The 57,671-nt window shown below is 47.6% G+C and carries 62 protein-coding genes, 1 other RNA gene and 1 other annotated feature (2 of these 64 only partly in view); of the genes, 6 read left to right on the top strand and 57 right to left on the bottom strand.

Going from position 1 to position 57,671, the window contains the following annotated elements; translation table 11 throughout:
- From yabN to glmU, 10 genes are all read right to left on the bottom strand, one after another.
- Positions 1–392: the 5' end (the start) of a bifunctional methyltransferase/pyrophosphohydrolase YabN gene (gene yabN / locus EL268_RS00830; RefSeq protein WP_174769443.1), read on the bottom strand. Its footprint begins 1,081 nt before the window's first position; only the first 392 of its 1,473 coding nucleotides appear in the window; its start codon is at positions 390–392; the stop codon falls past the left edge of the window.
- Positions 393–401: 9 nt separating this feature from the next.
- Positions 402–2,066 carry a putative polysaccharide biosynthesis protein gene (locus EL268_RS00825; protein WP_106657036.1) on the bottom strand — a complete coding sequence of 555 codons (1,665 nt, stop codon included), beginning with the start codon at positions 2,064–2,066 and terminating at the stop codon, positions 402–404.
- Positions 2,067–2,174: 108 nt separating this feature from the next.
- Complete coding sequence (spoVT, locus tag EL268_RS00820; protein WP_047074483.1) at positions 2,175–2,717, bottom strand: stage V sporulation protein T; 543 nt, start codon at positions 2,715–2,717, stop codon at positions 2,175–2,177.
- 235 nt (positions 2,718–2,952) lie between these two features.
- On the bottom strand, positions 2,953–4,023 hold the full coding sequence (locus EL268_RS00815; RefSeq protein WP_106657035.1) for a peptidylprolyl isomerase: 1,071 nt from the start codon (positions 4,021–4,023) through the stop codon (positions 2,953–2,955).
- A gap of 40 nt (positions 4,024–4,063) precedes the next feature.
- Positions 4,064–7,612, bottom strand: coding sequence for a transcription-repair coupling factor (gene mfd / locus EL268_RS00810; protein ID WP_106657034.1), 3,549 nt, complete (start codon positions 7,610–7,612; stop codon positions 4,064–4,066).
- Between the two features lie 146 nt (positions 7,613–7,758).
- Positions 7,759–7,989 (bottom strand): anti-sigma-F factor Fin, encoded by a 231-nt coding sequence (locus EL268_RS00805; RefSeq protein WP_007726431.1) that lies wholly within the window; start codon positions 7,987–7,989, stop codon positions 7,759–7,761.
- Positions 7,990–8,050: 61 nt separating this feature from the next.
- A complete protein-coding gene (gene pth, locus EL268_RS00800) occupies positions 8,051–8,620 on the bottom strand; it encodes an aminoacyl-tRNA hydrolase (RefSeq protein WP_064202230.1) in 570 nt (189 codons plus the stop codon).
- Positions 8,621–8,725: 105 nt separating this feature from the next.
- Positions 8,726–9,334, bottom strand: coding sequence for a 50S ribosomal protein L25 (locus tag EL268_RS00795; RefSeq protein ID WP_106657033.1), 609 nt, complete (start codon positions 9,332–9,334; stop codon positions 8,726–8,728).
- Positions 9,335–9,424: 90 nt separating this feature from the next.
- Entirely contained in the window at positions 9,425–10,375 is a 951-nt protein-coding gene (locus EL268_RS00790; RefSeq protein WP_007726399.1) for a ribose-phosphate diphosphokinase, read from the bottom strand.
- 21 nt (positions 10,376–10,396) lie between these two features.
- Positions 10,397–11,782, bottom strand: coding sequence for a bifunctional UDP-N-acetylglucosamine diphosphorylase/glucosamine-1-phosphate N-acetyltransferase GlmU (glmU, locus tag EL268_RS00785; RefSeq protein WP_106657032.1), 1,386 nt, complete (start codon positions 11,780–11,782; stop codon positions 10,397–10,399).
- A gap of 195 nt (positions 11,783–11,977) precedes the next feature.
- Here glmU and EL268_RS00780 point away from each other — a divergent pair, with 195 nt between their 5' ends.
- Positions 11,978–12,994, top strand: coding sequence for a CobW family GTP-binding protein (locus EL268_RS00780; protein WP_106657031.1), 1,017 nt, complete (start codon positions 11,978–11,980; stop codon positions 12,992–12,994).
- Between the two features lie 55 nt (positions 12,995–13,049).
- Here the strand turns inward: EL268_RS00780 and spoVG are convergent, their stop codons facing one another.
- The 11 genes from spoVG to metG form a co-directional block, all read right to left on the bottom strand.
- Entirely contained in the window at positions 13,050–13,337 is a 288-nt protein-coding gene (gene spoVG / locus EL268_RS00775) for a septation regulator SpoVG (RefSeq protein ID WP_007719936.1), read from the bottom strand.
- A gap of 190 nt (positions 13,338–13,527) precedes the next feature.
- Positions 13,528–13,908 carry a RidA family protein gene (locus EL268_RS00770; protein WP_007719935.1) on the bottom strand — a complete coding sequence of 127 codons (381 nt, stop codon included), beginning with the start codon at positions 13,906–13,908 and terminating at the stop codon, positions 13,528–13,530.
- Between the two features lie 6 nt (positions 13,909–13,914).
- The gene (gene purR / locus EL268_RS00765; protein WP_106657030.1) at positions 13,915–14,748 is read right to left on the bottom strand and encodes a pur operon repressor; all 834 of its coding nucleotides are present in this window, start codon (positions 14,746–14,748) and stop codon (positions 13,915–13,917) included.
- 55 nt (positions 14,749–14,803) lie between these two features.
- Positions 14,804–15,682 (bottom strand): 4-(cytidine 5'-diphospho)-2-C-methyl-D-erythritol kinase, encoded by an 879-nt coding sequence (gene ispE, locus EL268_RS00760; RefSeq protein ID WP_106657029.1) that lies wholly within the window; start codon positions 15,680–15,682, stop codon positions 14,804–14,806.
- 217 nt (positions 15,683–15,899) lie between these two features.
- Positions 15,900–16,079: a small, acid-soluble spore protein, alpha/beta type gene (locus EL268_RS00755; protein WP_017246937.1), complete on the bottom strand. Its 180-nt coding sequence runs from the start codon at positions 16,077–16,079 to the stop codon at positions 15,900–15,902.
- 117 nt (positions 16,080–16,196) lie between these two features.
- Entirely contained in the window at positions 16,197–16,469 is a 273-nt protein-coding gene (gene veg, locus EL268_RS00750) for a biofilm formation stimulator Veg (RefSeq protein ID WP_005830485.1), read from the bottom strand.
- 216 nt (positions 16,470–16,685) lie between these two features.
- Entirely contained in the window at positions 16,686–17,579 is an 894-nt protein-coding gene (gene rsmA, locus EL268_RS00745) for a 16S rRNA (adenine(1518)-N(6)/adenine(1519)-N(6))-dimethyltransferase RsmA (RefSeq protein ID WP_106657028.1), read from the bottom strand.
- Between the two features lie 3 nt (positions 17,580–17,582).
- On the bottom strand, positions 17,583–18,131 hold the full coding sequence (gene rnmV, locus EL268_RS00740; RefSeq protein WP_106657027.1) for a ribonuclease M5: 549 nt from the start codon (positions 18,129–18,131) through the stop codon (positions 17,583–17,585).
- 171 nt (positions 18,132–18,302) lie between these two features.
- Entirely contained in the window at positions 18,303–19,400 is a 1,098-nt protein-coding gene (locus EL268_RS00735; protein WP_106657026.1) for a resuscitation-promoting factor, read from the bottom strand.
- A 470-nt stretch (positions 19,401–19,870) separates the two neighbouring features.
- Entirely contained in the window at positions 19,871–20,641 is a 771-nt protein-coding gene (locus tag EL268_RS00730) for a TatD family hydrolase (protein ID WP_106657025.1), read from the bottom strand.
- A 27-nt stretch (positions 20,642–20,668) separates the two neighbouring features.
- Positions 20,669–22,696, bottom strand: coding sequence for a methionine--tRNA ligase (gene metG, locus EL268_RS00725; RefSeq protein ID WP_106657024.1), 2,028 nt, complete (start codon positions 22,694–22,696; stop codon positions 20,669–20,671).
- Between the two features lie 58 nt (positions 22,697–22,754).
- Positions 22,755–23,009: a binding site (T-box leader), on the bottom strand.
- Between the two features lie 443 nt (positions 23,010–23,452).
- Here metG and EL268_RS00720 point away from each other — a divergent pair.
- Positions 23,453–23,701 (top strand): AbrB/MazE/SpoVT family DNA-binding domain-containing protein, encoded by a 249-nt coding sequence (locus EL268_RS00720; protein ID WP_007719913.1) that lies wholly within the window; start codon positions 23,453–23,455, stop codon positions 23,699–23,701.
- A gap of 60 nt (positions 23,702–23,761) precedes the next feature.
- On the opposite strand, the gene EL268_RS00715 is transcribed toward EL268_RS00720, so the two are convergent.
- The 13 genes from EL268_RS00715 to EL268_RS00655 form a co-directional block, all read right to left on the bottom strand.
- Positions 23,762–24,412, bottom strand: a complete 651-nt coding sequence (locus EL268_RS00715; protein WP_106657022.1) for a class I SAM-dependent methyltransferase — start codon at positions 24,410–24,412, stop codon at positions 23,762–23,764.
- A gap of 130 nt (positions 24,413–24,542) precedes the next feature.
- Complete coding sequence (gene rsmI / locus EL268_RS00710) at positions 24,543–25,415, bottom strand: 16S rRNA (cytidine(1402)-2'-O)-methyltransferase (RefSeq protein WP_106657021.1); 873 nt, start codon at positions 25,413–25,415, stop codon at positions 24,543–24,545.
- Positions 25,412–25,687: a GIY-YIG nuclease family protein gene (locus EL268_RS00705; protein WP_007719905.1), complete on the bottom strand. Its 276-nt coding sequence runs from the start codon at positions 25,685–25,687 to the stop codon at positions 25,412–25,414. Before EL268_RS00705 ends, rsmI begins: the two co-directional genes overlap by 4 nt.
- Positions 25,662–26,429 (bottom strand): tRNA1(Val) (adenine(37)-N6)-methyltransferase, encoded by a 768-nt coding sequence (locus tag EL268_RS00700; RefSeq protein WP_106657020.1) that lies wholly within the window; start codon positions 26,427–26,429, stop codon positions 25,662–25,664. The genes EL268_RS00705 and EL268_RS00700 overlap by 26 nt, the downstream gene beginning before the upstream one ends.
- 108 nt (positions 26,430–26,537) lie before the next feature.
- On the bottom strand, positions 26,538–26,909 hold the full coding sequence (gene yabA / locus EL268_RS00695) for a DNA replication initiation control protein YabA (RefSeq protein WP_012683858.1): 372 nt from the start codon (positions 26,907–26,909) through the stop codon (positions 26,538–26,540).
- 28 nt (positions 26,910–26,937) lie between these two features.
- Positions 26,938–27,753: a PSP1 domain-containing protein gene (locus EL268_RS00690; RefSeq protein ID WP_012683857.1), complete on the bottom strand. Its 816-nt coding sequence runs from the start codon at positions 27,751–27,753 to the stop codon at positions 26,938–26,940.
- Positions 27,754–27,756: 3 nt separating this feature from the next.
- Positions 27,757–28,737 (bottom strand): DNA polymerase III subunit delta', encoded by a 981-nt coding sequence (gene holB / locus EL268_RS00685; RefSeq protein ID WP_047074446.1) that lies wholly within the window; start codon positions 28,735–28,737, stop codon positions 27,757–27,759.
- A gap of 16 nt (positions 28,738–28,753) precedes the next feature.
- Complete coding sequence (locus EL268_RS00680) at positions 28,754–29,200, bottom strand: YaaR family protein (RefSeq protein WP_007719898.1); 447 nt, start codon at positions 29,198–29,200, stop codon at positions 28,754–28,756.
- Positions 29,201–29,292: 92 nt separating this feature from the next.
- Positions 29,293–29,622, bottom strand: a complete 330-nt coding sequence (locus tag EL268_RS00675) for a cyclic-di-AMP receptor (RefSeq protein ID WP_007719896.1) — start codon at positions 29,620–29,622, stop codon at positions 29,293–29,295.
- 132 nt (positions 29,623–29,754) lie between these two features.
- On the bottom strand, positions 29,755–30,396 hold the full coding sequence (gene tmk, locus EL268_RS00670; RefSeq protein WP_106657019.1) for a dTMP kinase: 642 nt from the start codon (positions 30,394–30,396) through the stop codon (positions 29,755–29,757).
- 39 nt (positions 30,397–30,435) lie between these two features.
- Positions 30,436–31,908, bottom strand: coding sequence for an aminotransferase class I/II-fold pyridoxal phosphate-dependent enzyme (locus EL268_RS00665; protein WP_106657018.1), 1,473 nt, complete (start codon positions 31,906–31,908; stop codon positions 30,436–30,438).
- A 104-nt stretch (positions 31,909–32,012) separates the two neighbouring features.
- Positions 32,013–32,195 (bottom strand): sigma factor G inhibitor Gin, encoded by a 183-nt coding sequence (locus tag EL268_RS00660; protein ID WP_007719893.1) that lies wholly within the window; start codon positions 32,193–32,195, stop codon positions 32,013–32,015.
- A gap of 60 nt (positions 32,196–32,255) precedes the next feature.
- On the bottom strand, positions 32,256–33,245 hold the full coding sequence (locus EL268_RS00655; RefSeq protein WP_106657017.1) for a hypothetical protein: 990 nt from the start codon (positions 33,243–33,245) through the stop codon (positions 32,256–32,258).
- Between the two features lie 209 nt (positions 33,246–33,454).
- Between EL268_RS00655 and EL268_RS00650 the strand changes: the two genes are divergently transcribed.
- Positions 33,455–33,982 carry a hypothetical protein gene (locus EL268_RS00650; protein WP_106657016.1) on the top strand — a complete coding sequence of 176 codons (528 nt, stop codon included), beginning with the start codon at positions 33,455–33,457 and terminating at the stop codon, positions 33,980–33,982.
- Positions 33,983–33,998: 16 nt separating this feature from the next.
- Here the strand turns inward: EL268_RS00650 and EL268_RS00645 are convergent, their stop codons facing one another.
- The 10 genes from EL268_RS00645 to EL268_RS00600 form a co-directional block, all read right to left on the bottom strand.
- Positions 33,999–34,265: a pro-sigmaK processing inhibitor BofA family protein gene (locus tag EL268_RS00645; protein WP_007719887.1), complete on the bottom strand. Its 267-nt coding sequence runs from the start codon at positions 34,263–34,265 to the stop codon at positions 33,999–34,001.
- Between the two features lie 11 nt (positions 34,266–34,276).
- A complete protein-coding gene (locus EL268_RS00640) occupies positions 34,277–34,507 on the bottom strand; it encodes a DUF2508 family protein (protein ID WP_106657015.1) in 231 nt (76 codons plus the stop codon).
- Between the two features lie 15 nt (positions 34,508–34,522).
- Positions 34,523–35,500, bottom strand: a complete 978-nt coding sequence (locus tag EL268_RS00635; protein ID WP_106657014.1) for a CPBP family intramembrane glutamic endopeptidase — start codon at positions 35,498–35,500, stop codon at positions 34,523–34,525.
- 59 nt (positions 35,501–35,559) lie between these two features.
- On the bottom strand, positions 35,560–36,033 hold the full coding sequence (locus EL268_RS00630; protein ID WP_106657013.1) for an SRPBCC family protein: 474 nt from the start codon (positions 36,031–36,033) through the stop codon (positions 35,560–35,562).
- A 94-nt stretch (positions 36,034–36,127) separates the two neighbouring features.
- The gene (gene recR, locus EL268_RS00625; protein ID WP_012683846.1) at positions 36,128–36,724 is read right to left on the bottom strand and encodes a recombination mediator RecR; all 597 of its coding nucleotides are present in this window, start codon (positions 36,722–36,724) and stop codon (positions 36,128–36,130) included.
- A 28-nt stretch (positions 36,725–36,752) separates the two neighbouring features.
- Positions 36,753–37,064 carry a YbaB/EbfC family nucleoid-associated protein gene (locus tag EL268_RS00620; RefSeq protein WP_041749751.1) on the bottom strand — a complete coding sequence of 104 codons (312 nt, stop codon included), beginning with the start codon at positions 37,062–37,064 and terminating at the stop codon, positions 36,753–36,755.
- A 44-nt stretch (positions 37,065–37,108) separates the two neighbouring features.
- Positions 37,109–38,806, bottom strand: a complete 1,698-nt coding sequence (gene dnaX / locus EL268_RS00615; RefSeq protein ID WP_106657012.1) for a DNA polymerase III subunit gamma/tau — start codon at positions 38,804–38,806, stop codon at positions 37,109–37,111.
- A gap of 141 nt (positions 38,807–38,947) precedes the next feature.
- Positions 38,948–40,381 carry a PAS domain-containing sensor histidine kinase gene (locus tag EL268_RS00610; protein ID WP_106657011.1) on the bottom strand — a complete coding sequence of 478 codons (1,434 nt, stop codon included), beginning with the start codon at positions 40,379–40,381 and terminating at the stop codon, positions 38,948–38,950.
- 231 nt (positions 40,382–40,612) lie between these two features.
- Positions 40,613–40,877: signal recognition particle sRNA large type (ffs, locus tag EL268_RS00605), an RNA gene on the bottom strand.
- 55 nt (positions 40,878–40,932) lie between these two features.
- Positions 40,933–42,696, bottom strand: coding sequence for an HD domain-containing phosphohydrolase (locus EL268_RS00600; protein WP_106657010.1), 1,764 nt, complete (start codon positions 42,694–42,696; stop codon positions 40,933–40,935).
- A 211-nt stretch (positions 42,697–42,907) separates the two neighbouring features.
- On the opposite strand from EL268_RS00600, the gene EL268_RS00595 reads away from it, so the two are divergent.
- Positions 42,908–43,798: an EamA family transporter gene (locus EL268_RS00595; protein WP_106657009.1), complete on the top strand. Its 891-nt coding sequence runs from the start codon at positions 42,908–42,910 to the stop codon at positions 43,796–43,798.
- A 91-nt stretch (positions 43,799–43,889) separates the two neighbouring features.
- Here the strand turns inward: EL268_RS00595 and EL268_RS00590 are convergent, their stop codons facing one another.
- A complete protein-coding gene (locus EL268_RS00590) occupies positions 43,890–44,549 on the bottom strand; it encodes a DedA family protein (RefSeq protein WP_106657008.1) in 660 nt (219 codons plus the stop codon).
- A gap of 12 nt (positions 44,550–44,561) precedes the next feature.
- Entirely contained in the window at positions 44,562–45,161 is a 600-nt protein-coding gene (locus tag EL268_RS00585) for a class I SAM-dependent methyltransferase (protein WP_106657007.1), read from the bottom strand.
- Positions 45,162–45,397: 236 nt separating this feature from the next.
- Between EL268_RS00585 and EL268_RS00580 the strand changes: the two genes are divergently transcribed.
- Positions 45,398–45,706, top strand: coding sequence for a DUF4870 domain-containing protein (locus tag EL268_RS00580; RefSeq protein WP_069852527.1), 309 nt, complete (start codon positions 45,398–45,400; stop codon positions 45,704–45,706).
- A 79-nt stretch (positions 45,707–45,785) separates the two neighbouring features.
- Here the strand turns inward: EL268_RS00580 and EL268_RS00575 are convergent, their stop codons facing one another.
- The 11 genes from EL268_RS00575 to EL268_RS00525 form a co-directional block, all read right to left on the bottom strand.
- Positions 45,786–46,418 carry an NAD(P)-dependent oxidoreductase gene (locus EL268_RS00575; RefSeq protein WP_106657006.1) on the bottom strand — a complete coding sequence of 211 codons (633 nt, stop codon included), beginning with the start codon at positions 46,416–46,418 and terminating at the stop codon, positions 45,786–45,788.
- Positions 46,419–46,606: 188 nt separating this feature from the next.
- Positions 46,607–46,996, bottom strand: coding sequence for a rhodanese-like domain-containing protein (locus EL268_RS00570; RefSeq protein ID WP_106657005.1), 390 nt, complete (start codon positions 46,994–46,996; stop codon positions 46,607–46,609).
- A gap of 24 nt (positions 46,997–47,020) precedes the next feature.
- Positions 47,021–47,287 (bottom strand): metal-sensitive transcriptional regulator, encoded by a 267-nt coding sequence (locus EL268_RS00565; protein ID WP_106657004.1) that lies wholly within the window; start codon positions 47,285–47,287, stop codon positions 47,021–47,023.
- A gap of 118 nt (positions 47,288–47,405) precedes the next feature.
- On the bottom strand, positions 47,406–47,888 hold the full coding sequence (locus EL268_RS00560; protein WP_007719857.1) for a DsrE/DsrF/DrsH-like family protein: 483 nt from the start codon (positions 47,886–47,888) through the stop codon (positions 47,406–47,408).
- 84 nt (positions 47,889–47,972) lie between these two features.
- Positions 47,973–48,761: a sulfite exporter TauE/SafE family protein gene (locus EL268_RS00555; protein WP_106657003.1), complete on the bottom strand. Its 789-nt coding sequence runs from the start codon at positions 48,759–48,761 to the stop codon at positions 47,973–47,975.
- Positions 48,762–49,101: 340 nt separating this feature from the next.
- A complete protein-coding gene (locus EL268_RS00550) occupies positions 49,102–49,326 on the bottom strand; it encodes a sulfurtransferase TusA family protein (RefSeq protein WP_106657002.1) in 225 nt (74 codons plus the stop codon).
- 63 nt (positions 49,327–49,389) lie between these two features.
- Positions 49,390–50,541, bottom strand: a complete 1,152-nt coding sequence (locus EL268_RS00545; RefSeq protein ID WP_106657001.1) for an MBL fold metallo-hydrolase — start codon at positions 50,539–50,541, stop codon at positions 49,390–49,392.
- Positions 50,542–50,554: 13 nt separating this feature from the next.
- Positions 50,555–51,136: a sulfurtransferase TusA family protein gene (locus EL268_RS00540; RefSeq protein ID WP_106657000.1), complete on the bottom strand. Its 582-nt coding sequence runs from the start codon at positions 51,134–51,136 to the stop codon at positions 50,555–50,557.
- 255 nt (positions 51,137–51,391) lie between these two features.
- On the bottom strand, positions 51,392–54,340 hold the full coding sequence (locus EL268_RS00535; RefSeq protein ID WP_026557618.1) for a Tn3 family transposase: 2,949 nt from the start codon (positions 54,338–54,340) through the stop codon (positions 51,392–51,394).
- Positions 54,319–54,957: a recombinase family protein gene (locus EL268_RS00530; protein WP_035422914.1), complete on the bottom strand. Its 639-nt coding sequence runs from the start codon at positions 54,955–54,957 to the stop codon at positions 54,319–54,321. Before EL268_RS00530 ends, EL268_RS00535 begins: the two co-directional genes overlap by 22 nt.
- Before the next feature lie 331 nt (positions 54,958–55,288).
- Positions 55,289–57,253, bottom strand: coding sequence for a hypothetical protein (locus EL268_RS00525; RefSeq protein ID WP_035422965.1), 1,965 nt, complete (start codon positions 57,251–57,253; stop codon positions 55,289–55,291).
- 282 nt (positions 57,254–57,535) lie between these two features.
- Between EL268_RS00525 and EL268_RS00520 the strand changes: the two genes are divergently transcribed.
- On the top strand, positions 57,536–57,671 hold the start of the coding sequence (locus EL268_RS00520) for a cadmium resistance transporter (protein ID WP_026557616.1). It continues 503 nt past the right edge of the window; only the first 136 of its 639 coding nucleotides appear in the window; its start codon is at positions 57,536–57,538; its stop codon lies off the right edge, out of view.

Here is a 57,671-nt window from a genome sequence, read left to right as displayed (position 1 = left end):
CGGGCAAACAACGGATCAATAAAGCTCTGTCCGCCGCCAATTTCGATTTCTACGCCACGGTTTGGTCCCTCTGCCAACAACAGCTGCACAGTACGTTCCGCCACCAAAGGATGACCTGGCACGGCATAGACAAGACTGCCTGCTTCGTTTACGCGTGAAAAAAGCCGCTCCACAATATCGGTGTACACATCGGAAAACGTATCGTGCTGCTCATATACATCATCAAAGGACTCAATCGCGATGCCTTCTGCGATCAATTCGGCTACGACCGGATGCTCTTTCGTGCGCAGATACAGTTGTTTGGCTGCTTTAAGCGTACGATAGATGCCATAAGGGAGCTGGTCCAAATCTCCGGCACCAAGACCGACTACGGTAATGGTCTTATTCTTCATTTCCACTCGTCACGCCTCCTTTTCGTTCATTCTCGCTTTCTCCGCTGGAAGGAGCTTATATTTCGTTAACAGTGAAGCAATCTGCTTTCCTTTTGGCAAAAATTGAATATCGTTTCTCGTGAGTCCACCCGTTTTCAAAAGCGCCAGCAAATAGACCAATGCTCCTGAACTGACAGCAATCAAGCCTACCAGCGTATGGAACAAGCGATTCGAAAATCCGGCACTTCCGAGCACTGTATTCGCGAGCCACTCCACAATCAGCACGACAATCGACATCACTACGACGGAAATGAATGGCTTTTTCACCGTTTGGCGCATTCCGATGTGTGCTCCCGTGTATTTGATTACCGCTAGAACGTTCAGTCCCATGGCGACCAAATAAGCTAAAACCGTGGACACTGCTGCACCAGATATACCCCAGAACGGGACGAGCGCCAGATTGAGGATGAGCTTTACCAATACACCAATAAACAGGTTGCGGGCAGGTCGCATTACACGTCCCAAGCCTTGCAAAATCCCCGCGCTGGCAATACTCACCGTGGCGAAAATAATCGTGAAGGACTGTACAGCGAGGGCCTCGGTACCATTGCTGTCTCCGTAGAGCATAACGTTGATCGGCTCCGCCAACAAAGCAAGTCCAAAGGAAGCAGGCAATCCCAAAAGGAAGGTCAGTCGAATCGCTACTTCGGAACGATGAGAAATCAATTGATGCTGACGCTGGGCAACCGCTTCACTGATCGCAGGCACTAATGCCAGCGACAGGGACGTGGCGAAAAATGTACCAAACTGAATGAGTGGCTGACCACGGTCAAATGCACCCTTCAAAAGCTTGGCCAAGTCCTCAGCAGTCCCGCTCCATTGCAGCATATTGACAACGGTCATCGAGTCTACAAGCGGAACTAGCGGCAGAACCAGTGCGCCCATACAAATCGGAACGGCATAGGTCAAAAGATGACGTAATATTTGACGATTGGTCCACGAATGCGCTGAGGATTGCTGAACCTGACCGATGGACAGTTGACCCATCTTCTTGTCCCCTCTCCAATACCAAAGCAAGACGAGAATAGCAGCAATGGCACCTGGAAAAGCAGCAAAAACGGCACCTGTACCAGCCAGGTACGGATCCTGGTACACGTTCATCGCCCAGAATGCAGCGATCAGGATGAAAATCACGCGAATAAGCTGCTCAACAACCTGAGAAACGCCCGTCGGCATCATATTTTGATGCCCCTGAAAATAGCCGCGCAAGATCGCAACCATCGGCACCAACGGCAGTGACCAAGCTACCGCTCGGAGTGGGGTAATCAAATGCTCATCACCCATCATACGGGCAATCATAGGTGCCCCTCCATATAACAGTAAGAAGAAAAAGATCCCGAGAACGACCAGCGATATACTGGCTACTCGAAACGCCCTGCGCGCCCCGATCGCATCCCCGACAGCAACGCGCTCTGAGACGATCTTGGAGATGGCGATGGGAAAACCCGCCGTCGCCAGAATCAACAACGTGGTGTACAGCGGGTATACTTGCATATATACGTACAAGCCGATATCTCCGGCAATGTTTTGGTATGGGATGCGGTATACAGCGCCTAACAGCTTGGAGACAAGACCGGCAATTCCAAGTATCGCCGCGCCTTTCACAAATTGAACGGAAGCCTTTGTTTGAGCCATGTGCGTGAAATTTCTCCTCTCCAACCTAAAACTTCGTTCATTATACCACAAGGCCATAGGCACAAGAAAAACAGCCCCGGGGTACGAGGCTGTTTTTGCTGATCGATCCTACTGCTCCATCTGCTTTGCCAGGAAACCGGCCGCTGTTTCCGACATTTTGATCTCCAAATCGCTCATCTTGGTTGACTCGTTTTTGTTGAGGAGGATCACGGACCCGATTGGATCGCCTCCTGCTACAATCGGTGCGACGACGAACGAGCCATATGTCTCGTTCATGTCACGACAAATTTCATAAGAGCCTGTGTTTTTCTCCAGTCGGGTTTTTCTTTCTTCCAAGCATTTCTCGACAATACTGCCAATTGCTTTCTCCAAGTATTCCTTTTTGGAGGCACCTGCCACTGCAATGACACTATCCCTGTCTGAAATCAGTACGGTATGATTCATGCTTTCATACAAAGAGTCGGCGTACTCTTTTGCAAAATCACCCAACTCTCCAATCGGTGAATACTTTTTGAGAATGACTTCCCCGTCACGATCCACAAAAATCTCAAGCGGGTCGCCCTCACGAATGCGCAGTGTACGACGAATCTCCTTAGGAATCACGACCCGACCGAGGTCGTCAATTCGACGAACGATACCAGTTGCTTTCATGTCTTGTTGCCTCGCTTTCCCTGAGAAGTGGGTAGTGAATAGATGGTGGTTGGTTAGTTGTATTTTTTCCTCAAATTCTAATTTTAACTATGGGTGATGGTATCAATTTTTGCCAGTTGCTTCAATTACTCTCCCCCGGGTGGTAGCGAGTGATAATAGTATTTGCCCATGTTTGAAGAATATGCGAGAAAACGAAAAAACAGGGAAACGAATTCCCTGTTTTTCTTCGGACTTCTTATTTCTTTGCCGGAGCATCATTTTTGGACTGCGGGATGTTGAATTTCGTAATCAGCTTGTCCAGCTCGTTTTTGGCGAAAGTGTCGTACGCTTTCTCCAAAGAATTCGCGCGGAGCTGCTCTTTCATCTCATCAAAGGTCTTTTCTTTGCGATTCTCGACCTTAATAATATGGTAACCAAAATCAGTTTTTACTGGCGGGCCAACTTCACCGACTTTTTGTGTCAGGGATGCTTCTTTAAATTCTGGTACCCATTGGGTTACATCCTGGTCAGCGTACAAACCGCCAGACTGCTTGCTGCCTGGGTCATCTGTGAACTCTGTTGCCAGCTTCGCGAAGTCTTCACCCTTTTTCAGGCGCGCTACCAAGTCGTTGGAGATTTTCAACGCCTCTTCTGGTTTGCGCTTTTCGGTAGAGATCAGGATGTGGCGAACAGAAGCAACGGTACGGGAAGCTTTGTCCATTTGATCATAGGTTTGCTTCAGCGTAGCATCGTCGATATTCTTTTTCATCACATTGATGGACTGGTTGATCAGATCCATCTGATTTACGATCATGTCCTTCGTTACGCCTTGGCCTTCCAAGAGCTTGTTGAATTGGGCTTCATCCTTGCCCAAAAAGCCCATGTACTGCGTTTTGATTTTCTCGAAGGTTTTCTCAGCGAGTTCTTTGGACTCTTTTTTCATAGCAGCGTCAGAACGGCTAGCCAAAACCTTGGTAGCTGTATACTCACGAGCATAAGCTTTCAGTGAGTTGCTATCAGCCATTTCAATCATGGTACCTTGTTGTGGGTTCATGAAGTTAATAACACGCAGGAACTCTTCGAACTCTTTTCCTGTTACAGTTCCCCCCTGATACTCTACAATGGCAGCTTTCTGATCTGCTGCGTAAGGCAGAGTGAGTTTAGGGAATTGTACCAAAGGATCGTTAGCAGCAGCTTGATTGCCGCCATCTGTCTGATTCGCTGGAGTTGTTGGATCTTGTTTCGCTTCTTCTGCTTTTCCGCCGCAACCAGTCATGAGTGCCACGACCAGAACAGCCGAAGATAGAATCGCTACAGAACGTTTCATAAATAAGGTTCTCCCTTCCCGGGCAAGCCCATTTTGTCAGTTAAGACACAGGGCTCTCCGTACCGGTGTCTCTTCGCACCTGGTGAAATTGACGCAGCAGCTTTTCAACCAACTGCACGCCCTCATCTTCTTTTAACCCCTTTACTTTAACAGCAATCGTGATCTGTTGTCCACCCGACAGCCCAACCCTCTTGCTCCAGTTACTGGTAAGGGCAAATAGAGCCCCACCATCGATGTTGTTGTTCTGACTAGGGTGCAGGAACAATTTAATCTCGTCCGGATTCTTTTGGCTAATTTCGGTGATGTGGTGCTTCAGGGCATACACACGTAAACGGGAAATGGTTAACAAATTATCAACCGGCTTCGGAACTGGTCCAAAACGGTCTAGCAGCTCGTCTGCCAAATCGTCGACGTCTTCCAATGTAGACACCGCGACAAACTTTTTGTACATCTCGATTTTTTGTCGGCTATCCGTAATGTACATCGACGGAATGTAAGCATCCAGTTGCAGATTGATCTCCACAGGTGTGACAATTTCGTGTTTGACTTCGCCCTTCAGCTCATCAATGGCCTCTTTCAGCATCTGGCTGTACAAGTCGAATCCGACCGTATTAATAAAACCATGCTGCTCCGCGCCCAGCAAATTACCCGCTCCACGAATGGACAAATCTCGCATCGCGATCTTGAAGCCAGAGCCGAGCTCGGTAAATTCCTTGATGGCTTGCAGACGTTTTTCCGCTACCTCTGTCAGCACCTTGTCCCGTTGATACGTAAAGTAAGCGTACGCAATTCGATTGGAACGACCTACCCGTCCACGCAGCTGATACAGCTGGGACAAGCCCATTTTGTCTGCATTGTAAATAATCAGCGTATTGACGTTCGGGATGTCCACCCCGGTCTCAATGATCGTCGTGCTGACCAATACGTCAAAATTCCCTTCCAAAAAGTCGAGAATGACGCCTTCCAGCTCGCTTTCGTTCATCTGCCCATGTGCTACAGCGATGCGTGCGTCAGGAACGAGCATCGAAATCTGCTCCGCCATCTGTTCGATTCCTTGTACTTGGTTGTAGAGGAAGAACACTTGCCCATCACGAGCCATCTCGCGCTCAATCGCTTCGCGAACGAGAGCAGGGCTGTAATCCATCACATACGTCTGCACCGGAAAACGATTTTCTGGCGGCGTTTCGATGACAGACAAATCACGCACACCGAGCATCGACATGTGCAGGGTACGTGGAATCGGCGTAGCGGTCAGAGTCATGACATCCACATTCGTTTTGATCTGCTTCAGCTTTTCCTTGTGGCTCACACCGAAGCGCTGCTCCTCGTCTACGATTAACAGACCGAGCTCGCGGAATGTCAGGTCTTTGGAAAGCAGACGGTGCGTACCGATGACGACATCGACTGTGCCTTCCTTCAGTCCTTTTAGTGTGGCATTCTGCTCTTTGCGCGAACGGAATCGGCTCAACACCTCCACGCGAATCGGATATTCCGCAAAACGCTCACGGAACGTCTCATAATGCTGCTGGGCCAGAATTGTAGTTGGAACCAAAACGGCTACCTGTTTTCCGTCCATGACAGCCTTGAAGGCAGCACGAATCGCAACCTCTGTCTTCCCGTACCCTACGTCCCCACAAACGAGGCGATCCATCGGACGTTTGCGCTCCATGTCCGCTTTGACTTCAGAAATCGCGCGGAGCTGGTCTTGTGTTTCCTGATACGGGAACATCGCCTCAAATTCACGCTGCTCTGTCGTGTCGGGAGAGAATGTATGACCGACAGCCGCTTCGCGGGCTGCGTACAGCTTGATCAAATCCTCGGCGATATCCTTTACAGACGACTGGACCTTGTTTTTGACGCGTTTCCACTCGCTGCCGCCCAAGCTGTAAATCTTCGGCTGTGCCTCTTCGCTCGCCACGTACTTCTGCACATGGTCGATTTGATCAATCGGAACAAACAGACTGTCTCCTGCGGCGTATTGAATATGAAGGTAATCTTTATGAATTCCGAGAATTTCCTTGGTTTCAATTCCGAGGTATTTTCCAATCCCGTGATTGACGTGCACGACGAAATCACCGGGCTTGAGCTCCAGATAGTTTTTGATACGCTCCGCGTTGTTCATCGTCTGCTGAACTTTGCGCGCCTTGCGCTGTTTCGCGGTAAATACTTCACCTTCCGTAATAACAACCAGCTTGTTTAACGGAAGCTCAAAGCCGGTCTGGAGGTTTCCTAAAATGATCGTAGGACGCCCCGGAGGTACTGTCTCCACGGCTTCTGTTAAAACATCCGCTTCCATTTCGTAGTCATGCAGGACACGCTCCAGTCGCTTCGCACGCTCCAAATCAGCTGCGACAAAGACGATCTGATCCTGGGACTTCTTCCAACGGGTCAGCTCTGTTTTTAGCACGTTCATCTGTCCATGGAAGTTTTGCATGGTACGACAAGTTAGATTTACGATGTTTTGCGGCTGGGTCTTCGGTGATTGTCTCAAAAATAGGGAGAGGTAAACGATCTGGCGCTTTTTCGTCGACACGATCTCGTCGTACGTGCGCGACAGGCTGAGATTGGCCATATATTCGCCCTGGATGATGCGTCCTGTCAGCCATTCCCCTTCTTCTTTTTGCAATTGCGCTGCCGTATCCAACACACGAGAAGGCTCATCAACGATCAGCAAGGTATCGGCAGGCATATAGGACAATAATGTATCACCAGTCGGATAAATGACAGAGATGTACGAATACAGCTGTGCAAAACGCTGTCCCTGCTTCATTCTCTCTGCATCAGAGCCGATTCGCTCCATGACTTTTTCCTTGGCAGCCCCATCTTTCAAATTGGCGATGGTTTCCCCCAGCTTTTGTTCTAAGCGAACAGCCGATTCCTGCAATAACGGAGTCGAAGCGATCATTTCTTTTGCCGGACCGAGAATATAAGTCTGGACGGATTCCAATGACCGTTGGGAGAGCATGTCAAACGTACGAATCGAGTCGATCTCCACATCAAAAAGCTCAATCCGCACCGGCCACTCCGAATCGATCGGATACAAGTCGATAATTCCGCCGCGAATACTCATTTCTCCCTTGCGCTCGACCATGTCCACTCGCTCATAGCCAAGCTCAATACATCGGAGCAAAAAGGACTCGATATCGAGCTCATCACCGACGGACAACTGAATCTGTGCTTCCTTCCATACTTGCGGGGGAACGACCAAGCGACGCAAGCCAGCAAAAGGTGCAACTAAAAAACCCGTAAAGCCTTGGGCCAGACGGTTGAATACATGAATTCGCTGCGCCAGCATTTCAGGACTGGCAATAGCAAGCTCAGAGCCAATCAGCTCATTACCGGGATAAAGCAACACCTGATCAGAGGGAACCAACTCGATCAAATCTTCGTATACTTTTTGTGCTTGGTACATGTTATGCGTCACTACGCAGACCGGACGATCTGACATTTGTTGCAATGACGCCATCAATACTTGCCGGGCGGAACCAGCTAAGCCAGAGACAAGCTGCTCATGTAGCCCCTTCTCCAAACCAGCCACGATTGTCCCGACGTTCGTGTCCTGTTTCATCGGGTTAATGATGACTTGCATTCACTAATCCCCTCTCTAATTCTTCTGTCAACTAAAATCAGAGCCTCGCTTACGTTCACAACAACCGCAGGTCAGCCATGCGAAAAGAAGCCTTAGCTCCCCAAGCTAAGGCCTTGTCAGTGCAAGCCTTCCTAATGCGTATCCACTTATTGAAGTGGGTTTCCGACTAGCGAAAGCTCTGGATGCTGAATCAGCGCTTCACGGCAATAGTCGCACGTGATGCTGACGACCGTATCTCCACTTTGTTCTCTCGATATTATAAGAGCACGTTCCTCCGGGGTCAAGGAATCAAACCCGAGCTGCGCTTCTGTTACTTGCGATTCGTCAAATTCTGCAATCTTCATGCCGCAGCAACGACATGTATAGCGTATGCTCATGCACATACCACCCCCATACTGTTCCTATCGCTTAGTATGGACGATTGGGTGGGAAATCATACTACTTTTTCAAGCTGTTGTAATGGTTCATGACCTTTAAAAACGACTCTCTTGTCCACATGGCGCATGCATCAGCAGCCAAGCTCACCGCTTCTTGAATGTCGGCTCTTTCCGCCACTGGAAACGTATTCAAAACATAGTCGCTGACGCTCCGCCCTGGTTCTGGACGACTGATCCCTACCTTGATTCGTTTAAACTCCTGTGTGCCCAAATGCTGAATCATCGACTTGATGCCGTTGTGCCCACCAGCGCTGCCCTTTTCTCGCAGACGAAGATGTCCGGTCGGCAAATCAAGATCGTCGTAGATGACGACGAGATCGTCCGGAATCAGTTTGTAAAACTTGAGGACTTCCGCTACCGATTCACCGGAGAGATTCATGTACGTCTGCGGCTTCACCAGCAGTACCTTCTCGCCTTCGATTCGTCCTTCGCCCACGAGTGCACGAAACTTGTTTTGCGTAACAGGAATTCCCCATTTGTCGCTAATCTTATCTATGGCCATAAAGCCAGCATTATGTCTGGTGTCTTCATATTTTTTGCCGGGATTACCCAATCCAATTATGACTTTCACGCTTATTCCCTCCTACTCTCTTCCCATTGTACTCGAATGGTCACGTGAACAAAAGGAAAAGGGCAGAGATGAAATCACCTCGCCCTTCTTTTTCATGCCCTAATTTTATTCGTTAGCGGTTCCTGCTTTTTCGGCCACTGCTTCTGCCTCTTGCTCCGCATCGATTGATTCTTCCGACTTGGCCTTCACAGGCAGTACACTGATCAGCACTTCCGTGGATTCGAGCCCCAGATCTACTCCGGGTGGGACATTCAGATCGGAAACCAGTACGACATCCCCGATATTCAATCCGTCGACATCGACCAGAAATGATTCTGGTATATTACCTGGCAAGCAAGTTACTTCCACACTGTGGCGGATAAGGGTAGCCACACCCAACTCCGGATCTCCTGTCATGAGGACAGGAACGGAAGTGTGTATTTTTTCATTCATATTGATCTTCTTAAAATCTGCATGCAAAATGTTCCCCTGCAAAGGATGCCGTTGCAGCTCATAAACCATGACATCGTGCGTGTTCCCGTCTACATTCAACCGGAATGGCTTGTTCGTCGACTGGTGACGCAGGGCAGCATCCAGCTCTCTTCCTTTGACCTGAATCGGCTTGTTGCCCATATCGCTGCCGTACATAATACCGGGAACCCAACCTTCATTGCGCAGTACCTTTACAGCATTGCCTGTCTTTTGTTCACGAGACTGTGCCTGTAATTGTTCCACAAAAAAACCTCCTTCGGACTGCTAGTAAAAGTTTCCTCACTAGCTTGTCCATCGGAGGTTTAGTTCAATCCCCTAATAGGGGATTGTATATTAATCGAACAACTTGCTTACGGAAAGCTCTTCGTGAACACGAATGATTGCTTCACCAATGATTGGCGCTACAGAAAGAACGGTAATCTTATCGATAATTTGTTCTTCTGTCAGCGGGATTGAGTTGGTCACAATCAGTTCCTTGATCTTCGAGTTAGCAATACGCTCGATAGCAGGACCGGACAGAACTGGGTGCGTGCAGCATGCATATACTTCACGTGCGCCTGCTTCTACAAGGGCACTTGCAGCCAGTGTGATCGTTCCAGCGGTATCGATAATATCGTCGATGATGATCGCTGTTTTGCCTTCGATGTTACCTACGATGTTCATTACTTCGGCTACGTTTGGTTCTGGGCGACGTTTGTCAATAATGGCAATAGGCGCTTCCAGACGTTCTGCCAATTTACGAGCACGGGTCACTCCACCGTGATCCGGAGATACGACAACGATATCTTTCAGACCTTTTTCAGAGAAGTGTTTGCCCAAGATAGGCACACCCAGCAGATGATCAACCGGAATATCGAAGAAGCCTTGGATTTGTGTTGCGTGCAAATCCATCGTAATCACACGTTGTGCACCTGCTGTCTCGATCAGGTTCGCAACCAGCTTAGCCGTGATCGGATCGCGTGCGCGTGCTTTACGATCTTGACGAGCATAACCGTAGTAAGGAATGACCACGTTAATACTCTTAGCCGAAGCGCGTTTCAATGCATCGACCATGACCAAAAGCTCCATCAAATGCTCATTAACGGGAGCAGACGTTGGCTGAATGACAAATACGTCACAACCGCGAACGCTTTCATTGAGTTTGAGTTGGCATTCGCCATCACTAAAGCGCACTACTTGTGCGTTTCCGAGTGGTACACCGATGTGTTCGGCGATTTCTTTTGCCAGTTCCGGGTTTGCGTTGCACGTAAATACCTTCAGTTTTGGGTCGCGGTAATTAGCCATGATCTTCTCAAGAACCTCCCGTTATGATTGCTTTTTGCCCTTGCGAGGCAGTTTGTTCGCGTAATCGATTTTATTCACTTGACGCTCACGTGCGATCGCAAGCGCATTATCTGGCACATCTTGATTAATGGTCGATCCTGCAGCTACATAAGCATTTTGTCCAACTGTAACTGGCGCAACCAGATTGCTGTTGCATCCGATGAATGCTCCATCTTTTACTGTTGTTTTATGTTTCACTGCGCCATCATAATTGACGGTAATCGTTCCACAGCCAATATTGACTCCGTCTCCGATCTCCGCATCTCCTACATAGCTGAGATGAGGAACCTTCGTACCGTCACCAATTTTCGCATTTTTCAATTCCACGAAATCACCGATTTTGGCATTGCGTCCAATCTGTGTTCCTGGTCGAACATAAGCAAATGGACCAACAGAAGACTCGCTTTCCACACTCGAATCAACCAGCACAGAGTAAGAAATGGTCACGCCACTCGCTACGTTCACATTCGTCAGATCCGCTTGGGGTCCGATTACACAATCAGCTCCAACGGTTGTTTGTCCACGCAGGAAAGAACCTGGGTGGATCACGGTATCTGCCTCAATCTTCACATCCGCTTCGATGTACGTAGAAGCTGGATCGATGATTGTCACACCATTTCGCATGTGACCAGTCATAATACGTTTTTTCATGTAGGCTTCTGCTTCCGATAGCTGTACACGATCGTTAACACCCATCGTTTCCTCCGGGTCAACCGCTTCGTATCCAACTACCTTTTCACCTGCATCACGCAAAATACCGACAACGTCTGTTACATAGTATTCGCCTTGTGCGTTGTCATTTTTCACTTCCGCCAAGGCTTTCCATAATTTTCGGTTGTCATAGCAGTATATGCCCGTATTAATTTCACTGATCGCCCGTTCCGCTTCCGTAGCATCCTTATGTTCCACGATTCGCAATACTTCGCCCGCCTCATTGCGCACGATACGCCCATAACCTGTTGCGTCAGGTAACACGGCGGTTAATACCGTTGCAGCCGCTTGCTGCTCCTCGTGATAGCTCAGCAAGGCCGACAACGTAGTCGCTGACAAGAGGGGAACGTCTCCATATAAAAGAAACGTAGTTCCTTCTTTATCCTGTAAAAACGGCGCTGCCTGCGAAACGGCATGTGCCGTTCCCAACTGTTCTTCTTGCAGTGCATAAGTAACGTCCTCGCCTAGTTTGGCGCGGACAGCGTCAGCACCATGACCTACGACGACAACGATATCCTGAACCTGCATGGATGCCATCGTATCGACTACATGCTGAACCATAGGCTTTCCGCACACAGGGTGCAGGACTTTGTACAGCTTCGATTTCATCCGTGTACCCTGACCAGCAGCCAGAACCACGGCATGGATCTTAGACATGTCAACCCTCCATCGTAGAAGTTCCACAATGACTATATCCTAATTCATATGTGGATTTCAAGACAATCGATACAGGATTATGCCCGATTCCTTGCATTGCCAGTAGTTAGACACAAGGCAGACAACATTTAATTTTCTGACAGAAATGTGATATATTGTTGGGCGAAAGGGGTTATTTGAAGGAGGTAGGATGAGATGAGTGCAGAGATATACTTGCTGACTGGATATTTAGGAAGCGGAAAAACCACCCTTTTGCAAAAGTGGCTGACTCATTTGCGCATCACAGACCAGAAAGTAGTCGTCTTGATGAATGAAATGGGGGAGGAAGATATTGACGGGGAACAATTGCAAGGCTTCGGCTTTCCTGTCAAAAAAATGCTTGATGGCTGCATATGCTGCTCGATCAAGGGCGAGCTGACGGAAGGCTTAAAAGATATTATGAACGCCATTGCGCCAGACCGAATCCTCATCGAGACTACTGGCGTAGCCGATCCACTTGATGTTATCGATACGATTACCCATCCAGAGTTGTATGATCGACTGGAGTTAAAAGGGACCATTAGTGTTGTCGACGCCTCTCGCTTTCTAGACCTCAACTCACGATTCTCCTCGACTGCCACTCTGGTCAAAACGATTCGAAACCAAGTGCGTTACGCAGACCTGCTTCTTTTGAACAAAACCGATTTGACCAGTCCTGATGTCATAGAGCGGGTCAAGCAAAAGCTCAGCGAAATCAATCCGATCGCACCCATACACGCTACTGTTCAGGCAGAAATAGAAGTCCCCCGGCTTTTATCTGTCAAACGCACCGTTCATGAGCGACCGCTCGACAACGAGACAAACCGCCCCATTGCCGTACAGAAAAGCATCGGACGAATGTCAACGATGGACAGGCTCAAGCAATCCCTTGGCCTGAAAACAAGCCAACCCTCTCTCTACAATAGTATCGAAACGTTTTCCTATGTATTCACCGGTCCCGTAGACGCGAAAAAATTCGAGGACTTTCTATACGATCTCCCCAAAAATGTCTATCGGGCAAAAGGCTACGTCCAGTTCCACGGAAAGCCCGAGCTGATCTCGTTTCAACATACCGATAATCAGGTGCTCCTGTTCCCTTTTGAAAATTTCGGACCGAAAATGGTAGCTGTTTTCATTGGGGAAGGAATGGATAAAGAAAATATTTTGAACGACCTAAAAAAATGTTATGGTTAACGGACGCCGAAGCACCCTGTCGCAAGTGACAGGGTGCTTTGAGTATAAGGACTTTTTAAGCACCAGCTTCGATAGTGCTTTCTTCCTCTTGACCTACGCGGTCGTATTCTGTGAGAACTGCTGCCTGGATTTTTTCACGGGTAGTTGAAGAAATCGGATGTGCAATATCGCGGAATTCTCCATCTGGTGTACGCTTGCTCGGCATAGCTACAAACATACCATTGTTTCCGTCAATGACACGGATATCATGAACCACAAATTCATGGTCAATTGTAATGGATGCAATCGCTTTCATCCTACCATCCGTATTCACTCGGCGAAGTCTTACGTCTGTTACTTCCATCTAGTTCACTCCCTTTATCTATGTAACGCGTTTAGGATTATTTCCACCCGCTGGGTAAATATTCCTGCTTATCTTTGTGCAATTTTTGAAAAAATATATAAATATGTTTTTATGTCATTTTTTGGAAACATTTTCCGCAGGTACAAAAACAGCCCAATGCGCGTGGCATCAGGCTGTTTTCCATTTTTTTCTATTCGATATAAGCTACGATTTCGATTTCGACTTTTACATCACGCGGCAGGCGTGCCACTTCCACAGTGGAACGAGCTGGCTTGTGATCGCCAAAATATTGGCCGTACACTTCGTTCAGTTGACCAAAATCATTCATGTCCTTGATGAATACGGTCGCCTTTACTACATTCGTCAGGTTGCCACCGGCTTCTGCCAGTACCGCTTGAATGTTGGAAAAAACCTGATGGGTTTGCTCCACGACGTCACCTTCTACCAAAGTGCCGTCTGCACGCAGCGGAATTTGACCCGATGCAAAAAGAAATGGACCTACCTTTGCAGCTTGGCTGTAAGGCCCAATAGCGGCAGGAGCCTTGTCAGTTGAAACAAAAGAGATTGCCATACCTATCTACTCCCCTCTTTTTTCAAAAAAACTGCCCAGCTCTATTTCGATTTGCTTGCCCTTGAAGTCTACATCCTGAAGTTTTGCAAGCGATACATATTCATCTACCAAACGCTCAGAAACATCCGCTGTCGTTTCTACCAGTACGCCGCATCCTACTACGGTTGCTCGGAATTCCTGCAACAGATCAATCATGCCCCGCAATGTCCCGCCAGCTTTCATAAAGTCGTCCACAATGAGGACGCGAGACTGTTCGGCCAAACCGCGGCGAGCGAGTGACATGGTTTGAATTCGTTTACTGGAACCCGATACATAGTTAATGCTCACTACTGAACCTTCCGTCACCTTGTTGTCACGGCGGACAATCACAACAGGCACATTCAAAAACATAGCCGTCGCATACGCAAGTGGAACCCCCTTTGTTTCCACCGTCATGACGACATCCACATTTTTATCCGCATAAGCGGTTGCAAAGAGCTTTCCGATCTTCGCCATCGTTTGTGGATTTCCGAGAATGTCGGACATATACAAGTATCCACCTGGCAAAAGCCTCTCTGGATTAGCGAGTTGACCGATCAGTTCGCGCATGAAGTGAAGGGCCTCTTCCGTTTTGACCTGTGGAATATACTTCACTCCGCCTGCCGCTCCCGCCACCGTTTTCAACAAGCCTACCCCTTGGACTTCAAAAGCCTCTTTGATGATAGACAAGTCTTCACTGATGGATGATTTCGCTGCGCCGTATTGTTCCGCGAACAGAGTGAGAGGAGTCAGCGTATGGGGATGGGCGAGCAAGTGCTGCGTCATGTCAACCAGACGTGCACTTCTGCGCAATTTCTTCATGGCTCTTCCTCCAAAACCGAATATTATGCTGATAATGTATCATTTCCATACGGGTTTATGCAAGTATTTCCCCATCTTGAGCGCCTAACATTCGGACAACAAACACATCTTTGACAAAACCTCGCAACGCGTTGTAGATCCGATGCACTTTCGCTTCCTTTTGCACAAGAGCAAACACAGTAGGGCCGCTGCCAGACATCAGGACACCATCTGCCCCCGAAGCGATCATGAGATCCTTGATTTGTCTTACTTGTGGATGGAGCGAGAGCGTGACGTTCTCCAACACATTTCCAAGAGATTGGCACATGAGTGAAAAGTCTTGGGTCGCGATGGCTTGCAGCATTTGTTTGGTATCGGGATGATTATCGATCTGGGCAACACGCAGGTTTCCGTATACATCCGGGGTAGATACTCCGATCGGCGGCTTAGCTAGAATCACCCAGCACGGTGCAGGCGCTCCCAGGTGCGCGATCTGTTCGCCACGCCCTGTCGCCAGCGCTGTTCCACCATAAACGCAAAATGGCACATCAGAGCCAATCTCCGCTCCGATTTTAGCCAGCTCATCTCTGGTCAACCCGAGATTCCACAATTGGTTCAAGCCGCGCAGTGTTGCCGCTGCATCACTGCTGCCACCTGCCAGTCCAGCCGCAACCGGAATTTGCTTGTCGATATACAAGTGTACGCCCTGGCGTACTTGAAATTTTTCTTTCATGAGCGTTGCCGCTTTATATGCGTGGTTACGGATATCATCCGGTACGAAGCTGGCAGAACAGTCCAGCGTAATCTCACCATCTTCGCGTAGAGTCATGTCCACACGATCTGCCAAGTCTACGGTTGTCATCACCATTTCTACTTCGTGATAACCGTCCGGCCGTTTGGCAAGCACGTCGAGAGTCAAATTAATTTTGGCCGGAGCTTTGACCGAGATACGCACGTAATTCACCTCTGCCTACTTTCTAAATTTCCTAGTCTCTTATTGTAGCATAGGCAAACTCTCCCATGCCACTTGATCAATTAAAAAGAATAGGATCGAGATCATTATGGGTATTTCGAAAATTCAGCTCCCTTTATAGAAAAAAAGCCGGGATGCCCCGGCCCTTGTCAACGAGTGTTTATATGGTGAGAAACGTTCGTACGGTCAAACCCAAACGTTACAATCGCTTAGCGGCTAATGCTTCCTCAGCAAGCTGAACAGCGCGCTTGACCATGTTACCCGCGTCCCGTGTCGTGATGCCTCCCCAACCCTCGGCTTTTACCGTATCGTAAAACCCAAGCTCTTTGGCCAGCTCCATCTTAAACTGCTCTGACATCAGTCCTCGTCTGCGACCCATAGCACCCTCCTTCTCGTTGACAGGCTTAGTGTGCTCCATACCGTTCTTTTTATTGCCTCAACCAAATGTTCAGAGCTTTTCGATATAAAAAACAAAACAGTAGAACCCAAAAGGGCTCTACTGTTGTACAAATGTGATGCGGATGTGCTCGTTTTCGCGGCACACCGTCAATTCTACTGTTTCCGTCAAGATGTCAGCATAGCTGTAAGATACCCGCTCAAAGAGTTGGTCGTCATCCAGCTTTACCACAAACACAGATGGGTAAGTTTCTTCGAGGATGCCACTACGTTCAACGGTTTTGCGGCGACCGCCATTAGCCTTAAGCAGGATGCGCTCACCAATGTGTCCGTCTAAACTACGTTTAATGTCAAGTAACGCGTTTCTTGCCATTGTTCCATCCACCTCGCTTACATCTATTATAACAGCTCCCTTATATTTTGTCAAAGAAATAAAAAATTATAGCAACCCTGCCGATATTTTGTCAACGGGGTTTTTTTCATAAAAAACGTAGATATTTGTCAAATGATATGCATAAAGGGCATAAACACGCAAAAACCCCCATTCTTTGGGAATCTCGCCCAAAAATAAGGGGGTCGTCTATACGATTTACGTAATCAGTCCGCGGCGCATACCTTCGTTCGCTAGGCGGGCAAATTCGTCCAAACTGAGTGTTTCACCACGTCGGGTCGGATCGATCCCGATGTCAGTGAGCATCTGTATTACTTCATCCTTTTGGGTTTTAGGAAACAGTCCATTCATCAGGTTGTTCAACAATGTCTTCCGGCGCTGTGCAAACGAGCTGCGTACCACCCGGAAAAACATATCCTGATCGTCTACTTCCACTGGCGGACGATCTCTTACCTTTAAGCGAATCACTGCCGAGTCGACATTCGGACGTGGAACAAACACACTAGCAGGCACAATCATCGCTACTTCTGTATCTGCATAAAATTGAGCTGCGACTGATAGAGAGCCATAGTCTTTCGTTCCTGGTTTGGCTGCAATTCTCTCAGCCACTTCCTTTTGAATCATGACCACGATGTTTTCGAGGGGCAATCTCTCTTCCAGCAGCTTCATCAGGATGGGCGTCGTCACATAGTAGGGCAAATTCGCCACTACACTCAACTTTTCCACTCCTGTCATCTTTTCTTCTATTAACTTCTTCAGATCCAGCTCCAGTACGTCCCCATGAACGACTTCAATATTTTCATAAGGAGAGAGCGTGTCCTGCAAAATAGGCAAAAGACGTTGGTCGATTTCAATCGCCATCACTTTTTTGGCTGCTCGTCCCAATTGTTCCGTCAGCGCACCGATACCGGGCCCAATTTCAATCGCTCCCTTTTCCTTGGTAAGGTCTGCCTCTGAAACGATGTTATGTAAAATGTTCGTGTCTATCAGGAAGTTCTGGCCCAGACTCTTCTTAAAAGAAAAGCCATACTTCTCCAATATTTCTTTTGTACGCGTAGGTGTGGCAATATCCTTGCCCGCTATTTGGGTCATGGCTTACTCCCTCTCTTTATTAATGGCCGCAATGGCCGCTTCGAATTCTGCTCGACTGATTTGGAAGGCATTGAGCCGCTGCAGCATTTGCTTGGCATTGGCGTATCCGATCCCCAATGCTTCTCCCAGCTTAATTCTGCGTTCTTTGGCATCTACTCCGGACGTCAGGCCATTTGCCAACAAATCGTCAGAGGTAATCTCTCCAGCCGTTTCCGCCATTTCGGTACGTACTTCTGAGAGTGCACGAATAATCACGTCAGGTGTCGCGTTCTCAACGCCGATGTCGCCCTTTTTGGTCCCATCCTCCTGGGTAATAAATGCGTGCTTGCAGCCTGGAACCGACTTGCTGATAATTTTTCGGATGCGCTCCCCTTGATAATCAGGGTCTGTGAAAATAATAACACCGCGTTTTTGTTGTGCCAGCCTGATTTTTTCAATCGTTCTTTTATGAATCGCAGAACCGCCAGTTTCAATCGTATCGGCATTAACCGCACGCTTGATAGCTGCGGTATCGTCTCGTCCTTCCACCACGATGACTTCTTTGATCTTCATCATGTGCTCCCACTTTCGTACAAAGTCGGTACGATACTAGTGTTCCAAAAAAAATCGTACCCAAAGCCAAAAATACATGTAACATTTGGCAAAAGAGGATCGTCTTACTAACAAACAGCTTATCACAATTACCATAGAGGAAACAGAAGAACAGGAGCAATCGCTCCTGTCCTAAGGCTTCTGTGGTCCAATGATATATACAGTTTTGTTGCGCTTTCGACCGAATTTCCTCGCCTCGGATTCCGTGCCTACGAATACGTCGATTTTGCCACCTTTCATGGCACCGCCCGTATCTTCAGCTCGACGATACCCAACACCTTCAATGTACACCCACCATCCATACGGAATGACTTTAGGATCTACAGCGATTGTGTGACCAACCTTGGCTTTTACCCCTGTCGATGTGCGTCCATAGCCCGGCGAGCTTGGGTGTTTGCCACCTCCCGCAGGAGTATAAGCAGTCAGGGTAACCCCGTTCAGTACTTTTTTCGGCCTAAACACTTTTCCACCACGCGAGACCGGACCCGCTGCAGAAGCAACCAGGACCCGATCTGGTTGACCCTTTTTCTGCAACGTTGGGACTGCGGTACCCACGGCTACGACATTATCTTTCTTCGGTACAAGGACATCTCTTTTGACCAGATCACGGGAGACTTCTTTTCCATCTTCCATGACTAGCTTGTAGTGTGCAATTGCCTTACCTTCTTGCCCGCTCTGTAATACGCGGGTCTTACCTTTTTCCAGCGCTGGATCATTTTTGCGTATTTCTTGAAAGGTGACTCGCTCATCGACTTTTACCATTTTCTCAACAACCCGCTTAACGCTGATCGAGGAGTCCTTGGTAAGTGTAGCGGTCAATGCCGGTTCTACCCGGTCCTTCTCACCTAGCACGATGCCGCCGTCCTTCAACGCACCAGCAACATCACGACTAAGTGTCTCTATCGTTTTTTTCTGCCCGTCAACCTGGATTGGTATGGACCAGGTCGTATATAAAGTAATGAGTGCTCCGTCTTTTAGCTTCGTCTCTGGTGTCGGTTGAAGGGAATCCTTTTCCGTTACCGTAATGTTTCTCTCGGTTAAGAACTGCTCAACGGTCTTGGCTTTTGTAGCGACCGTCTTGCTTTCTCCGTCCAACGAAAAAGTGACCTGTTTTGGCTGAGTAGCCTGGGCAGAGAAATAGCCAATCATGGGAACGAGGACAAGAGCAAGGCAGCCAAACATGACTAACCCACGATTCTTATACCTATCCCATATCGCGCGTAACTCCATTTCCCACACTCCTTTTCCTAGAAAAGCACAAGGCTCTTCTTGTCTAGCCAGGTAAGGGTCGATGTAATTGCACTAATATTCTGGAAGTGGCCGGTACTTCACAAGGTCGGCTTTGATTGTATTTCACTTTCCCGGCTTTGTCAAATTTACCCTCCCTTTTGGCTGAAGCGATAATGGTATCAGACTAGCAAAATAGGCATGGCGAATGGTAGCAGAAACCTGTCGAGAAGCCATGTCGGATGGACAATAATCGTTCGACACATTGTTCATCGTATGCGTCGACAAAATAGAGTAGAACCCGGTTACCTCACACAAAAAAACGGGAAATCACGTGATCAATCGTGATTTCCCGTTTTTATTTTCGTGTAGGAAATATATAAGTGACAGTCGCTTATATATTTCCGGAGCGCATGAAAACTGTCCGCTTAAACGCGGTCACACTTCCTGGAAATGCCTCGATACAGGTTTACTTAACCGTTCATGCGAAAAAGACGTCTGGCATTGTCTGCGGTAATTTGTGCCATTTCCTCGTAAGACAAACCATGAATGTTCGCCATTTCCTCACAGACGTAGCGCACATATCCACTCTCATTTCGCTTTCCGCGGAAAGGATGCGGCGTGAGATAAGGGCAATCCGTCTCTATCAACAACTTGTCTAGCGGTACCTTCGCTGCTACTTCTTTTGGCTGCTTGGCATTTTTGAACGTAAGCGGACCACCGAACGAAATGTAAAAATTCATATCGAGTGCCTGCTTCGCCGTTTCCCAGCTACCAGAGAAGCAATGCATGATGCCGCCAACATCCGCTGCCTTCTCTTCCTTCAGGATCGTCAAAACGTCTTGGTGCGCATCGCGATTGTGGATGATGATCGGCATGTCGAGCTTGCGAGCCAGACGAATCTGCTTGCGGAATACCTCTGCCTGCACATCACGTGGCGACGTATCCCAGTAGTAGTCCAAGCCCATTTCACCCAATCCCACTACTTTCGGATCACGACTGAGTTCCTCGATCCATTCTAGATGTTCGTCCGTCATGTCCTTGGCGTCTTGCGGATGCCAACCGATGACGGCGTAAATAAAGTCATACGCATGAGCCAAATCCATGCAGGTCGGAATTGTTTCAGCGTTGAATCCGATGTTCACAATCGTACTGACGCCATTTTCCTGCGCACGAGCAATGACGTCTGCACGATCTTCATCGAATTCCTTCGCATTTAGATGAGCATGGGTTTCAAATAACAAGATGGGTCCTTCCTTTCCTTGCCCTCGTTACTTCACGATTGCTCCGTTTGGCATACTTGGGTCAACAGTCGCAAGTGTCAACTGATCTCCTGCCGATGCTGCCAAGATCATCCCTTGAGACAGCTCACCGCGAAGCTTCACTGGCTTCAGGTTGGCTACGAGGATCACTTTTTTGCCGACCATATCTTCTGGGGAGTAGTATTTTGCGATACCGGAAACAACCTGGCGCTTCTCGTAGCCGAGATCCAATTGCAGAACCAACAGCTTGTCAGCATTTGGATGCTTGGCACATTCCACTACCTGTGCGACGCGCAGCTCTACTTTTCCAAAATCGTCGATGCTGATTTCTTCTTTTGCATCAGCTGGTTTGTCAGTTGCGGCTTCTGTTTGGTTGGTGTTTGTTTCGCTCACAGGTGCTTCCCCTTTCAAAGCTGCTTGCTTTTTCTTGTTTTCCTCCGCTTGGCGGCGTGCCTCTGCTGTCGAATCGTCGATGAAAGCCAGTTCCGCTTGAACATCCAGACGAGGGAAGAGCAATTCTTTACGGCTAACGGTGCTTCCAGCAGGCAATCCACCCCATACACCTGCAGATTCCCAGCTCGTTGCTTCTTCATTGCCCAAAATACCCAGTTGGTCCCAAATTTTCGCTGGTGCTTTGGTCATAAACGGTTGGATCAGCACGGAGCTAATACGGATGCTTTCCACCAAATTGTACATAACGGTTGCCAGACGACCTTTGGTTTCTTCGGATTTTGCCAAATTCCAAGGCATGGTCTCGTCGATGTATTTGTTTGTACGTCCCACCAGTTCCCAGATGTGAGCCAGTGCATTGGAGAAGCGCATTTCTTCCATGTGCTCTTCCACCAGCGCCTTCGTTTTCATTGCCAGGCCGATCAAGCTGTCATCCGGCTCTCCTGCATCCTGTGGAGCTGGAACGATACCATCGAAATATTTCTCAATCATCGTAGCGGTACGGCTCAGCAGGTTTCCGATGTCATTAGCCAAGTCGTAGTTCAGGCGCTGTACGAACGATTCTGGCGTGAAGATGCCATCCTGACCGAAGTTGATTTCACGAAGCAGGAAGTAGCGAACGCCGTCAGAACCGTAACGGTCGATCAAAACTTTCGGGTCAATGACATTACCCTTGGATTTGGACATTTTTCCATCTGGCATCAGAAGCCAGCCATGACCAAAAATTTGTTTTGGCAAAGGAATATCCAGTGCCATCAATAGGATTGGCCAGTAGATCGTATGGAAGCGCAAAATGTCTTTTCCAACCATGTGAACATTGGCTGGCCAGAAGTTACGGTATTTGCTGTCATCCTCGGACAAGTAGCCGAGAGCAGAAATATAGTTCGTCAATGCATCGATCCATACGTAAATAACGTGCTCCGGATCGCTTGGCACCTTGATTCCCCAGTCAAACGTACTGCGGGATACGGACAAATCCTGGAGACCTGGCTTCAAGAAGTTGTTGATCATTTCATTGCGGCGGCTCTCTGGCTGGATAAACTCAGGATTCGCTTCAATGTGCGCAAGCAGTCTGTCTTGATATTTGGACATGCGGAAGAAGTAGTTTTTCTCCTTCACTTTATTCACTTCGCGTCCACAGTCTGGGCAAATATATCCATTATCGGTTTTACATTGAGTTTCTGTCCAAAATGCCTCGTCAGGTACACAGTAGAAGCCCTCGTACTCGCCCAAGTAAATATCACCTTGATCGAGCAGGCGCTGGAACACTTTTTGTACGACTTCTTTATGACGAGGCTCAGTGGTACGGATGAAATCGTCATAAGAGATGTCCAGCTTTTGCCACAAGTCCTTTACCCAATCGACAATCGGATCGATGAATTCGAGCGGTTGCTTGCCATCCTCGGCTGCACGCTCCTGGAGCTTTTGTCCATGCTCATCTGTTCCTGTCAGGTAATACACATCATAGCCGCGCAAGCGCTTGTAACGCGCCAAAGCATCACATGCAATGGTAGTGTAAGCGTTACCGATGTGAAGCTTGTTGCTTGGATAGTAAATCGGTGTCGTGATGTAATAAGTAGGTTTCATTGCAACTATTCCCCTCCTGTTTACGTTTATTAAAATAAGGAAAAGCCCACCCCAAAAAAATTGGGGCGAGCTCTATCTCGCGGTACCACCCAAACACTCCGTTCCCTCACGGAAAACGGACTTGGTGAGTCAAAACATGACTCTACCCGTAACGTGGGCATACGTCACAAACTACTAGGTACGGTCAATGCCGTCACTGTTCATCTGCAAGACTCAGGGTCCATGTTCAGCTTGCTCGCTTATACCGGTTTTCAGCTACCCCGGCTCTCTGAAATAAGGAGGATCGGCTTACTCTTCCCATCATGGTCGATTGCTATCATTTGCTGTATTTATCCTCTATTGTACACGACCAACCTGTTTTGTAAACATCCTAGGCAAGCCCATTTTCCTAAGGAATTTTATCACTCGCTCCATGCCAACTTTACAAATTACAAGCGCAAAAGGGAAAACTTGGAGTTTTTGTCGAATCTCCATGTTGTGTTTCGACATTCGTCGACTTGTTCGACACCCAATACTCCCAGTAAATTTTATCCATAAAAATTTCCATATCACTTCCATCATTCCGAGAAACACTTTTTAACAGCATTTTCGTTTTGAAAAAACATTTTGCTTTTCAAGGAATTGTCAAAATCATGTTGACACCTTTGGGAATGGCTGGTATGATTATCCCAACAGAAAATGTCGAATATTGACGATAAATGATGAGTGTATAACAATAGCATCGACATATACAGATTTTGGGAGGAGATTTTAGCTATGATGAAATCAACCGGTATCGTTCGCAAAGTAGATGAATTGGGTCGTGTTGTTATTCCAATCGAATTGCGCCGCACTCTGGGTATCGCTGAGAAAGATGCTTTGGAAATCTACGTTGACGGAGAGCGCATCATCCTGAAAAAGTATGAGCCTGCATGTATCTTCTGTGGAAACGCTGATAAAGTATCTCACTTTAAAGGTAAAATTGTGTGCCAAGATTGCCTGACTGAAATGCCTGTTAAACGCTAATATCATTTGATTACATAAACATGCCTTTGTGGGACGAGCCTCACGAAGGCTATTTGTTTGCTATTTTTTCTTCAACAGTGCTCGGAAGAAGAACAGCCTGGGTACATACAAATCAGAATAAACCACATCTGCCGGCATTTCAAAGGATACTTCGCCAGAAAACTGTAGTCCAACCTCTCCCAAAACTTGCTGTAGCCGCGCTAAATTGATCAGCGGGTAATCAAAAGTGAGTACGAGCTCCCCATCGTCTTTTAACACTCTGTGAAATTCGCGAAATGCTTGCACCATGATCGGGTCTTCGAGATGTTCGAGAACAGAGATGCAAAATACAGTATCAAACTTTTGATTCGAGTACGGCAAGTAGGTCAAATTGGCTCGACAATAATGAATACCGTCAAAATAATGTGCAGGCAAGCTGTCTGCTACTCTTTTCCCAAATACGTCCACAATATCTTGATAGATCGCTTCCTTAGACAATATCCGATTATCGAGATCACAAGCGTGTACTTCTCGACAATGATCAGCCAAATAAAATTTGAATGGGTGGCAGATCCCGCATGCCGAATCGAGCACGACGTCATTCGGTTTGGCAAACTGTTTGGCCCAGGCATATTCGTACGGTCTACTGTTCCATGTAACCGGCAGCGTAAATATGAAGTGATCATCCTTTTCATCTGTATTCACAATAAAACGAGAATCACGAATACTCACCGCTGATCCCCCCATCTATCCCTTCCGAAAACACCGTCAGCGCTCCCTACCATCGTATTCACATACACTGTCGACATGACGAAAAGAAAAAAGCCGACCGTATCGGCCAGCTTTACTCACTCATTACCTTCTATTCACGATGATATTCGTTGTAAACATCTCGTTTGGATACGTTCCGATCATCGGCTGCTTGCTTGATGGCTTCCTTTTTCCCCATGCCTTGTGCGCAATAATGATCCACATGCTCCACGATACTCAGCGACTGCCACCAGGTATCATCGGCTTCCGCTTCCAGCGGACCGGTGTTCCCTTCGACAATGACACAAAACTCACCGCGCACCTCGCCGCTTCTGAGCCATTCCAGCAGCTCGTCCAACGTCCCACGCACAAATTCCTCGTAGCGCTTTGTCAGCTCTCTTGCCAGGACAGCTCGCCGATTCCCCCACACTTCCTGCATGGCAGCAAGCGTCTTTTCCACCCGATGGGGAGCTTCATAAAAAATCAGCGTTTCTGGATATCGCTTCAGTCGTTCCAGCTCTTCGCGTCTTTCTTTGTTTTCGCGACCCATAAATCCGCAAAAAACGAATCGATCCGTGGGAAGACCGGAAGCGATCAACGCTGTCAATGCCGCATTGGCACCTGGAACGGGGATGACAGGAAATCCCGCTGCGGTCGCATCTCGTACCAGCTCCGCACCCGGGTCGGAAATAGCCGGCAAGCCAGCGTCACTCACTAAGGCAATTTTCTTGCCCTCGGCAAGCCACTGCAACAACCCATTCCCACTTGCTTCCTTATTATGCTCGTGATAGCTGACCGTACGTTTTTCGATCTGAAAATGATTCAGCAGCTTTCTCGTCTGGCGCGTATCTTCACACGCGATGACATCGACTTCACGCAACGTATTTAGACACCGCACCGTGATATCATCGAGATTACCGATGGGTGTAGCCACCAAATAAAGGACTCCTGCTTCTTCTGACGCAAAACTGCGTTGCACATTCATTCGGAGGCCCCTCCAATCAATTCTTCTTTTTTCTTGCGCGTTAATCGTTTGATGCTCTCTTCACGCTTGAGACCCCAGGAACGGTCTGCTCCTTCTTCCCAATAGAGCAGCTCCACTGGCCCGCGGCCTCTCGTATACTTGGCACCCTTTCCTTCATTATGAGCAGCCAAGCGACGGATCAGCTCTGTCGTATATCCGGTGTAGAGTGTCCCATCCGCACAAGACAGGATGTAGACATAGTGACTCTTACTCGAGGGAATCTCGTCTGCCATAATAGATTTCCTGTAGCTCTTCACAGTATTGCTCTCCATTTTCATACACAATCAGCGGCGGCTGAATTCTCAGCTCCGGCTTTCCACCCCTTATTCCCTCGATCAGAACCATATTCGGCTCTGCTTCCCTACGCGGATAAACCAGACGCATCCGTTTCGGCTCGATGCCGTATTGGCGCATAAGCGAAACGATGTCGATCAAACGTGTGGATCGATGTACGAGCGCCAGCTTCCCACCGGTTTTTAGCAACTGACTCCCCACGCGAATGACATCCTCCAAGGACAGCATAATTTCATGACGGGCAATCGCAAAGTGCTCGCTGATGTTTTTCTCCCCGCTCGTCGCAGGCATATACGGCGGATTGCATGTGATCAAATCGTACTTCCCGTGCCCGAACAACGACACTGCATCCTTCACATCGCCGTGATGCATCGTAATTCGTTCGTTCAAACCATTCAATGTCACATTGCGGCTCGCCATACTGAACAAACGCTCTTGAATTTCGATTCCATCAAAACTGGCTTCCGGCGTACGCGTGGTCATAATGAGCGGTATAGCTCCATTGCCCGTGCACATATCCAGTACTTTTCCGCGCTTTGGCACCGATGCGAATCGCGCCAAAAGAACCGCGTCCATTGAAAAGCAAAACACTTCGTGGCTCTGGATTATTTTCATTTCATGTGTCAATAAATCATCGATGCGCTCTGTTTCATACAGCGGCACGTTGCTGACAGGTTCCATCTACGGCTCGTACTCCCTTTTGTTCTTGTCTTATTATTCCTATCCGGAAAAAAGCGACCTGACACGTGGCCCAGGTCGCTTTTTCATGTGGTGCTGGTTACTCACCGCTTATTTTTGAGGGCCGCCGCTCAGGAATGAGAGACAGAACAGGCAATCCCCTTCTTTTCGCAGGCTGCCAAAATGCACATTGCAGATATGAAATCCTTCCGCGTACAAACGGGCGAGGTTGTCATATCCTTCTCCGACCACTGCCTTTTTGGCTTTTTCCTTCGCGACAGGGCTTGTTCCCTTTTGTTTTGCTTGGGAGCCGGTCTTTTTCCTGTCTAGTCGGTTGCGAAGGTGCTGGTTTTCAACGAGTAATTGGGCGTTTTCCTCCATCAAAACAACGATGACGTCTTTCAGTTCACCAATTTCTTTATAAAGGTCACCAATACGTTCTTCAATGCTCGCCATCTTGACGAAGATTTCCCGTTTGTCCACTAGCTCACCTCTCCCCTACCCCCACGCTTTATTCAAAGGTGGGGAGACCTATCGCAATCTCATCCAATCCGAATTCGGTGACGCGTTTGTCGATTGAAAGCTCCACTTGGACAGATTGATCAAGTACGTTTACGGAAACGACTCGTCCATTCCCCATCGGGGTGGTGACCAGTTTTCCAACGTCCGGCATCTCATCCTTCGAGCTTTCATAGTTGTCGTTCTCGTATTTTAAACAGCACATCAACCGGCCGCACAGACCAGAGATTTTGGCTGGATTCAACGAAAGATTTTGGTCCTTGGCCATTTTGATCGAGACAGGCTCGAAATCGCCGAGGAACGTCGAACAGCAAAGCAACCTGCCACAAGGCCCGATCCCGCCGAGCATTTTGGCTTCGTCACGCACACCGATCTGGCGAAGCTCAATCCGGGTACGGAATACGGAGGCGAGGTCTTTCACCAGCTCACGGAAATCAACCCTGCCGTCAGCGGTAAAATAAAAAATAATCTTGTTGCGGTCAAATGTGTATTCCACATCGACCAGCTTCATATCGAGCTTGTGCTCCTTGATTTTCGTCTGACATACAGCAAAAGCATTCTTGGCGGCTTGCTTGTTTTCATCCACCTGTTTAGCATCTCGCTCGTCTGCCATCCGAATGACCTTTTTCAGCGGCAAGACGACATCAGACTCAGCCACTTCTTTTTTGCCAATGACGACCTTGCCAAATTCGACCCCTCGCGCCGTTTCAACGATGACGGTGCAATCTTGCTCAATCGGCAGTCGGTCAGGGTCGAAGTAATATATTTTGCCCGCTTTCTTAAAGCGGACCCCAACAACCTCGTACAAGGGTTATCCCTCCTGGAATTGAAGAACCAACCGCTCAAGAGCCAACTGTGCGTTGGCATTTCGCTCTATCCGATTTTTCGTCTCCATGACCAAATCTATCCCGCGCAAGAGCTCAGCTTTTGTCCATACCAGTGCTTGTCCTTGCAGCACATCCTGTTGGTCGCTGTTAATGAGATGGGCATGCCTGCCTACTTGCAAATACAGGATATCGCGCAGCCAAAGGATGAGCAAATCTAAAAAGAGGGGTAGTTCCTCTTTACTTTTGTCGCTCTTTTGCAACATATCATGGATCGTTAAGAGTGCAGATGAATTGCGCTGTTTACACTCCTGCACCAATTGTATCACTAGATTTCTTAGCTGTGCAAACGATTCTGATTGGCTGAGTGTCATGGCTTCTTCCACATTTGTCGTAATGTGGGAAGCAACCTGCGCCATTCCCGCCAAAACGCCCTCTGCACGCAGCTTTTCCGCAATCGATTCCGCAGAAAGTGGTGAAAATTGAACAATTTGGCATCGGGATAAAATTGTAGGAAGAATCGCATGGCTGTGCTCTGTCAAAAGCAGGGCCAGTACACCAGCGGGCGGTTCCTCCAGAAATTTGAGCAGACTGTTGGCAGCCTGTGTCGTCATTTTATCGACGTGCTCGATGATATATACCTTGCGTGACGACTCGACGGCGCGCATCGCCATTTCTTTTTGCAGCGAACGGATCTGGTCGATCTTAATAGAAGCCCCATCAGGCGTAATAAACAACACATCCGGGTGATTGCCACCCTCTATGCGCCTGCATGTAACACAGGCCCCGCAGGCGTCTGCCTCCCTTTCTGAACAAAAAAGGGACTTCGCCAGATGCAGGGCCATCTGCTTTTTACCTGAACCTTTGGGACCCGCCAGCAAGTAGGCGTGTGCCAGTCGTTCGTTGCGCAAACTATGATACAGCAGTTCCTGTGCTCGTGGCTGCTGAGAAAAACGGGTCCATGTCATGATGGTTTCACACCCACTAAAAATACAAATTGATCAACATGCCGCGGATTTCGCCAATCCTGGCTAACAAATCAATCGTTGGCGCCTGCTCGCTCAAGAGCTCATCTGTCAGTTTGAGCAGCTCTGCATCCACTTCTTTGACGATTTTGTACAGCCTGCTGCGGCCACGCCGATTCATTCCTCGTCTATCGTCTAAGGCAATGCCGAACTTCACAGCCTCTTCCATGAACTGCTTGACGAGATTTTTATAAGCATAGAAGTCACGAACGGCGCGGGAACGAGCAAGAATCTGTCCCTGCCTGTCTATGTCTGTCAGTAGCCGGGTAAGCTTCTCCTGAGACATACGTTCGTCTTCTCCTTGAATCATCGTGCCAAAATTCAGCTTTTCCAGTTGAGGATTCTTGCGTGAATCCGTCGTTTTAATCAAGTCCAGTTTAGGCCGTAACCCATCACTGATTTTCATATCGCCACCTCCGTCGCCCGATCCAATACAGGGTTTATCCCCGTGAGATCAAGTATATACGAAAGTTGCGAAAAAAGAGAGAAGGAACCACGTTAAAATGAGTGGAACTCTCCGACATCCAATACGAATACTGCCGCACCACCCACCTGTACTTCCAGCGGATATGGCATGAACGAGTCTACAGCATTACTGAGTGGAGAGACGGGAGTGACCATTTGTTTGCGGGATTTGCAATTATGCGCAATGATGTCGATTACTTCCGGCACGCTTTCGTCAGACGTACCGATCAAAAAAGTTGTGTTACCGGCGCGTAAAAAGCTACCCGTACTAGCCAGCTTCGTAGCACGAAACCCTTTTTTCACCAGTTGTTGAGACAGACGACCACTATCTTTATCTTGGACGACCGCAACTACCATTTTCATCGGCTATCACCCTTTCTCCCATGATCAATACCCAATTGACTTCTTCATTGTATGAAAAACACGTAGGCTTGGTACGTTATTTCGCTTAAACATATTATACAGCATGTACATCTTCTAGCGGTACTGCCAACCTTACAATCGATCTAGCAGTGCCTGTAAAGCAGCTTCATATACTTGTTCCATCGGCTCCTCGGCATCAATGACGACAAAGCGCTTCGGGTCGCGTTCCATAACCAGCTGATACCCTTCCCGAACGAGTTCATGGAAACGCATCCCTTCCAAATCGAGACGATTCACTTCACGTCCACGGGAGGCATTAATCCGCGCCAATCCGGTTTCGGGCTGTACATCAAAGAACAAGGTCAATTCCGGCATGCAGTCGCCGACAGCAAATCGGTTAATCTGGTAGACAGCCTCAATGCCCAATCCCCGCGCATGTCCTTGATAGGCGAGACTACTGTCGATAAAACGGTCGCATAGTACCAGCTTGCCCTCTGCCAAAGCAGGTAACACCTTTTCCGCCAAATGCTGGCCACGTGCTGCCGCATACAAGAGAGCCTCTGTTCTTTCATCCATCTGCGTGTGGGCCGGATTCAAAATAATTTCCCGAATTTTTTCGGCGATATCAATTCCACCGGGCTCACGAGTCAAAAGCACATCGACTCCCCGTGCTTTCAGTTCTTCGTACAGCTTGGCGATGACGGTGGATTTCCCGGCCCCTTCTCCGCCTTCTATCGTAATAAATCGGCCTTTTTTTCCTGTTGCCACTTCCATACTCCTTCCACCCCTGTTGTAGCAGGCCAGTTGCTTAGATTATCGTAAAACCTGTATCGTTTGTAGCTGGTCGTCCTGTACGCCATGGAATCGCGTTTGTCCTCTCGCCAATTCCTTCAGCATCGCCAGACTTTCTTCATCGATCCGCTCGCCTGGCACCAGCACCGGAATCCCTGGCGGATATGGAATCACCATCTCTGCCACAATTCGTCCCAGAGCCTGCTCCAAAAGAATCGACTCCCTCGGGCAGTCAACGGCTTCATGCATCGGCAGTGCCTGCTGACGCAAATAATGGGAAGACACGACTCCCGTCAAAAGAATGCGCTCCTCTCCCGGCTCTACTTGTGGCGCCATCGATTCAAGCAGTCTCCACAATGCATCCAAATCGCGAGAGGATGTTCCTGTCGAGGCTGCGAGGAGTACATGAGAGTCATCCGCCAGCTCTGAGAAAATCCCGTGCTTTTCCATCCATTGCTGCAACTCAAATCCACTGAATTGGGACGTTCGCAAATGGAAAAACAGTTTCAACGGGTCAAGCGTAGCGTATACGCTGTTCGTGGACAGTCGCGGCCAATCCAGCCAGTCCAGTCGATCGAGTCGCTCCCGAAACTTGTCCAAAAGCGGCAACAATTTGTTCCACTCTTCGGTCGCCTCCAACACCAGATGACGTCTGGCTAAATCGAGTGAAGCCATCAGCACATACGACGGGCTGGAAGACTGAAGCATGGCCAGATGACGGAACAGCCGTTCACGATCAATCCGCTCCCCCTGTATATGCAGCATCGAGGACATCGTCATCGCCGTTCCCATTTTGTGTGTCGATTGGACCGAAGCATCCGCACCTTCCTGCATGGCAGAACGCGGAAAGGCAGGATGGAACCCATAGTGGGCACCATGAGCTTCGTCGATCAAAAGCGGTGCGTCAAACCGATGGACCGTAGCCGCCATTTTCGCCAAATCGATACCCATTCCATAGTAGGTTGGATTCGTCAAAAACACTGCCTTGGCATCGGGGTGTGCAAGCAGCGCACGCTCTACATCTTCGCGCCTTACACCCGCAGCGACTCCTGTTGCCAAATCGACGGCAGGTACTAAAAAGATCGGAGTTGCTCTCGCCATCATAATGCCGTTGAATACAGACTTATGGCAATTGCGCTGTACGAGAATCTTGTCGCCCGGCCGACATACCGTCATGATGAGGGCGATATTTCCTACTGTACTTCCTCCGATCAAAAACTTGGTCTGTTCCGCATGGAAGGCTTGCGCCGCCAAATCCTGCGCTTCTGCAATGACGCCCTGTGGCTGATGCAGGTCATCTGTCCCGCTAATTTCCGTTACATCGAGCTCCAGTATGTCTTGAAAGCGATTTTTGGCATGGTTGTCAAAGCTATGGCCCATTTTATGTCCTGGCACATGAAACGGATGCGGCCGATGCTTGGCGTGCCGTTCAAGCTGTTCATAAAGGGGCGCACGCTTTTGTCGCTCCCGAAATTCAACATCTCTCTCCAACACGCGCGACTCACGTCCTTTATTTTTATTCCCCTATTTTAGCATGATTTGGACACACATGAGTCCAGCAAAAAAAAGACACCGGAATGCACCGATGCCTTCTTTCTTCACGCATCTTTTCGCAACCAAATGCGTCTCATCTGATGAATAAAAAACGGGTACTTTTCATCCTGTACATCGGTATTGACCATTTCCTGTTCGCACCGCTGACAGATAAACTGCTCACAAATGGCGATTCCGTCATTCTGCTCTTGTTCACAGACGATACATCGCTGAGCAACTTTTTCCATAGTGAAAACGCCTGCCCTTTTCCTCAATATACCAACCATTATACCCCATTATAATCAGCATCATTCCCAAACGTTCGTGTTTTCGCCGATAGCTCGGTAGGCTTGGAAGTAGGACTGGGCTTCTTGCACAGGGAAGCAAGCTGCCGCATCAATGACGTAGGACTGCCTCATCCCGTAAACCAGCTCGGGTAACGGCAGCTCAGCAATGGCCGTTCCTGCGGTATTCCCGATCACAAGCAAATCCGCGTCCTTTACAGCGTCCTGCCACGAATCGCATAAAGTCCAACCCGTCATCCTTTTGTTCGGAATTGGCTTGTCCTCCCCTGTGTACACCGCAACCTCTTTTTCAGCCAACCAGTCGGAAGGCATATGCTCCCATAGCGAATCCTCTCCCCAAAGTGCTATCCGCTGTATATTCGCTTTTTGTAGAACGAGCCTGCATTCTTTTTCGAGCCATCGAACTATGAGGGAATCGTCTTCGCGGGAAGGGTAGAGCCACCCCTGACCGACTCGTTTATCCATACCCAGCGCGCGACTGACTTGGAGCAGAGAAATTCCTTTCTCATCACAGCTGGCACCAAGTTCGATGTAAAACTGCTCCTTCCACGCCAAATAGCGAGGCAATTGCCGAAGCGCTTCATCCACTTCGCGTATCCCGCATACCATGGTCACCAGTGAGTAGCGAGCGAGCTGCTTACAGAGGTACCGCATCCAACTCCCATTGGGTTCCCCTCCAAGCAAAGCACGATCGTGGGTAAATAACGCCATGCGAATGACCTCATGCTCCCCTGTGTGCTCGTATTGGGTATGTAAAGTATTCGCCCAGTCGTATGGCACGTGGCTTCCGTAGACAAGTGTGAGCCATGGCCCTGTTCCCAGCTGTTGCATCCTTTCCTGCAAAAGCTTCCCATCACTCTCTTTTGTCAGCAGAAATCCATTGGCGCCTTCTTGTATGGCATCTATGCTGCAAACAACCAGCTCTATTCCGCATGCTCCGAGCTCTTTCCCGAATCTGGCTACGACCTCCTTTGAAATGACCCATAGCCTCACGCTATTCTTTCCTCCTCCTCACGCCCCAACGAATCGGTTCCCATTTCATTCCTTTTATCCTGCCCATAACAAAAAGCCGTCAGTCTAATCAGGCTAGACAAACGGCTTGTTTCATTTATTGGATGAGCTTTCTCAAGATTTGCGACTGTGCGATAATGGAAACGCAGACTTTCATTCATCCAGACCGCTGTAAAAGGAAGTGACTTCTCATGAAGGAAACCGCCGCCCATACGATCTATAGCTACAAGCTGCTCTATCGTTTTCGCTGGCGATTCGTCGGCTACCTTTTTCAACTGTTGTTAATAGGCTTGTCCCTTATTTTGCACTCATTCATGCTACAAGTCCCCGCTTATACGCTGATTGTTACGCTAGCGATTCTACCCGTGATACCGATCTGTCATTTGGTCTTGTTTCGACTGTATGCCCTGCTGCGCGGCCATAAGCCAAAGACAACTGCTGATATGCTCGTCTCTCCGTGGTGGGGTGCAGGCTATCCGCTTCCCATCCCGCTAACTGTCTATCGGGGCAGTGAGCTGACGGTAATCGCGGGAAGTATGGCGATAGCAGCCGGAGCTTATGTGTGGCTTTCGGAAGGATACGCGCTCACCTTGATCACCGGAACGTTGATCGTCGCGCTGCCACGCCTCCTCGCCCTCCTTGCTTCCTTTCGTCAGCCAAGTCGTAGCCGGGTGAAATACGAGGATCGCGGCGTTGCTTTTTTGCTTACCGATGGATAACCGAATCGATATGCCTTTACATAACCCATAGCTTGATGACAATCAACGCAGCCAATCCAGGCAAACGGAGAAGTCCGACGAGCAGAGCCGTCACCGGGTTGATCGGGATGTGGAAGTTAGCCAACTCCCCAACCAGATTGGTGAAAAACAGCAGTAGTGCGCCAATTACGACTTGCATGATCCCAAATCCAATCCACCTGATCGGGCCCGTGACAGATTTGCTGGCGGCAATCACCAGTAAAATTCCAACTACAATCAGTGCTATAACCCACCCTGTAGTCATCGGCTTTCCTCCTATGCCTGTTGGCGATTCCTCTCGCGCTTTGCTTGCGCGAGCAAATACATATACCGCTTTTCGGTCACATGCAAATAATAAATGACATCATCCAAGCCGCCATCCGGTTCACTGATCTCCGCAAGATGACGGGCATGCTGCCAGTCCATTCGGGCCTGATTGACAGCTGCATCCAGGCTCGCTTCATTCCATTCCACCACGTACCGCGCTTTTTTTCTCCACCTACTCACCTGCAAGCTTCCCCCTCAGTGAAAGTAGTAAAGTACCCCTGTCATGTTGTTCACTGCATGCAACAAAACAGCTCCCCAGATTGATTGGTACCGATGTCGAACGAATCCGAGTAAAAGTCCAATGACAAAAAGCGGAGCGAGCAGAGCGAGATCCATATGCAGGAGCCCAAACCAGAGACTGCTCAGGAAGATACCCAAAACGGGTCCTATTCTCTGGACCAGATAAGTCTGAATCACGCCGCGAAACAAGATCTCCTCCGCAATCGGAACCAATATGCCAATGACCAGAAGTGAGGTGAGCGCCGCCAAAATATCCGTTTCTTTCGCCTGCACAATCTCTTTTTCGATCTGCTGCTCTCGCTCTGATGACAGAGACAGTCCAAACCAGTCCGCAACAGGGTTAGTCACCACCGCATCCAGCACCAGTGCAATCAAAAGAAACAGAGCAGCGAGCATCAACAGCATCCGGCCTAGTCGTACAGGTCGGCGAACGCCGATTTCCCCCAGTCGTCCACGAAACCACAGCGGAATCAAAATCAGCAGGAACAGTTGAAAAATAGCTGATTCCAATATCCCTCCGATCGTACCGGTGGAAAAGAAGGTACCTTCCAGTAAAAACCCGTACAACAGCAGTACGCCCGTTTGAAACACATGCAGCCAAGCTACAATATGCAGTACATCATTCCCTGTAAGCTCGTCATATTTCCATAGCCATGACGTCTTCTGCTGTCTTTCTCTTAGCAAGCTCACAATGAAACCAACGGTCGCAATGAAGCTAAATACCGTCACTGCAAATGCAAGTAATCCTAGCCATACCTCCGGTTGCCCGACGGTGGTAGCTACCCACTTTCCGTCTTCTCCCTTGTGAAAACGAATCATGGATAACTCCGCAACAAACATGAGCCAATACCCAATAAACAGCATGATCGCCCATGGAGTGGACTTTTGTCGCCGTACCCCACTCGCAAGCGACAGTCCTGGTCCTGTCAGCATCTCCTCACGCTCCTATTTCACTGTATGTCTCGTCCATTCAAAAAAGTCCGGCATTTCTATCAAGATTGCAATGCTTTTATCTGTGCTTCTGCTACTTGCTTGAGATATTCATTACGCGTCCGCAAAAAACGCGTCATATACGCCTCCAAGAACAACCAATCCGCGAGCTTTCCCAAAACACCCAACGGAGATGTGTAGTCAAAAATATCGATCATCCTCGTCTGATTGTCCGATATCGGAATGAACTCATGCGTGTGATGAAACCGTTTGAATGCGCCAGAAACCATCTCATCGACGAAATAGCGCGGTTCCTCCATCTCTGTGATTTTCACCGTCAAATTCTGCTTGATACCAAAGTGAATGGCTTCCCAGGTAACCGTCTCCCCCATATTTATCAGTCCGCTCGTTACTCCTCCAATCGCTCTCTCCTTCGTGCTGGCGGTCGATTCCATATGCAAATCAATGCTTCTGGCAGCATCGAAGCAAACCTGTTGCGGCGCATCTATCAAAAACTCCATACGAATAACCGGCATTCTTCATCCCCTTCTCGAAACGAAAAAAAGACAGGCAGACCCCGTCTTCTTTTCTATCTTTATCGTACTCTAGGATGATATTTGAAAATTTCCTTTACAGGTCGCGTCTGCCTTCCAATGCTTTGGTCAGCGTCACTTCATCGGCGTACTCCAAATCTCCACCGACTGGCAAGCCGTGCGCGATACGTGTCACGCGAATGCCAAAAGGTTTAATCAACCGGGAAATGTACATCGCTGTCGCTTCCCCTTCGATATTCGGATTGGTCGCCAAAATGACTTCCTTCACCTGCTCGTCACCGAGGCGCTTCAACAGGTCGGGAATGCGAATATCCTCCGGACCGATCCCATCCATAGGAGAAATCGCCCCGTGCAAAACGTGATAATACCCTTCAAACTCTCTCGTCTTCTCCATCGCTACCACGTCTCGCGGCTCTTGCACCACACAGATGATCGAGCCGTCCCGACGTTTGTCCCGACAAATATGACATGGATCGAGATCGGTAATATTGTTGCAGACCGAGCAGTAATGAAGCTGACGCTTGGCATTGACCAATGCTTTTGCCAGATCAAGCACGTCATCCTCTTTCATATTGAGCACAAAAAAGGCAAGCCGCCCAGCCGTTTTGGGACCAATGCCGGGCAATTTCATAAAACCATCAATGAGCTTTGAGACCGGTTCTGGATAAAACATCGCCTACTCCTCTTTTCCTGCCCAATTTTTAGAACAGGCCTGGGATGTTCATGCCTCCGGTAAATTTACCCATTTCCTTGCCTACCATTTCGTCTGCTTTGCGCAGTGCATCGTTCACAGCAGTGAGCACCAGGTCTTGCAGCATTTCTACATCTTCAGGGTCTACTACTTCTGGCTTGATCACGATGTCTTTGATTTGCTTATGTCCATCAATTTTCACAGTGATAGCACCGCCACCAGCAGAGCCTTCCACGATTCTATCTTTCAAGCCTTCTTGCGCTTTTTGCATTTCTTCCTGCATTTTTTTCACTTGCTTCATCATTTGTTGCATTTGCTGCATGTTTTTCATTGAGGTATCCTCCCTAAATGGTTATGAGTTATGATTTAGTCTTTCACTTCAACAAGACCTTCTCCGACGAGCTTGATGGCCTCCGCCAAAAACGGGTCCTCTTCTGGCTCATCTGAAGCATCTTTTTGACCAACCTGCTGGTCTACACTTTGCCACTCTTCCTCCATGACAGACAAGAGCTGCAAAGGCCTGCCCAGCACCGTAGACATAACGCGCTCGATCACGCTCCGAAGCTCTGCCTCCATCGTCTTGTCACAATGGATGGCACTGTTGAAGGTGACGACAACAGCTTCATTGCCGGCAGCTACCGGTTGACCATTGACTAGCCAAGCCTGGTACTGGATCTTGATCTTTTTCAGTTCGGTCAAAATTTGACTCCACTGCCCGCGCACCTGTCTCGTCAAATTCTCATCCATGGCCTTCGCGACTTCCCTGACTCTATTCATCGGGGTTCGTGAACCACCAGATGCCGCAGCTATGCGCCTTGGCTCGTTCTTGCGGGTTTCTTCGGCCTTTTGCTGGCCGGGAATGCTCACCTGACCTTGCATCACTTGAGCCAAACGCTCTTCCAAAACGCGAATGCGAGTAGACATGGCGGTCAGTTCTTCGCTGTTAACGGGTGAGGCTCCCATAGATTCCGTCGCATTCGCATTAGGCTGGCACATTTTGACAAGGGTCAGTTCAACCAGCACCCTTGCATAGGTCGACCATTTTAATTGCGACAAAGCCTGATTGCAGGTCTCAATCGCTGCGTAAAGCACCGGAAACGAGTACAGCTTTGCAACCTCTGCAAACTGATCATCAATCATGGTCCGCTCGACAATCTCTTCCAACTGCGGCGCTGTCTTCAATAACAGCATATCGCGGTAATAGTAGAGGAAATCGTGCAGGAACTGCTCCGGGTCCTTCCCTTGCACCATGACTTGATCAAATTGCTCCATAACCTGTGCAACATCATTTTCGGCAATGTGTCGCGCAAGCACAGAAAAATAAGATTGGGCAACTGTGCCCGTAATCTGCATAATATCACTAGCACGAACCTCGTCCTTGCTATAGCTAATCGCTTGGTCCAACAAGCTAAGAGCATCACGGGCTCCACCTTCAGCCATCTTCGCTACGAGCTGCAGGGCCTGCTCCTCCACCTGCACCCCTTGTGATTGGCAAATCCTTTGCAAAAGATCGACCATCACTCTCAGTGGAATTCGGTGAAAATCAAAGCGCTGGCAACGAGAGATAATCGTCGCTGGCAGCTTGTGCGGCTCTGTCGTCGCCAAAATAAAAATGACGTGGGACGGCGGCTCTTCGAGGGTTTTTAACAAAGCGTTAAATGCCTCTGTCGTCAGCATATGCACCTCATCGATGATGTACACTTTATACCTGACGTCGCTCGGGGCAAATTTCACTTTGTCGCGAATGTCGCGGATCTCTTCAACACCACGGTTGGATGCCGCGTCGATTTCCAGCACATCCGTTACAGAACCGTTGGAGATGGCTCTACACGTATCGCATTGATTGCATGGCTCACCATCTATGGGCTGCTCGCAGTTCACTGCTTTCGCCATAATTTTGGCTGCACTTGTTTTTCCCGTACCTCGGGGACCGTTGAATAAATAGGCATGGGACAGCCTATTTTCGCGTAAAGCATTACGCAAGGTTGTCGTAACATGCTCTTGTCCGACTACGTCTTGAAAAGTCTGCGGTCGGTATACGCGGTATAGCGCGGTATAAGCCATGTTCGTGTGACACTCCCCATCTGCACAGTCCTCTTCTATATCCTATTCAGTATACACGATTGCCACCGTTCGTACAAAGTTAACGGACATGCCTCACTTAAAAAACGCCCCGTTCACAATTGTGCGGGACGCATTTTACTCCTAATACGGCAGCATGATATGGAAGGTCGTCCCAAACCCTTTGGAGGAGACACGGATTTGACCGCCAATATCGTGAATGATTTTTTGGCAGACAGACAATCCGAGTCCTGTCCCTTCCTCTTTTGTCGTAAAAAACGGATCAAAAATCTTATCAATAATGTAAAGCGGGATGCCCGGACCTGTATCATGAATATCGATACTCACTTTGTCGCCATCCTGATCGATATGATGGGAAATCCGAAGCGACCCTTGCTCTCCCATTGCTTCTATTCCATTTTTGCAGATATTAATGAACACTTGCTTCAATAGCTCGTTATCCCCGACGACCATCGGAAGCTTACCGCAAGAGGCAAACTGGACATCAATTCCGTACAGATTCGCCTGTGACTCGACGATCGGCAAAATTTCCTCAAAAACGGTGTTTAAGTCCACCATGGAATATTGAATATTACGCGGCTTGCTCAATAGTAGGAATTCACTGACTAAAGAATTGATGCGATTGATTTCGGTGAGCATAATTTCGGTGTACGTTTTCTCCCTGTCCATGCCGCTGTCACCGAATAACCTGAGGAACATTTGCAGAAATCCTTTGATCGAGGTAAGGGGATTGCGAATCTCGTGTGCTGTACCCGCAGCAATTTGCCCGATCATCGCCAAGCGTTCATTCCGCTCGAGCTTTTGGGCGAAGGATCGCAGGTTTGTAATGTCTTTGAAAAGAATAAACGCCCCTACTGTTTTTCCTGACTCGTCTTGGAGTGTATTTGCGTCAACAATCAGCTCATAGCGTTGGTTGTCATTGGTCCAGGAAGTCGCGACATTTTGCAGCTTCACGCCTTCCAACAGTTCTTTTTTAATGAACCGATGCGGTTCGGGGATGCCGCTAAATACTTGATCGACGTGTTTATTGATGACGTCCAGTCTCTCCATACCCAGCAGCTTGCACGCCGTCTGACTGGCTTCGATAATGATCGATTTCTCGTCGAGGATAAATAAGCCCATGCTTGTATCATAGGTCAGTTTGGTCAGCAATCGTTGCGACAAAAGCTGATCGCTTTCTTTTGCGAGTTGGGGAAAATGGATCATGTACAGAAGCTCTTCTGCTTGCTGTACCATGATCATGACAGATGTGTTCCTGCATCTCCCCTGTTTATCACACCATTCCAGTTCGACCTCACCTTTGGTTCCCACTTCTTCTTCCTTTCGCAAATATTCCTCATACAAGTGCTCCATGGAACCTCGATGGGGAAGAAGAGAGTTGAAAGGCTTTTTGACAAGTTGATCGCGTGAATATCCGGTTACACGAAGCAGTTGTTCGTTGACCTCCACGATACTACCCGCTTGATTCACCAATAAAACGGCAGTAGGCAGTTGATGCATGAACCGCTGCAATCGACCGGACGAGCCAACGAGATGTAACGAAGAAAGTGCACTCATTGCTTGTCCCTCCTGGCCTATGACGTATTTTGAAAGGAAAGAAACCGAAATCCTTTCCGCCTATTATGAAAATTCGTGAAAATACTCGTAAAACCTTCATTCTATCCACCTGAAAAGCATGGAAATGTTTCGCTAGTTATCGCCAAATTCCAACAAAAAACAATTGGATCGTATAACAAAAATAGCATGCTTCCCTTCGGAAACATGCTATCTGTACATGCGTGATAAGTACCGTGCACCTATCTTCGATAATCCTTATCCGAGCGTTACTTATGGTAGCAGCTCAGAGCAGGCTACCCTGCGGCACACGCGATGATCCACTTATGGCTGCTTCCTTCCGGACCTGACCAGGTTCATGGGTTCGCGTTGCACAGGACCCGCTCCTCAACACCGCCGCCATAAGGCAGCCTCACATAAGAAAACCTAGGATAGGAATTCAACCCTGCTATTGCGGATTGCAGGTTACAGGGCACCGCAACCTCCCCGTCTAGCACGGTAGAACTAGAATACCAAAGTTAGTAGCCGATAGCAAGGAGTAAAGCTATCCAGCGCTAGGAAATCTCTCTATCCTTACTAACTCTTCCCTTACAATTCGCCGATTGTGTAATCTGAATAGCTCCATCCTCAAAAGCCTTCTTAAAAATCGTAACAATGGAGGGGTCAAACTGTGTTCCTTGGCATCGCAGAATTTCTTCGTACGCCTCTTTTGCGGACATAGCTTTGCGATAGGAACGCGTAGAAGTCATCGCATCAAACGTATCTGCAACGGCAAGAATGCGCCCAATCAGTGGGATTTCTTCCCCTGTGAGCTGACCAGGGTAACCTTTTCCATCCCATCGCTCATGGTGATGCCGTACCCCTGGACTGATATGAGACAGGTTTTCTATCTGCTCCACAATTTTTCCACTGATGATGGAATGAGTTTTCATGCATTCATACTCGTCAGGCGATAGCTTTCCTGTTTTTAAAAGGACGTGATCAGGAATGGCTACTTTTCCGATATCATGCATTAAGCCAGCATAACGTAAATCATCTCGTGAAACCGCAAGCTGCTCTTGTTTCTGTAAATAATCGTAAATGATAAGGGCATAGTGCGTAACTCGTTCTGTATGTCCTGCTGTATAAGGGTCCTTCATCTCTACGGCTAAATAAAAGCTGCGAACGATTTGATCCAGGCTCTGTTGCGAATACTCCCGCTCTCGGGTAATTAACGCATGCATCTGTTCTGCCATGGTGTTGAACTTATTCTCCAGCAGCGTTATTTCTTTCATCCCCTGTATCGGGACACGTACGGAAAAATCGCCTTTCAACAAGGAGTCAGTGGCAGATACCAAGCTATAGATCGGCTCACCAATCCATTTTGATAATCGGTGAGCCACATAACAGGCAAATAAAACAACGATAAAAAGAGTGAAAAAAAAGATGAGGTTCAATCGTTGTAATCGTTCATTAATCCCATCTCTCGGCATCCACTCAAAAAAAGCACCCCCGCTTTTTTCAGATACTTGACGGTATACGTAAATGTCCTTGCCTTGGATGAGCAAGGAAAAGAGTCCATTTTCATTAGATTGTTCCCACTGACTGCGTACCATTTCATAATGAGGAAGCACCGAAACATGATTTCCAATCATTGTTTTATCGGTGTGAATCATAATGGTTCGGGAGGGGGAAAGGACCATCATGCCATACTCTTTTGGAACGACATAGGTACGGATCCAGTCTGTCAGTTTATCCAGATTGATTTCCACTACTAAAAGTCCCGCAGCTTTTGGATTCGAACTCTCCAGGCGCTTCTCAAGAAAAAATGATTTTGGGCGCCCCTCTTGCTCCCTTTTGGTAAGGAAATTTACCCTGTTTTCTCCGGTTCCCCATGGCTCGCGTTCCAGAAATTGATTTTCCGCATTCCAGCTCTTATCTTCGTATAATGAGAAAACTCTTCCATCCTCACCGAGAAAAACAATATTTCCTACCACATTTTGATTACGGGAGAAACGCTCGAATAAATTTTGGACGGCTTGTTCCTGCGATGTCCATTCACGCCTGAAGCCATTCTTTTTTCCTTCGACAAAAGATGGTCCCTCTGTCATACGTCTGGACAGTCTATTCGCCAATTCATCGGTATCCTTTTGGATAGACTGAAAAAGAGACAAAAGCCTTTCATCGACGAGCCCGATATTCACATCCATGTTCGTCTCGTGTAGTTCAAATACTGCCTCTTCGGCTTGTTCATAAAAAAGGAAGCAAATAAGAATAGTAGGACCTAGAATCAACAATAAAAATGTGGAAAATAATCGATCCCTCCACTTCAGGTACACAAGCCTCCCCCTTTTTTCTAAGCTGTTCACCAAAATAGCTACACCATTTGTAGTGGGTACGATTACATAGTGTCATTTCACTATTTCCCGCTGGGATCAAACATAAACCTTTGTTCGAACCAAAAATGGAATCTTCTTCATCCATAGACAAACGGACGCTGTCGTAATATCCTAGCTAAGAATTATTATCGTATGTGAGGAGATGCATCAGATGAGATACATCCTCCTGGTTTTTCTTGGAGCATGTAGTTACGGCATACTATCAACCATCGTAAAACTTGCCTACAAGCAAGGATATTCGCCCGCAGAGGTAATTGGTGGGCAAATGTTTTTGGGCTTTGTGCTGACCTGGATACCCGCTCTTTTCTTCCTGCGGACCAAGCCTCCCCTTCGCCAGTTGCTAGTATTGGTCGCCGTAGGTCTGTCAGTCGGTTCGACGGGAATTATGTACTACAATGCCCTGCAATATATCCCAGCCTCGATCGCCATTGTCCTTTTGTTTCAATTCACGTGGATGGGCGTACTAATTGAAGCTGTGATGACTCGCCGGATGCCTGGAAAGGAGACGATTTTTTCCCTCCTATTGCTGCTGACAGGGACCCTTCTTGCAGGAGGAATTTTTGAGAGTGGCGGATTGGCCCAATTTCATATCCTGGGTGTCGTATTCGGTCTTCTCTCAGCCGTTTCTTTTACATTGTTTATTTTGTTCAGCGGGAAAACCGCCATTGCTATTAATCCGTGGATTCGTAGCTCCAGCATGGCGACTGGCTCTTTTCTGTTGGCCAGCCTGATTTACCCACCCGTTTTTCTATTCAACGGAGCATTGTTGGACGGGTTGTTTCCCTACGTATTTTTACTCGCCTTTTTCGGTATTTTGATCCCGACCGTTTTTTTCAATTATGGTATGCCCCACATAGGACCGGGGATGGGAGCTATATTAGGAGCAGCTGAGCTACCTATGGCTGTGCTCTCCTCCTTTGTCATTCTGAATGAATCTGTCTCTATACTCCAAGTGAGCGGTGTCGTGATCATTTTACTCGGAATCATCTTGCCGGAATGGCTGCGCCAGCGAAACATTCGAAGAAACAAGGCTACCTCATAATCGCTATCCAAAGCCCATCAATTGTGCCAGCGCCGCACATACGCAAAAACCCTCTGCTCTACGCAGAGGGTTCGTTATTATTACATCCGGATTACTCTTGTCGATCATGATCGATCATCAAAGGCTGTGACGCAGCTGCCATGCTTTTTTGTTTTCTCCAAACAGTAAATCCATAATAAGCAGCAGCAATGAGAACCAGTACACCTAAGGCAGAGAAAATCACGGTTCGATTATTCAACAAGGCCACATAGGAAGTAAGCATCTCCACCTTATTCCCCATGAAATGACCGAGCAAAAACAAGATCAGCGTCCATACAAAGCCGGTTGTGTACGAAAACAGGGCGTACCGTGGAAACGTCATTTTCCCGATCCCGACCAAGTAAGGAACCACATGCCTGACGACAGGAAAGAAATAGCTGATACATAGGGCGTAGCTTCCGTAACGATCGAGCAGCGACTGCGCTTGATCTACGTACTTGTTCATTCCTTTTTTGCGACTAATCCAGTTCAGTGCAGGTGCACCTAGCCATCTCCCGAGCACATATCCCAATGACAGCCCAGAAACGACACCCAAATAGGTCGCAATAAATGCAGGAAAAACATGCAGAAGTCCCATCGAGGTCAGTACTCCTGCAGACAGCACGATCACCTCATCAGGAATCGGCATACCGACAATCCCTAGCCATAACATAAAGAAAAGAGCAAAATAGCCAAACTGACCCACAGACTCGGACAGCATATCGACAATCATTTCGAAATCCTCCTAGCCGACACCCTTGCCATCATCCTTCCGGCAAATGTAGACAAAGGCAGGTGGCAGATTCAATGGAACCATCTTCACCGATACTTGCTCAAATACAGAGGAAAGCTGCTTTTTCATTTGCAGCGAATATTGAAAAGCGACAAATACTCCGCCTGGTTTTAGCGCATGATATACCTGATCCATAATTTGATCGCGCAGCTCTTGCGGGAAGTTGGCAAATGGCAGTCCCGACAAAATACAGTCGGCCTTTCCCAATCCCGCTTCCGAAAGAACCCGATTCAAATCTACCGCATCTTCGTGGAAGCGTACATCGGGAAATAGTGGTTCCAACCTTTTGCGCATCTTGGTCTCCTTTTCAAAGGATACCAATACAGCTTCCGTTTTTTTCTTTTGCTCGATCCACTTCGTAAAGATACCCGTTCCTGCTCCTAATTCCACAATTGTATGTGCTTGTTCCCAGTCGATGGGCGCAACCATTTGTTTACAAAGCGCACGGGAGCTAGGAGTAATACTGCCTACTTGGCCAGGTGACCGCAAAAAATTATAGAAGAACATCATCCGATCCTTCATGCTGGATGGATGATGACAATCGATCATCATGTCTATATGCTCCCTTCTCAATTCTTGCTTATCCAATATCATATCCAAAAAACATTACGAATTATCTACCAAAAACGAAAGATTTTCTTACTACTATAACAGTAAACGAATGGAAATAAAAATTCCTCCGTCTATAGTCGGATCAAATAATCACGCTCATGATGGTTTTTTCAATGATTTCCATACGCTACAATGACAGTAGATCAGTTTTACATCTAATCAAGGAGGACTTATTTATGGATTATAAAGGTGTAAAAGTCATAACGCACGCTAGCACATTTTTTGCACCGATCCTTGTGCCCATTCTTGTCTGGTTGCTCGTACAAAATCGTGACGCCAAAAATATGGCGCTGCAAGCTTTGTTCTTCCACATCATTATGACGGTGCTCATCGCTATTTCCTGGTTCTTCACCTTCTTGTTGATTGGGATTCCGTTCCTGATTGTGTTTGGACTGATGGCGATCTACTACCCGATTAAAGGGATCATTTATTCCTTAAATGGACGCCCGTTTTCCTACCCATTCGTCGGTGGGATTGGCAGATAATCTCGATACACAACAAAGACCAGCTATCCTTTAGTAGGAAGCTGGTCTTTTTGTTCAGGAGCCTAATTCCAAATCGAGATTAGGAGCCCACTGTGAAGCGCTCATTGCGATGCTTCGGATTTTCGATTTCATCGAGCAACGCCACTGCGTAGTCGGCATAGCTCACATAGCTCTGTCCGCTAGCATTCACTAGCAGATGGTCTTTTCCGAGTTGATACGTGCCTGTTCTCTCCCCTGCTGGGTCAAAAAAGGCAGATGGACTGATATAGGTCCATTGAATGCCGTTTGACTCTTCCAATACACGCAAGTACTCTCCGTGCTTTTGCGCCGTTGCCAAGTAAGCCTTAGGGAAATCAGGAGTTTCTACGAGACGCAGTGTTTTGGCTTCGTCTACAAACAGACTGCCTGCACCACCTACAACGAGCAATCGTGTAGAGGGAGCACCCTTCAATGCTTCAATCAAAGCCTTCCCTGACTCTACGTGCAGATGTTCTTGGCCCGCTGGTGCCCCAAAAGCATTCACGACTACGTCAAAGCCGTTCAAATCTGCGGCTGTCAGGTCAAACACATCTTTCTGAATCACAGCTACGTCAGCTTGCTCGATTTTGGATGCATCACGCACAATCGCTGTCACTTGATGGCCACGATCCAACGCCTCTTTCATAATCACCTTACCTGCTTTACCGCTTGCTGCTACAATTGCAATCTTCATGATGATATTCCCTCCGTTTTGTATGTGATAGATGTAACCAAATTGGTTACAACATTCTCAAAAAGAATAGGCATTATCGCATCGCCTTGTTGTAATCATTTTAGTTACAACAAAACAAAATGTCAACCCTGTTTTTTCATCGCATAAAAAAGCACCCGGGTATTCACACATACACCAGGTGCTAGCTGTTACTTCTTTTTCGTCGGACCATTCCAGGTAATGAACCCGCCTTGCAGATGGGCCATCTGAGGAATGCCGTGTTTCTTTAAAATTTTTGCTGCCTGCTTGCTGCGCATCCCGCTCCGGCAGTACAGCAATATATCGTTTTTGCTGGAAATTTCTTTTGCACGTTGGTCGAGCTGAGACAAAGGGATGTTCACCGCTGATGGAATATGACCCGCTTTATATTCGTGCGGTTCGCGTACGTCGATGAGCAGCACCCTGCTTTTTTGGTTGACCCGTTCCTTGAACTGATCTGATTTGAGATTCTCCAACCCTTTCACAGGAACAAAGCGAGAGATGACATACCAAATAATGATTGCGTAGGCGATCAGCAAAAGAATCGTAGTAAAACTCATAGGAAACTCCTCTCCAAAATCGGTTTAACGGCTCTTGACCAAAAGCTCTACGGCTTCTTTCACCAGCTTGCTCGTGTCTCCTCCAACAGCCTGCTCTTCTAACAAGCAGCGTTGCAGATTTTCCGCTACAATCTGGGCAATCGCCTTGTCTGAAGCGTTGCGAACGGCAGAGAGCTGCGCTACCACGTCTTTGCAGTTTTTCTGCTCGTCCATCATTTTCAGCACACCGCGAACCTGTCCTTCGATTCGGCGTAAACGTCTCTTGATATCGTCACTGTAGTTGTAATCCATATGAATTCCTCCTGTTTCACGACAAGGCATACTTATAATCTTGGAACAACCTTACTTACATACAGGTATCTTATGCGAAATACAGGCAATGTCAAGCGAAGCGCCTACGCGAGCTGTTTTAGATAAACAGGTTTACTTTTGCCTGTGTCGCATCCCCCAAATAAGCGGCTACACCTGCATACTCCATTCCGTCGAGCAATTCCTCCTGTTTGAGACCAAGCAAGTCCATCGTCATCGTACAAGCGACCAGCTTCACTCCCTGCTCCTGAGCCAGCTCGATGAGTTGAGGAAGCGTCAGGGCATTGTGTTTTTTCATGACATGCTTGATCATCTCTGGCCCCATGCCCATCATGTTCATTTTAGACAGCCCGAGCTTCTTGGCGCCTCTTGGCATCATCCAACCGAACGCTTTTTCAAGCCAGCCCTTTTCTACCTTCACGATCTCGTCCTTGCGCATGGTATTCAGACCCCAAAAGGTGAAGAAAATCGTGACATCATGATCATAGGCAGCAGCACCGTTCGCAATAATAAATGCTGCAATTGCTTTATCCAAGTCGCCGCTGAACAGCACAATTGTCGTTTTTTCTTTTTGTTTTTCCATCTAAGAACGCTCCTTTACAATACTTATACTTGTATGGGTATAAAAATAAGCAAAAGAAGCTTTTGCTACGAAAAGCATCTTTCCTTATAGAATGTCACTCCAAATCTTGATAGCCGTTCCACAGATCAGCACGATCAAGCCATACCGCAAATATTTCACATCGCTCTTGGCACTGACCATACTGCCCACTGGTGCCCCCAAAACACTTCCGATGACCGTATACAAAACGGGCAAAAGCGGAATTTGCCCACCTGACAGCTTCCCGATCACACCACCTATTGCGGAGATGAATACAATAGCCAAAGATGAGGCAATCGTCACCCTTGTAGGTATTTTCAATACAGTCAGCATGATCGGAATGAGGATGAACGCACCCCCTGCACCGACAATCCCGGATACGATTCCCACGGCAAACGCAGCGCCAGCAGCAATGAAGCGGTTATATGTGACTTCCCCTGCTGCCGCTTCTGTTCCCCTGTTTTTCACGAGCATCAAAATCACAGCGATGATCGCCAGTATCCCGTACACCAAATTGATGCTTTCATTCGACAAGTATTGAGAGAGAGCCGCACCAATCAGGCTACCTGCCAAGATGCTTACACCCATATCTCTGACGAGTCCTTTATGAATCAGGGGCGAGTTTTTCCCGTTTCTTTTGCGGAAAGCCAGTACGCCAGACAGTGACGCAAAAAATACTTGAAACATCGATATCACTGAAACTTCCTGGGCGGAAAACTGCGCCACACCTAGTGCCGGTGGTATAAACAGGAGCATCGGGTAGCTGATGATCGCTCCGCCAATCCCGAGCAATCCGGAAAAAAAGGAACCGACAAAACCGAGAGAGACCATGAGCAGAAGCAATAAAACGTCCATATATCCTCCTCGCATTCCTACCTAACACATCGGAATGCTCAACCCTCTTTTCAAATGAACCATCTTCAAGTAAAATTAATCCCAAGTAAATAACTGTGAATAAGGTGATTTAAATGGTTCGTTTTTTCAAATCCATTTTTCAGCATCGGTGCCCCACCTGCCAAGAACCTTTGCGCTCACACAAAAATGCCTTGTTCAGTGAAAAGCAATGCCCAAATGGCCACTACAAAGAAGAAACCTATACGCACCTTGGCGTACGTATCGTTTATGAAAATCAGGAGTAAGCGAGCACTGTACGAACCGTTAGCGGCTTCATCCAAAAGTGCTCGCTCCTGTCTCCCTACAGCTTTTTCACTAAAAATTTGTACACACCGTTCTCACCCTCATGGGAAACCAGCTCATTCCCGGTTTGCTTGACCCAAGCAGTGAAGTCGTTCAGAGAACCTTTGTCTGTCGAGAGTACTTCCATGGTTTGACCGGATTGCATCCCGTCCATTGCTTTTTTTGCTTTGACGATGGGCATTGGGCAAGCCTGACCTTTTGTATCTACCACAATATCCGCCATGTTTTCATTCCTCCTGTTATATAAATACGTGATCAAAAGATGACTTTTTGAACTACCTTTCCGTTATTTATCGTGAATGGCGCAGCGATTTGGTCCTACTTCCATCTCTTGTTGTTCCTCTTCGCTCGGTTTTAATTTCCCCATGTTCACTTGACGAATCTCTTGATACGCATTCGGCTGCGGCGGCAAATGATGCGTTACGATATGCCGGAATTCACTTTCATCCGCAATCGTTAACCCTGGATTATTGCGATACAAGTCACCCAAACGAGCAGATACGGCACCCATTGGACCAAGCTCCGTGTAGCTGCCAAAATGAGCAGGCAACACGACTAAATGCTCGGGAAGCTCTTTATATCGATTATACAAGGTGTTGTGCAGGTCTCCCACCCAATCTTCTGCTTTCCCAGCCAAATCCGGGCGTCCGATCGAAGCTACGAACAGACTGTCTCCCGTGAGAAAATACGTATCATCGACAATCAGTGACGTACTCCCGATGGTATGTCCGGGCGAATAGATCGGCAGAATCGCAATTTTGGTTGCGCCCACCTGAATTTCCTGCCCTTCCTCTAGCTTACGATAGGAATACGTAACCTCTTCCGCATCCTTTTCTGGAAGCCAATACGATGCATCGAGCCGATCTGCCAGCTTCTTTCCACCGGAAATATGGTCGGCATGCAGATGGGTATCGATGGTGTGCTTGATCGTCCATTGATGCTTGGCTGCAAAAGCTTCGTACACATCCGTCATCCGCAATGTATCGACGACAGCCGCCTCCCCTCCTGATACGATCATGTAAGACAAGCAGCCTTTTCCAATGCGGACAAACTGATAAATCGCACCGCCATCACGGAGGTCACCCACCTTCACTGGCTCCAGATGCTCGCTCCACGCCTTCATGCCTCCTTGCAGGTAAGAAACATCCGTAAAGCCCGCTTCTGCCAGCATCTCTGCGACAAAAATGGACGAGCCCTCTTTTGCACAGACGACCAACAGCTTCTGTTTCACAGGGATTTTCTCAAGAACAGCCTCCACCCCATCCAGCAAATCAAAGTAAGGGATGTTCATGCTCACTACACGATGCCCTTCGATTTGCCAAGCCTCGTAATCGCTCGTATTCCGAACGTCGAGAATAAACAATTCCTCCTGAGCAAAAAGAAGCTGCGTTAGCTCGTGTGCTGTCATTGCCTTCACGCTTGTTTGTTGTTCCATCATCTTTTTCTCCCCCTTACTGTTTTTCTGCCGGGCCATTCCAGCCGGACATACCCGGTACTACATTGGTGATTTTGGTAAAACCTTTTTCGGCCAGCAACTGACAAGCCATGTCGCTGCGTTTGCCAGATCGGCAGATGATATAGATGTCGTCATCGGGCTGTAGCTCATCCAAGCGTTGTTCTAATACTCCCAGGGGTATTGAAATGGCTACAGAAATGCGATGAAAAGCGTATTCTGCCTGTTCTCGCACATCGATGAGCGTTAGCTTCTCGTTGGCTTCCAGCTTTTTTTGCAGTTCTTCATTGGAAATGGTCCGCAAGAAGTTCGTCTCCTCCTTCACCTCATGGGTACTCGCTTTTCGCAGGAAATGCTTCCATACTTCCCCCTCCTGAATCGTTCCCAAAAATTCATGTCCCGTATTGTTTGCCCAGCTCTTCAGGTCAGCCAATGACCCTTTATCCGTCGCTTGTACCTCCATCACTTGACCCGGTAACATTTCTTCCATCGCTTTTTTTGTGCGTACGACAGGCATGGGACATGCCAAGCCCTTGCAATCTAATGTTTTATCAGCGGAAAAATTCGATTGTGCAGACATGTTGTCTCCTCCTAGGTTTTTGAATGGAAATGTGATTGATCAACTTTATACGTATACCCCTATGGGTATTATAATATGCGCCCAAATTTTCTTTGTCAATAGGCGAGACGTGACCGACTCATTCTTTCAAACGTATTTTCTAAGAAATGATCTTGTAGGGGTACCGCCAGCAAAACGCGGATTTACAACGCTAAGAAGAATGGAACACAAAAAAGGCCGGTTTTCACCACGTTAACGGTGTAACCGGCTTTATTGCTATCCCTCGTTCAACGGTCGCAAGGATTCCAAAGTGGTAAATCCTTTAGGATCAAAGCGATACTCGCCAAGGAAGTTGATATGCTCCCAACCTAGCGGAGACATATGCTTTAATAAATCCTCTCGTAACGCACCTTTACTCCGGAGTAGATCAGTGGCTTTCCCAAGATATACCGTATTCCAAACACTAATTGCATTAATCAGGATGTTTAAAGCACTTGCACGCTGCAGCTGATCCTGCAAAGCACGCTCTCTCAGCTCTCCATGTTTCCCGAAGAAAATGGCTCGCGCCAGAGCATTCATTGCTTCACCTTTGTTTAATCCGCGTTGGATACGGCGGCGCATCGATTCGCTTGAGATATAGTCTAAGATAAAGATTGTCTTTTCAATTCGCCCCATTTCTCGAAGTGCTTTGGCAACTCTATTTTGGCGAGCGTAGGAGCCAAGCTTACCCATGATAAGCGCACCGGACACTTTGCCCTCCCGAATAGAATGTGCCAGGCGCAAAACATCATCGTAGTTATCACGAATGACCTTCATATCAATTTGGCCACGCAGAAGATTCTCCAACTTTGGAAAGTCGCTTGGTTTTCCGATCACATACAGCTTTGAGTCTGATAAGTCACGAAGGCGTGGGGCAAATCGAAACCCAAGTAAATGAGTCAATCCAAAAACCTGATCCGTATAACCCGCGGTATCTGTGTAATGCTCTTCAATTGACAGATCCGACTCATGATGTAATAGCCCATCAATAACATGTACTGCGTCACGAGCGTTCGTATTAATCACTTTCGTATAGAACGATGAAAATTGATCGCTGACGAATCGATAAATCGTAGCCCCTTTGCCTGATCCATAATGAGGGTTAGGATCGGCACTAAGAGACGAAACACCCACTTGCACACGCATACCATCGGATGAGGATGTGCTCCCATCTCCCCAATATGCTGCTAATGAACGTCGATGATGAAAGTTTACAAGTGTTGCTTGCGCTCTGTTCATAGCATCATCGTACATTCTCCATTGAGCAGCGTTGGCCATTTGATGATACGAAATGCCAGGCGTTGCATCAGCCATTTTTGTTAGGCCGATGTTCGTTCCCATAGCCATGAGTGCTGCCAGAACAATCGGTTTTTCCTCGGCTTTAGGGTGACGATTGGTCGAAGCATGGACAAACTGCTCATCAAAGCCAGTCCAACTTGCTACCTCTAAAAGTAGGTCGGTCAGCTTCACTCGTGGCAGCATGCCGTAGAGAGTGGAGCTGTATTGTTTCGCTTCTTCAGGAACGTCCTTTTCCAGCCGATGAACATGTAATCTACCTTTTTCTATGTTTACTCCTTCAAGCGCGTCGATGTTTTCACTAATCCACTGTAGTCGGTGTAGAAGGGACGAAGTTCTTTCCTCAAGATATTCATCAACATTTAGACTCACGGCCAACCTGGTACCAGTCGCCTGAGTAAATTTCCATTCGTCTTGGGGCACTAGGTACTCGTCAAAGTCTTTATGCTGCCTGCTCCCAACAATAGAAACATCTCCGGATCTCACATAGTTTCGTAATTCCGTAAGTGCAGCCATCTCGTAGTAATGTCGATTAATGGTCCCATCCTCGTCGAAAACATGCTTTTGCCATCGGTTGGATACAAAATCTAAAGGAGCCCCTTCAGGTATTTTTCGTTTACCGGTTTGATTCATCTCTCGAATCGTATCGAGCGCTCTCATTAACGGTTCGGCTGACTTCGTTGAACGGAATTCTAACGCGTTCAGTAGGGTCGGCGTGTACTTTCGAAGATAATTAAACCGACTTTCTAAAAGATCTAAATAGTCATAATCAAGTGGCCGCGATAGTTTCTTCGCTTCTTCTACAGATTCAACAAACTTTTCCCACGGCATAACCGTTTCTAACATAACAAAAGGATCAATACCCTGATCCCGAGCTTTGATAAGCGCATCTCCTAAGTCTGCATAATGGACAACTTTTTCATTTACAGCTTTGCCGTTCTGTTTCTGTATCTCTTCTTGCTGTTTACGTCCTTTTGATTGCAAGGTTAAGACTTGCTTATCGTGGATCTCAAATGCCTGGTCAACTAAATCCTGGCTAAGATCCAATAGATACGCCACCAAGACCGTATATCGTTTTGCTTCATGGAAGCGTCGAAAGGATTGCGGCTCGTATCGTGAACCTAGACGCGAGAGCTGTCTTAACCGGTTCGGATGAATCGATCTCGTATCGATGTTTAATTGCAAACTTCGTATATAATCTAACCGTTCAATAACCTTTAAAAACGCTTCAGGAGAGAATTGTCCAGTCGTTTCTTTTAGCCATCCAAGTTTTGTTTTTCCGGTACCAATCACTGGTTCGATAAGCTTGTCTAGTTTCTGTTTTTGGGAAGAGGTTAGAGATAAGTGGATCAGTCGGTAAATTCGTTCTTCCGCACGATGCCGCGCTTCCCATACAACCCTCTCGATCGTCGTAATAGCCGGTAGGATAATTTTTGAGCGACGCATCTCATCTAATGCCGAACGAATTAAGTGAACAGCGTTCCCATTTTCCAGCGCCAGCTTAAATAAGTATTTCAGCAACCGGCGATAATCATTTGTTGTAAACGTAGTATACCGATATTCCTCTCGAATTTCTTTCAGATGATCCCATAGTGTGTTTTCCCTTCGGGCATACAAAGAAAAAACTCCTGGCTCAATATCCAGCTGCTTGGCCAGATAGTCAAGCAAAAAGTCAGGGATTTCCTTCATATCAGTTATGCTCCAGCCTGGGTAGCGGAGTAGAGCTAATTGGACGGCAAAGCCTAATCGATTGTAGTCTCGCCGGTGACGATTAATGATGTCCAAATCATGTTGCGAGAAAGTGTAGTATGTAGCAAGTTCCCATTCACCATTAGAAGGGGTCATCCATTCTAGTCTCTGGTCTGTTGTTAGGAGCTCTTTTCCGCGCAAGGTACTCGCACCTTTCTTTGATTTTCATACTCCTTTACGCGCCGATAAAACGTATTGGGCTTTAATTCAAGACGCTTCATTCCTTCCGTCGCAGTAATCGATCCGGATTTCCACTCATTATACACCTGAATAAATTCCGCATTTATCTCGTACTTACGTCGTCCGAATCTCACGCCGTTATTCTTTGCCACTTCTATTCCTTCGGCCTGCCGTTGCTTATTTTTTTTACGTTCTTGCTCGGCCACATAGGAAAGCAGGCTTAAAAATTGGTCCTCCATCAGCTTTCCAAGATCACCCATGCTTCGGAATTTCCTACTATCGAACAAAGTCTCATTTTCTAGTACCACAATATCTGCATTAAGCTCACGTGTAATATACTTCCATTCCCGAATGATTCCATCATAATCCCGACCTAATCGATCCAGTGCATCAAGATACAGCAAATCACCTTCACGTATGATTAGACGCATCGCCTGATACTGTGGTCGGTTAAAGTCCTTTCCACTTTGCTTGTCAACGAAGATATAGCGCTCTTCAATTCCAAGTTCACGCATTTTTTTAATCTGCCGTTCGGGATTTTGATCTTTGGCGGAAACGCGAGCATACCCCAGCTTCAAAATATCAACTCTCCTCTATAATATATTTCAAAAAGTATACCAATAAAATGAAATATTGCGAAATAAAAAAGGACACTTTATGACATACAGATGACGACCTATTTTCCATCGTGTCATAAAGTATGCTTTTTGACATGAGCACACATTTTGTTATTCAGCAGTTCCCCAATACGGATAGAGTAGTCCACTGACATTCGCTTTTTTTTCTTTCAAAACGAAGGGAAGACTAACACTTTAGGTACCTGCAAGGAAAAATCATGATCGGAAATAAAAAGACCGTTGGAGCATTTGAGCGCAATCCAACGATCTTCATTTTGTTCGTGCAGAGTTGTTATGGAGAGGTTGCCCCATCCAAAGAAAGCAGATATTGAATGAGGGCATCCTGTTCCTCACGAGTAAATCCGGTTGAAGTATCTACCCAATACTCGTGCCCAATGCCTTTTGTATGAGTAAAATCAAGGTCTTTCGAAGCTTGATTGGCAGAGATGACTTTCTTTCTCCATTCCTTATCCACCAAAGCCCGCAGGCTGTTGGCCGGGTCGGGTTCAATACCTTTCAGCAGAGTTCCTGGCATTCCTAGGTCACGATGTATATCCGGTCCGACGGAGACTCCGCCATCGTGCAAATAAGGCGCTGACCAGAAAAGTCCGATTAAACTCGGGACCTTGTAGCCGCCTGGGGAGTTTCCGTGCGCAAATCCTAGCTTAATCTGTTCCTCATCTAAATGATGAGTAGGTACATTTATTGTACGAGAGCCGGGAGGAACCGGTGCAGGCGTGTTGGGTGGATAAAAGACTGGGTCGACAAATACTTTTTCCGTTTTCTTTAACGCCTTCGCACGGGAGGGATCAGTTTTGATGATAGTTGCCGATATCACTCGATTATTCGTAAGGGCAGTACCTGCATGACACGTTATACACCCAGCTCGCTGAAATACGTTTTTGCCCAGGTCTACTGTTTGAGATGTCACTGGTTCAGATTGTTTGGGAGGCACAAGCGTGTTTTGCCAAGCTGCGATGCCGTTTACCTGTTCCGCTACCCGAAATCCCGGAGAACTGAGAAACAGCCCATCCGGAGCCACCAAAGATACATTCGGGAACGTCGGAGGCTTTATCATTTGATTGACACCGGGGACGCCGGGTGTCGGGTCCACAGTGGCAAAAAACTCAGATGGTTTGCTTCCACTTTCGGGAGTATAACGGTATTTTGGATTTGCCGCGTTTTGCAGGATTGTTCCCAGATACACTTCCTTGTCAATGCCGAAAAGGGGACCGCTAATCTCCGACTGCGAAAGGGAATCCGAATTCTGGGCATGCACGTTGTTGCTGAAGACACTTAATCCTTTAAATGGCCCTGCAGCTGCAAAACCACTCCAGCCATACGGGTGATCGCCGAGCGTGAACGAATCTGGAATTTGACTGGGATTGCTTTTAAGATCAATGGTGGAATCGAAGTTTCCGGGTGCCCATTTGAGAAAGGTTGAATCAACCGCATCTTCGAGTGACTTCGAATCGGGTAAAGCAGATTTTTTTCCTTCGGAATTCACGACAGGCCTATCCAAATTGTTCATGTATTTCTTTAGATCCTCGATTTCAGCATGTGTAAAATACGCTGCGGAATTCGTGGCTAATGCCAATAGCAAACCTGCGTTTAAATCTGTATTGGGCGCTCCTTCGACAACCAATTTCGTTTTCCGATCGACAGTTGCATGGCAGGCGGCGCAACTGATTCCCACTTTGATTCTTCCCTCCGCAAAGCTCACTGGCATGCCTAAAGGAACATATGCCCCTTTGGGAACATCGAGACCGGTGTCGATCTTTTGACCTTTTGTGAATGTTTTTCCTCCAACCTTAACCGTCTGAGCTAACTCCACACGAAGGTTAGAAGTACCCTCACCCTTTAGATCCCTGATCGCCTTTGCAAAACTAGAGAGAGTGAGCGGACCGTCAACAATTCCCAGAATGTCGGTCATAAACACCTCGTTGCCGAAGGTTTCTGTGTAAAACGCTTTTCTCCCCAAAGTAAGCAAGGAGTTGGTCACTTCAATCGCACCGTTTTCCGGAGCTAGGAGTTTGCGTCCTTCCGGTGTTTTCTGAAGAATCGAAGCTTCTTTCCGTGATATCGACTTTCCCCACACATCAAACTGCTGCTGATTGGCTGACGATACATTGATGGTTCCTCTCGTGAGGATTTTGTTTTGGGGGGGAACATAGCCGTATTGAAATGAGCTATTGTAAAAACAAACAGCGCCGAGCCCCACAATGCCAATTCCGAGAATGAGCAACCATTTCCCAATTTTCAACGCTCATAATCCCCTTTTGCAGATGTAGATACTATTCTCGAAAGTATTATTTGTATTTGTCACAAGGTTTATTTACGCTTTTGCTCAAATGATCGTTTGACTGTTAGCGTAAATAGTATTACAATAACAATCAAACGAACGTTGGAATGAGTGGTGATTATGTGACACATATTATTGGCTCGACCGTGGCCAACACTTGGTATCACTTGCACCCACTATGAGATGGTGGTGTGGTGGCCAAACACCGGACAATACACCAAAGGATGGAAAAAAACTATGTCGATCACGTTGATTCTTAGTGCGATTGGAACATTCATCGTTACAAACATTGACGATATTTTTGTGCTCATGATCTTTTTCGCCCAGATTGAGAAAGTACGTCATGCCCAAGTTGTTCTTGGTCAATACCTTG

Origin of the sequence: Brevibacillus brevis (assembly GCF_900637055.1) — a bacterium.
Lineage (GTDB): Bacteria > Bacillota > Bacilli > Brevibacillales > Brevibacillaceae > Brevibacillus > Brevibacillus brevis.
This window is presented reverse-complemented; position numbering and strand designations above follow the sequence as displayed.

What these genes read in the sequence shown, in the direction of transcription:
- EL268_RS00825 (WP_106657036.1), bottom strand. Translation starts at nt 2,066, where the DNA reads ATGGCTCAAACAAAGGCTTCCGTTCAATTTGTGAAAGGCGCGGCGATA.
- spoVT (WP_047074483.1), bottom strand. Translation starts at nt 2,717, where the DNA reads ATGAAAGCAACTGGTATCGTTCGTCGAATTGACGACCTCGGTCGGGTC.
- EL268_RS00815 (WP_106657035.1), bottom strand. Translation starts at nt 4,023, where the DNA reads ATGAAACGTTCTGTAGCGATTCTATCTTCGGCTGTTCTGGTCGTGGCA.
- mfd (WP_106657034.1), bottom strand. Translation starts at nt 7,612, where the DNA reads ATGCAAGTCATCATTAACCCGATGAAACAGGACACGAACGTCGGGACA.
- EL268_RS00805 (WP_007726431.1), bottom strand. Translation starts at nt 7,989, where the DNA reads ATGAGCATACGCTATACATGTCGTTGCTGCGGCATGAAGATTGCAGAA.
- EL268_RS00790 (WP_007726399.1), bottom strand. Translation starts at nt 10,375, where the DNA reads ATGGCTAATTACCGCGACCCAAAACTGAAGGTATTTACGTGCAACGCA.
- glmU (WP_106657032.1), bottom strand. Translation starts at nt 11,782, where the DNA reads ATGTCTAAGATCCATGCCGTGGTTCTGGCTGCTGGTCAGGGTACACGG.
- EL268_RS00780 (WP_106657031.1), top strand. Translation starts at nt 11,978, where the DNA reads ATGAGTGCAGAGATATACTTGCTGACTGGATATTTAGGAAGCGGAAAA.
- spoVG (WP_007719936.1), bottom strand. Translation starts at nt 13,337, where the DNA reads ATGGAAGTAACAGACGTAAGACTTCGCCGAGTGAATACGGATGGTAGG.
- EL268_RS00770 (WP_007719935.1), bottom strand. Translation starts at nt 13,908, where the DNA reads ATGGCAATCTCTTTTGTTTCAACTGACAAGGCTCCTGCCGCTATTGGG.
- purR (WP_106657030.1), bottom strand. Translation starts at nt 14,748, where the DNA reads ATGAAGAAATTGCGCAGAAGTGCACGTCTGGTTGACATGACGCAGCAC.
- EL268_RS00755 (WP_017246937.1), bottom strand. Translation starts at nt 16,079, where the DNA reads ATGGGTCGCAGACGAGGACTGATGTCAGAGCAGTTTAAGATGGAGCTG.
- veg (WP_005830485.1), bottom strand. Translation starts at nt 16,469, where the DNA reads ATGGCAAGAAACGCGTTACTTGACATTAAACGTAGTTTAGACGGACAC.
- rsmA (WP_106657028.1), bottom strand. Translation starts at nt 17,579, where the DNA reads ATGACCCAAATAGCGGGCAAGGATATTGCCACACCTACGCGTACAAAA.
- rnmV (WP_106657027.1), bottom strand. Translation starts at nt 18,131, where the DNA reads ATGAAGATCAAAGAAGTCATCGTGGTGGAAGGACGAGACGATACCGCA.
- EL268_RS00735 (WP_106657026.1), bottom strand. Translation starts at nt 19,400, where the DNA reads ATGGAGTTACGCGCGATATGGGATAGGTATAAGAATCGTGGGTTAGTC.
- metG (WP_106657024.1), bottom strand. Translation starts at nt 22,696, where the DNA reads ATGAAACCTACTTATTACATCACGACACCGATTTACTATCCAAGCAAC.
- EL268_RS00720 (WP_007719913.1), top strand. Translation starts at nt 23,453, where the DNA reads ATGATGAAATCAACCGGTATCGTTCGCAAAGTAGATGAATTGGGTCGT.
- rsmI (WP_106657021.1), bottom strand. Translation starts at nt 25,415, where the DNA reads ATGAATGTGCAACGCAGTTTTGCGTCAGAAGAAGCAGGAGTCCTTTAT.
- EL268_RS00705 (WP_007719905.1), bottom strand. Translation starts at nt 25,687, where the DNA reads ATGGCAGACGAGATTCCCTCGAGTAAGAGTCACTATGTCTACATCCTG.
- EL268_RS00700 (WP_106657020.1), bottom strand. Translation starts at nt 26,429, where the DNA reads ATGGAACCTGTCAGCAACGTGCCGCTGTATGAAACAGAGCGCATCGAT.
- holB (WP_047074446.1), bottom strand. Translation starts at nt 28,737, where the DNA reads ATGACATGGACCCGTTTTTCTCAGCAGCCACGAGCACAGGAACTGCTG.
- EL268_RS00680 (WP_007719898.1), bottom strand. Translation starts at nt 29,200, where the DNA reads ATGAAAATCAGTGATGGGTTACGGCCTAAACTGGACTTGATTAAAACG.
- EL268_RS00675 (WP_007719896.1), bottom strand. Translation starts at nt 29,622, where the DNA reads ATGAAAATGGTAGTTGCGGTCGTCCAAGATAAAGATAGTGGTCGTCTG.
- tmk (WP_106657019.1), bottom strand. Translation starts at nt 30,396, where the DNA reads ATGGAAGTGGCAACAGGAAAAAAAGGCCGATTTATTACGATAGAAGGC.
- EL268_RS00660 (WP_007719893.1), bottom strand. Translation starts at nt 32,195, where the DNA reads ATGGAAAAAGTTGCTCAGCGATGTATCGTCTGTGAACAAGAGCAGAAT.
- EL268_RS00650 (WP_106657016.1), top strand. Translation starts at nt 33,455, where the DNA reads ATGAAGGAAACCGCCGCCCATACGATCTATAGCTACAAGCTGCTCTAT.
- EL268_RS00645 (WP_007719887.1), bottom strand. Translation starts at nt 34,265, where the DNA reads ATGACTACAGGGTGGGTTATAGCACTGATTGTAGTTGGAATTTTACTG.
- EL268_RS00635 (WP_106657014.1), bottom strand. Translation starts at nt 35,500, where the DNA reads ATGCTGACAGGACCAGGACTGTCGCTTGCGAGTGGGGTACGGCGACAA.
- EL268_RS00630 (WP_106657013.1), bottom strand. Translation starts at nt 36,033, where the DNA reads ATGCCGGTTATTCGTATGGAGTTTTTGATAGATGCGCCGCAACAGGTT.
- recR (WP_012683846.1), bottom strand. Translation starts at nt 36,724, where the DNA reads ATGTTTTATCCAGAACCGGTCTCAAAGCTCATTGATGGTTTTATGAAA.
- EL268_RS00620 (WP_041749751.1), bottom strand. Translation starts at nt 37,064, where the DNA reads ATGCAGCAAATGCAACAAATGATGAAGCAAGTGAAAAAAATGCAGGAA.
- dnaX (WP_106657012.1), bottom strand. Translation starts at nt 38,806, where the DNA reads ATGGCTTATACCGCGCTATACCGCGTATACCGACCGCAGACTTTTCAA.
- EL268_RS00610 (WP_106657011.1), bottom strand. Translation starts at nt 40,381, where the DNA reads ATGAGTGCACTTTCTTCGTTACATCTCGTTGGCTCGTCCGGTCGATTG.
- EL268_RS00595 (WP_106657009.1), top strand. Translation starts at nt 42,908, where the DNA reads ATGAGATACATCCTCCTGGTTTTTCTTGGAGCATGTAGTTACGGCATA.
- EL268_RS00590 (WP_106657008.1), bottom strand. Translation starts at nt 44,549, where the DNA reads ATGATTGTCGATATGCTGTCCGAGTCTGTGGGTCAGTTTGGCTATTTT.
- EL268_RS00585 (WP_106657007.1), bottom strand. Translation starts at nt 45,161, where the DNA reads ATGATGATCGATTGTCATCATCCATCCAGCATGAAGGATCGGATGATG.
- EL268_RS00580 (WP_069852527.1), top strand. Translation starts at nt 45,398, where the DNA reads ATGGATTATAAAGGTGTAAAAGTCATAACGCACGCTAGCACATTTTTT.
- EL268_RS00575 (WP_106657006.1), bottom strand. Translation starts at nt 46,418, where the DNA reads ATGAAGATTGCAATTGTAGCAGCAAGCGGTAAAGCAGGTAAGGTGATT.
- EL268_RS00570 (WP_106657005.1), bottom strand. Translation starts at nt 46,996, where the DNA reads ATGAGTTTTACTACGATTCTTTTGCTGATCGCCTACGCAATCATTATT.
- EL268_RS00565 (WP_106657004.1), bottom strand. Translation starts at nt 47,287, where the DNA reads ATGGATTACAACTACAGTGACGATATCAAGAGACGTTTACGCCGAATC.
- EL268_RS00560 (WP_007719857.1), bottom strand. Translation starts at nt 47,888, where the DNA reads ATGGAAAAACAAAAAGAAAAAACGACAATTGTGCTGTTCAGCGGCGAC.
- EL268_RS00555 (WP_106657003.1), bottom strand. Translation starts at nt 48,761, where the DNA reads ATGGACGTTTTATTGCTTCTGCTCATGGTCTCTCTCGGTTTTGTCGGT.
- EL268_RS00550 (WP_106657002.1), bottom strand. Translation starts at nt 49,326, where the DNA reads ATGGCGGATATTGTGGTAGATACAAAAGGTCAGGCTTGCCCAATGCCC.
- EL268_RS00545 (WP_106657001.1), bottom strand. Translation starts at nt 50,541, where the DNA reads ATGATGGAACAACAAACAAGCGTGAAGGCAATGACAGCACACGAGCTA.
- EL268_RS00540 (WP_106657000.1), bottom strand. Translation starts at nt 51,136, where the DNA reads ATGTCTGCACAATCGAATTTTTCCGCTGATAAAACATTAGATTGCAAG.